This window comes from Pseudomonas sp. D1-1, from assembly GCF_051132225.1.
In the GTDB taxonomy this organism is placed as follows: Bacteria; Pseudomonadota; Gammaproteobacteria; order Pseudomonadales; family Pseudomonadaceae; genus Aquipseudomonas.
The window spans coordinates 4,268,579-4,325,314 of the sequence record NZ_CP071676.1 but is presented as its reverse complement, the minus strand read 5'-3'; the positions used below and the strand labels follow the sequence as shown (position 1 = coordinate 4,325,314).

Genomic DNA, 56,736 nt, shown 5'->3' with positions numbered 1-56,736 from the left:
TTTGGAAGGCCTGAAAAAATTAAATTAAAAAGTGCTTGCCAGCTTAGGAAGTGCTCCGTAGAATGCGCGCCACACCGAAAGCGAAGGGTGATTAGCTCAGCCGGGAGAGCGTCTGCCTTACAAGCAGAATGTCGGCGGTTCGATCCCGTCATCACCCACCATTCGCTTAAAGTGTTATGCGCAGCGGTAGTTCAGTCGGTTAGAATACCGGCCTGTCACGCCGGGGGTCGCGGGTTCGAGTCCCGTCCGCTGCGCCATATTCGGTACCTGGAACACTGAACGCCAGGTCACCACAGAAAGCCCGCTAACGCGGGCTTTTTGCTGTCTGGAGTTTCCGTGGTGCGCGTGAATCACATTTTTTTGCTGGATTTATCAATTAAATCAGCACGTTATAAAAAACTGTGAGAGAATGCGCCCCGCATCGAAAGTGCAGGGTGATTAGCTCAGCCGGGAGAGCGTCTGCCTTACAAGCAGAATGTCGGCGGTTCGATCCCGTCATCACCCACCAAACTTTCAATGTTACGCGCAGCGGTAGTTCAGTCGGTTAGAATACCGGCCTGTCACGCCGGGGGTCGCGGGTTCGAGTCCCGTCCGCTGCGCCATATTTGGTATCTGGAACGCTGAACGCCAGGTACCCGCCAGAAGCGGCGCTTTTCCTTTAAGAGAGGGAAGGCGCCGTTTTTTTTGCTTTCGATATCTGTCTTTCTCAGTGTGGTGTGTATATCCGTTTCTGCGGTAATGGCCGCTGGCGGTTTCGCTTTTACAGCGACTCACTTTTATGAAGCGTAAAAGTAAGCAAAACGCTTTTGCCCCACCACTGTCCACCGCGAGGCGGCCTTAAAGCCGACCTGGCTCTCCCGGTCGTACTCCGATCCAACTGTGGGAGCGAGCCTGCTCGCGAAGAGGCCGGCACATCCAGCGTCTTCATTCGACCATGACACCGCTTTCGCGAGCAGGCTCGCTCCCACAGGATGAACACGGTCAACCAAACCAGGTCGGCTCGAAGGCCGCCTCGCGGTGGACGTTGATCTCGGGCGCCCCGTTAACCACGATGGCCGAACGCAGGCATTGTGCAGTGGGCATCCCGGCATGGATGCCGGGATAGCCGCGCTGGGCCAGGGACGGCCCTTCGCGGCGGGCCCACGGAGCAATGCCGGAGTGCGGGCATGCCGAGCCTTAGCGAGGCACCGAGTGGTGGGGCAAAAGCGCTTTGGTTACTTTCACGCTTTTTGAAAGTGACTCGCCGTAAGGGCGAAACCATAAGCAGCCGTTACCGCAGAAACGGATATACACACCACACCACACCACACCCACCACCACCTACTGCTCAGCATTCCGACTATGCCGATAATCGCTGACCGCCTCATACACCGCTTTACGCAAACGGTTGATACCGCCAATAGGCCGATGTGCCTCGAGCCCAAACCACGGGTTGAACGACAGGTTGTCGCAAGCCAGGTTCAGCTTGGGCGTATCGAAATCCTGGGCCGGCACCTTGATTCGCGCCACCGTCTCGAATGGCGCATCGCTTTCCCGCCACTCGATACTGGTGTCTTCGATCGGCATGTATTTGCCCGGGTCCTGACGCTGGATCTGCAGCACAAAACAGGCTGGCACGCGGTCTGTGGATAACTGTTGAGTCAGTGCGCTGCGCAAGAAATTCGGCAGGTTCTGGTTCTGCTTGGGCAGGGTGTAGGCTGGGCAGTTGTCCGGATCCGGCGCGACGCGAAACTTGGCATTGGCCGCGCCGAACTTGTACGGCGATACCGAGAAATAAGTGGTCTGGGTCGGGCTCGCCGGAGGCGGGGAGAGTGTCGCCAGGGCGATGAACAGATGACGGATCTGCCAGCTGCGTGGGTCCAGGCTCGGAAAGAAAGCCATCGCCTTTTTTCCGTCAGCCTGGGCCGCCACGTTCTGACGGTATTCGGCGACATCGCTGACAAAGAAGTTCGGATGATTGAACATCACGAAGTCCTGCTCGCCCTGCGATTGCCGGTCCGCGAGCAATTGCTTGCCGGGCACATCCAGCAGCTTGATGGCCATCCCTCGTGCATCGCGCAGGCTGTCGAACTGTGGATAAGCGTTGCCGTTGGACAGGCGGATCGTCGCCTGCCAGGTCTTGCCCGGTTCGGCGAATACGCCCTGGCGCAACGGTGCCGGCAGATCGCCGGGCACCTGGACTTCGGCCATCACGCAGCCGTGGGCCTTGGCATGGGCATCGCGCAGGTAGCGCGTGCCTTCGCGGTGCTGGTCGACGATGCGGATGGCGGTCTGGATGATGTCCTGGGTCATGGCGCTTTCACCGGGCGGTATCTGCTCCTTGTCCGCGACCGGCCCACTGTGTTGCCAGGCGAACCAGGCCGTGGCCAGGGCCCAGCCGAGCAGGCCGATGCCCAGCAGCCAGAGGAGCGTCTTGCCCAGAAAGGCGCCGAGGCGCAGCCAGAGCTTTATGAGCATGGTGCAATCCTTTTACCTGAAAGATTGATCATCACAGTTGCGACTCCAGCGGTCCGCCCAGCACCTTCAAGTACTCCAGCAACGCCCAGCGCTCCTGCGGCTGCAGCAAACGGCCAATGACCCCATTGCCCCGTTCGCCGGCGCGGAATTCATGGCCGCTGTTATGGTTGCCAGTGATGCGAGTGTCGAACAGGAAGGCATTGGCAAACGCTTCGGTGCGATAGCCCAGGTGCCGCGGGTCGTATTCGAAGCTGCCCTTATAGAAGGTGGTCGCCCGCTCGGCCTGCGGCGACAGCAACTCATAGATCGTCGGCACCGAGCCGTTGTGCAGGAACGGCGGTGTTGCCCACACGCCGGCCAATGGCCGGGCCTTGTAGGCGCGTAATTCACGGACGCCGATGGGCAGCCCGAAACCGTCCAGCGCCGGACGTTCCACCGGCGTGACGCCGGCATCCCGGTAAGCGCGGTTTTCGACGAATGCGGTGACGTAGGCCAGCCCCTTGGCGACCGAGATCTGGCTGAGGTCCAGCGGCTCTGTCGGGGCAGGGTGCAGTTGCACTTCCAGCTTCGCCAGTTCGGCCGGGTCCCATTGCAGGCTGGTCAGGTTGAAACGGTGATCGGCAATATTGTTCGCGGTGCCCGGGTCCGTGCCGATCACCTTCACTGACAGCATATGCAACTGTTGCACCGGCCGGTCAGGGCCCTGGACGACTTTGGGCACATGGCAGCCGGCGCAGTTTTCTTCGAACAACGCCTTGCCCTTTGCCGCCAGGGGCTTGTCAATCGAACCCAGCAACGCTTCCGGCCATACGGGTGGCTTGAGCAGTTGCAAGGTCTCTTCGATCTTGTTCAGGTCGCGCACCCGCACGCTGGAAGGATAGCGCGCATCGCCTTGCAGCGGCTTGCCCTGGGCATCGAAGAAACTCAACGTGGCGCCAACCCCCAGCGCCTCGCCGACGTTGCGGGCCATCGGCTGCTGCGCCGAACCGTTCCACTGTACCCAGTCGAACGTCCACATTTCCCACAACTGTGGGTAATCCACCGGTGCGTTGGCGACCCGGTAGTTTTCTGCCGAAATGGCATCGCCAAAGCTGGCATTGGCGATACGGCCAAAGGCGTCGGTACGGCCCGGGCCTTCCTCGGTGGGATAGAGACCGCGATGGGTGTCGTTCCAGGCGGTGCGCAGGAACGCATTCAGGGAAACCTTGAAGGCCTTGCGCAACTCTTCATGGCGAGCGTCATAGTCATTGCCCAGCACCTGGCGGGCGAAGCGTTCGAATTTCCATGGGTTGTAGTAAGTCGAGGCGAGACTTGCCACCAGTGCCTGTCCGAAACTGCCGCCGCGCAATGTCGGAACAGTCGATGGCAATACGTGTTGGGCCGAGCCGCCATCGATCCGGATCGCCTGGCCCTTGAAATGCAATTCGCCGGTGTGGCAGGCGGCGCAGGTAATGTCGAGGTATTGCTCGTTACTGCCGGCGTTCTGGTGTCGGGTGAAGCCCACCGGTAAGTTGCCGGGGTTCAGTGGCGTGGCTTTCTGCGCAGGATCGACCAGAAAACCGAAGCGCGCCAGGTATTCCGGCGAAGCGAAGCGCTGTTGCGAGAACGGCAATTCAAGCGCGGTGAACCACTCGTAACGCAGGCCTTTGACCTGAGTGCCCTGAGGCGTGAAATAGTAAGTCTGTCGCTCGGCGGCGCTCCATTGGTCCAGGTAGTGCACCTGTTGGACAGGCGTGTAGGCCGGCAGGCGCGGGTTGGCCACGTAATAAAGCACCACGGCCACGACCACGATGGCCAGCGTGAGGATCAGCAATAAAAGGCGAGAGAGGAGGCGCACGGTTTACGTCCTTGTTTTTTTAATATGCCCTTATGCCTCAGCGCCGCTTGGCCGGCAAGTGGCCATTACCCCGCGCTACGAGTAGCGGCCGATCTGGCCGTGTCTGAAACAGATGACAGATGCTTCATCTGCCGAGGATCAAAAAGCGTTTGCCGACCTGAACTTATCATCGCTTTGTGGCTCACATGCCGGTAGCCATTGGTCGTGGCCGCCTGATAAGCTCGCGGCTTTACTCGATTGCCCTTTAGGCGCATGAACAAGGAAATAGCATGAAACAGCATCGGTTGGCGGCGGCGGTAGCCCTGGTTGGCCTGGTACTCGCGGGTTGTGACTCGCAGACCAGCGTAGAGCTGAAAACCCCGGCGCAGAAAGCTTCCTACGGTATCGGCCTGAACATGGGCAAAAGCCTGGCTCAGGAAGGTATGGATGACCTGGACTCCAAGGCAGTCGCCCAGGGCATCGAAGATGCCGTCGGCAAGAAAGAACAGAAGCTGAAAGACGAAGAACTGGTCGAAGCCTTTGCCGCGCTGCAAAAACGTGCCGAAGAGCGCATGGCCAAGATGAGTGAAGAGTCGGCAGCCGCCGGCAAGAAATTCCTTGAGGAAAACGGCAAGAAGGCCGGCGTTACCACCACCGCTTCCGGCCTGCAGTACGAAGTGGTCAAGAAGGCCAGCGGCGCGCAGCCTAAGCCGACCGACGTGGTGACCGTTCACTACACCGGCAAGCTGACCAACGGCACTGTGTTCGACAGCTCCGTGGAGCGTGGCAGCCCGATTGACCTGCCGGTCAGCGGTGTGATCCCGGGTTGGGTCGAAGGCCTGCAATTGATGCACGTCGGCGAGAAGTACAAGCTGTACATCCCGAGCGACCTGGCCTACGGCGCCCAGAGCCCGAGCCCGGCGATCCCTGCCAACTCGGTCCTGGTATTCGACCTGGAACTGCTGGCAATCAAGGATCCGGCAAAAGAAGGCGCAGCCAAGTAATTGCGCCTGTCTTGATGAAAACGCCTCGCTCATGCGGGGCGTTTTTGTATCTGGCATTCGACGAGGCAAAAAAACCGAACGCGCAGGGCAAGCTACAGTCATAGGCAGTACAGCGCTGTGCTGGATGCGGTCGACCCGTCGGGTAAGTGGTTGCCGTTTATTTATGTGAGTAAAAAACGCCCGATCTAAGCCCGGCCCTTATGAAACGGGGGGCGCAGCGTTGAAATGCAGCTCTGTTCACAAGGTTATCCACAATTTGTGTGGATAACATTTCAGTGGGAGAAAAAATGAAGGCCCCGTGGAATTTCGCGCGATTTCTTCCCCTGGCGGGACGGCTCCTGGCCCGCGGCAGACTGCCCACGCTGCTGTTCGCCGTTGCCAGCAAGGGCGCCCGGGAGGGCGGTCGCCTCGGCAAGCTCAAGGAGGACCTGCGTCTGCTGCAGGCTCTGTGCCTGGCTTACTGGCGGGGCGAATACCGCGCCGTGAGTGCCAAGTCGATGCTCTCGGTGGTGGCGGGCCTCATGTATTTCCTCAGCCCGCTGGATGCGATCCCGGACTTGCTGCCCATGTTAGGCATGTTCGACGACATCGCGGTGCTGGCCTGGATCATGAAAACCCTCGACGACGAGCTGGGTGCCTTCCGTGCCTGGCGCGAACAGCAGTCGCCGGAGAAACTTGCGCGGGTTGAAAGGCTTCCCGACACCCCGGAACAACTCCAGCTGCAAGGGCCGAAAAAAAGCTGATCTGGCCCGTTTCCCTGCGAGATTTCATCGCCCCGCGACCTTGGCCGCTATTAGGATTACACTTCCAAGAAAAAGCTTACTTGCTAAGTGTTGTTGTCCTACGGGGTAATCATGGATATTCAAATAATCACGCGCGACGGAGAGCCCGAGTACGCGGTTTTGCCGTGGGATCAGTACCAGGCGCTGCTGAAGGCAGCCGGCATCAATCAAGCACCGCAAGAAGCCACGGTCCGCCATGCGGCGGCACCCGGCCAGGTTCTCCCTGGCCTGGATCAACTACGCAGTTTGCGCGAAGGGAAGGGCATCGCCATCGAGGCGCTGGCCCGCACGGTAGGCATCAGCCCGTCTTATCTGGCCATGATCGAAAGCGGCGAGCGTCAGCCCGATGCCGCGATCAAGCGCAGTCTGGCCTGGGAACTGACGGTGCCGGGTTGGAGGGATGAATCGTGAGTGTACGCATCAGTCGGCAACATTGGGACGGGTTGTTGGGTGAGTTGGACCAGGCGCGTCGCCAGCGCCATTTATTGACGTACCGCGCCTTGCTGGAGCGCTTGCAGCTGCCCAGCCCGGCCATGCAGACATTGACCGCCGCACTCGAACACCTGGCGGCGCTGGACGCCCGGGCCGAACAGCCATTGCGCAGTTCGTTGGTCATCAGCCAAGGGGCCAGTCGCCTGCCACGCACTGGTTTTTTCGAATGTGTTGAACGCCTCGGGCGCTTTTCCGGCCCCTCCGACGGCGTCGCCGCTGCATCCTGGCATGCGTCGGAAGTGGTCCGGGTGTTCGAATACGAGTACCCCGAATCGGCGGAGGCCTGAGTGCTCTGGCGGATCAAGGCCCGGGCCGGTTATTGGCTGGCGCGCCGATTGTTCCGTTGGTCATGGCTGGTTCGGCAGCCCCGCGGCTGGGCCTGGCTTGAAGGCCAGTTTGCGCGCATGGCGAACCTGGGCGACGTCGGCGCCCAGAGCTTCTACGGGCATATCCTGACGTTTCGCGGCCAAGGGCTCGGCGCACGGGAAGAAGGCATTCGCTTGCTCCGCCTGGCGGCGCTGGCCGGTGACGGCAAGGCCGCCTACCAGGTCGGCGTCATCAGCCTGGCAGGCTCTACCACCAAGGCGCCGGATCCGGACGAAGCGGCGCGTTGGTGGGCCTTGGCCCTGAAGGCCGGGCATCCGCTGGCCGAGATCAAGCTCAAGGCGCTCGAGAGCAAGAAACCCTGAAACCGCTCGTGGCGAGGGAGCTTGCTCCCGCTGAGCGGCGAAGCCGCCCCAAACCAGTCTGCTCGATCAACCAGGCACACCGAGGCGCTGTCCAGAGGGGCTGCTACGCAGCCCAGCGGGAGCAAGCTCCCTCGCCACGGGATGATCACCACTCACAGCGTGATTATCACCCACAGGGTTTTCACCTGAAGCTCACGCTGAGAAACCCAGCTCCGCCACGGGCGCCTGCTCAACCAGCCCGTTAATCAAATACAAACTCCCCCCGACGATCTCCTTGGCATGGTGCTTGGCCTGCGAAGCCATTTCCGCCAACTGGCTGGCATCCAGCTCTGCACAGGCCTCGGCGCGCAGATGCACCACCCCGATCGACAACGACAGCAAGGCGAAGTCCTGTCGTATGCCCTGTCGGTTCAACGCGGTAAAACATCCGGCTTCCAGATGCTCGGGCCGGTAGAAGCGGCGGCAGTGGTTCTGGAAGTCGCTCAGCAGTTGGGTCAGGCGCTTGCGCCAGTCGTCCGGGCCGAGGACCAGCAGGAAGTCGTCGCCGCCGATGTGGCCGACGAAATCGCGGCTGGGGTCAATGCGTTCGTTCAGGCATTGGGCCAGGCACAGCAGGACTTCGTCACCGCGACCGTAGCCGTAGATGTCGTTGAAGGGTTTGAAACTGTCGATGTCGACGTAGCAGATCACCGACTCCTGGCGCTGCTGCAGCAGGCGTGTAAGGCACTGCTGGATGGGCACGTTGCCTGGCAGCAAAGTCAGCGGGTTGGCGTAGCGCGCCTGTTGGATCTTCAGTTCGGTGATGAGCTTGAGCACGTCGATCACCCGGCCCAGGCCCAGGTAGCCGCCGTTGAGGGTGATGATGAAGTCTTCTTCGATGCGCTGGCGGGCGCGGCTGGTGATGAGGCGGCTGACTTGTTGCAGTGACTGGCTCAGTTCAACCGCGAGGAAATCATCGCTCATCAGGCGGCTGATGGGCTTGCGAGCGAACAGGTCGGTGGCGAAAGGCTTGAGCAGGGCATCCGAGAGCGAATGACGATGGACGATCCCGCACGGTTGGTCGCGATCGTCCAGCACCGCCAGGGAATTGAGGTTGGCCTGGCGCCGGAACGCTTCCAGTACCGCTGCCGTCGGTGTGTCGTGGGCGACTGCCGGTTGTTCGTTGAGCAGCGCAGTGAGGTCGTTGACCTCATCGCCCAGCGGCACCACGCCGCTGTCCTGGCGGGGCATCAATGCCTTGGCGTCCTGGGATGGATGCTCCTGGGGCCGGGCGAGCAAGTAGCCCTGGACCAGGTCGACGCCCATTTCGATCAACACGGCGAGCTCTTCCGGCAATTCGATCCCTTCGGCGATCACCTGGGCCCGTGAAGCCTGGGCGATCTTGAGAATGGAACCGACGAATTCACGCTTGAGTGCGTCCTGGTGAATGCCATCGATGAAATGCCGGTCGATCTTCACGTAGTCAGGTCGCAATTCGGACCACAGCCGCAAGCTTGAATACCCGGCACCAAGGTCATCCAGGGCAATGGAAAAACCCATGGCTCGATAGTGATGCAGGGCGGTTTGCAGCAGCTGGAAGTCATCGATAGGCGTTTGTTCGGTCAGTTCGATAACCACCTGGCTGGGCGGAATGCCGAAGTCCTGTAACAGCTGCAGGGTGCGGCCGGTCTGGTGGGCCGATTCGAGCAGCGATTCTGGCGAGACGTTGAGGAACAGTTTTCCCGGCAGCTTCTGTTCATTGAAGCGCTGGCAAGCGCTGCGTCGGCAGGCCAGCTCCAGTTCGCTGAGGCGTCCGGCCTGGCGCGCCACGGACAATAACGCGATGGGGGAGTGCAGCGGGCTGTTCGACGGGCCGCGGGTCAGGGCCTCATAGCCGAGGATGCGTCGTTCGGAAAGACAGATGATCGGCTGGAACAGGCTGTGCAAACCGCTTTGACTCAGGATTGAGCTCAAGGCACTCAGCTGTTCTGTCGTGGTCATGGCGATCTCTGGCGATAAAAAAAGGACTGGGCACAACCCCTGGTGGGGTGCGCCCGGTCCTGTATTTCACGACAGACTGATGTCAGTTTGATGACACTCCGACGAGCACCACCATTAAAAGGCCATCACCTCAATGTTTGGCGACCGCCGTATTGAGCTTGAGGTAATCGAGCAGGATCCGACCGGTTTCGCTCAGATAGGCGTCGTCTTCCGGCTTGGTTTTTTCCGGCTCGGTGATCAGGTCTTCGTCTTCCTTCTTCAGCTCTTTGAGCGGCTCCTCGCCCTTGGCCTTGCGACGCAGGTTTTCCATGGCCAGTTGCTTGGCTTCGATGTCGGCATGCTGCGCGCGGCGCTCGGCTTCGTTGAGGGTGACGGTTTTTTCCATCATCAACTTCTGCGCCAGGGCCAGCTTGTCGCGAATGAACACAAACTCCGCGTCTTGGGCGGTGCGGGCGTCATGCTCGGATTTCAGCTGGGCCAGGTACGGCTTGAACGGGTCCACGGCCGGCTTGATTGCAGGCCGGATGGTGTCCCACGGCATGGCTTCGGGCAGGGCGCTCTCGCCGATTTCCTTGGTGTCGATGATCGACGGGTAATCGATGTCGGGCAGCACGCCCTGATGCTGGGTGCTCTGCCCGGAAACGCGGTAGAACTTCGCCAGGGTCAGTTTCAGTTCGCCGTGGTTCAGTGGCTGGATGGTCTGCACGGTGCCTTTGCCGAACGTCTGGCCGCCGATGATCAGCGCGCGGTGGTAGTCCTGCATGGCGCCGGCGAAAATCTCCGAGGCCGAGGCCGACAGGCGATTGACCAGCAGGGCCATTGGTCCCTTGTAGAACGCGCCGGGGTTTTCGTCCTCGAGCACATCGACCCGACCATCGGCGTTACGCACGAGCACGGTCGGGCCTTTGTCGATGAACAGGCTGGTCAGTTCGGTGGCTTCCTGCAACGAGCCGCCGCCGTTGTTGCGCAAGTCGATGACCACGCCGTCGACCTTTTCCTTCTGCAGTTCGGTGAGCAGTTTCTTGACGTCGCGCGTGGTGCTCTTGTAGTTCGGATCCCCAGCGCGGAAAGCCTTGAAGTCCAGATAGAAAGCCGGGATCTCGATGATGCCGAGCTTGTAGTCCTTGCCGTCCTGCTTGAGCTGGAGGACCGATTTTTTCGCGGCCTGTTCTTCCAGCTTCACTGCTTCACGGGTAATGGATACGACTTTGCTGGTCTGGTCGTTCGGCGCATTGCTGGCCGGGATGACTTCCAGGCGGACCACCGAACCTTTCGGGCCGCGGATCAGCTTGACCACTTCGTCCAGGCGCCAGCCGACCACGTCGACCATTTCCTTGTTGCCCTGGGCCACGCCGATGATCTTGTCCGCCGGGGCGACCTGCTTGGTCTTGTCGGCAGGGCCCGCCGGCACCAGGCGCACGATCTTGACCTGATCGTTATCGCTCTGCAGTACCGCGCCGATGCCTTCCAGGGACAGGCTCATGTTGATGTCGAAGTTTTCCGCGTTATCCGGCGACAGATAATTGGTGTGCGGATCGTAGGACATCGCGAAGGTATTGATATAGGCCTGGAAGACGTCCTCGGCACGGGTCTGGTCCAGGCGCGCGAGTTGATTCTTGTAGCGCTTGGTCAGGGTTTCCTGGATCTGCTTGGGATCCTTGCCGGCGATCTTCATACGCAACACTTCGTCCTTGACGCGTTTGCGCCACAGGTCGTCGAGTTCGGCGGTGCTCTTGAGCCATGCGGCGTCCTTGCGGTCGACCAGCAAGGTTTCCTTGGCATTGAAGTCGATCTTGTCGACGCCCTTGTTCAACTCGGCAAGGGCGTAGTCCAGGCGCGCCTTGACGCGGTCCAGGTAGCGCTTGTAGATAATGAACCCGGCGTTGAGGTCGCCGCTCTTGAGGAAGTCGTCGAACTGGGTCTTCCACTTGTCGAATTCGGCGATGTCGCTGGCCAGGAAATAACTGCGCGACGGATCAAGCAGCTTCAGGTAGCTGTCATAGATGATGACCGAGCGCGCGTCATCGAGTGGCGGCTTGCTGTAGTGATGGCGCTTGAGCAACTCAACCACATTGAGGCTGGCGATCACCTCGTCGCGATCGGGCTGAAGCTTGTCCCAGCTGTTGGCCGCGAACGCAGTGTTCGAGAGCGCTGAAGCGCCAAGGCCAATGAAGAGGGCAAGTGCAGTGCTGGGTAAAAAGTGCTTCATGCTGATTCGACGCAGGGACAATTGATCACGCATATTAGGCCGTCTTTGAAGTCGCCGGTTCCATGTGGCCCGGGCGCATAATGCAAGAAAGCCCGGCGTTGTTACAGCAGCGGGCCCAGTCGAGACTCACTATGGAGGCACCGTGAAAGCATTGCAAGGCGTTGAAGGCCAAGTGGTATGGGCAGATGAGCCAAGTCCGGCGTGTGATGCCGGGCAAGTTCGCATCCGTGTAGCGGCCGCTGGTCTGAATCGGGCCGATTTGTTGCAGAAAGCCGGGCATTATCCACCGCCACCCGGCGCCAGCCAGGTGTTGGGGCTGGAATGTTCCGGGGTGATCAGTGAAGTCGGGCCGGGTTCCTCCTGGCAGGTCGGCGACCGGGTTTGCGCATTGCTGGCAGGCGGCGCAATGGCCGAGGAAGTGGTGGTCGATGGTCGGCATGTGTTGCCTGTGCCGGAAGGCCTGTCACTGGCCGAAGCCGCCGCGCTGCCTGAGGTCTACGCCACCGCGTGGCTGAATCTGTTCCAGCTGGCCGGGCTCAGCCCGGGAGAAAAAGTGCTGCTGCACGCCGGCGCCAGCGGCGTCGGTTCGGCCGCGATCCAGCTGTGCAAGGCGTTCGGCAACCCGTGCTGGGTCAGCGTCGGTTCGGCCGAGCGGCTGGCCTATTGCGAAGCGCTCGGTGCCCAGGGCGGTGTGGTGCGCACCGACGATATCAACAGCCTGAACGACTTCGGGCCGTTCGACGTGATCCTCGATCCGGTCGGCGCGAACTACGCCAGCCTCAACGTGAAACTTTTGTCAGTTGACGGGCGCTGGGTATTGATCGGACTCATGGGCGGGCGCACCACCGAACTCGATCTGGCCCAGGTGTTGGGCAAGCGTATCCAGTTGCTGGGCTCGACTTTGCGCAGTCGCAATGATCAGTCCAAGGCCGACCTGATCGCCGAGTTGGGGCAGCAGGTGTGGCCGTTGTTCGCCGACAAGCGCCTGAGCCCGCAATTGGCCAGGACGTTTGCGATCAGCGATGCCGAGGCGGCGTTTGCCGAGCTGGCGACCAATCAGGTGTCCGGGAAATTGGTGCTGGTGGTCGATGACAGCCTGAGCTGATACAGACCCTGTGGGAGCGAGCCTGCTCGCGAAGGCGGAGGGGCAGTTGGCACAGGTGTTGGCTGTGCCACCGTCTTCGCGAGCAGGCTCGCTCCCACAAGGGGAAACGGGCTATTTCCAGGTATGAATCGGCCAGCCGGCCGATTCGGCGTGGGCCTTTAGCACCGGGTCCGGGTTCACGACGTGCGGGTGATCGACCTTGAGCAGCAACGGCAGGTCATTGCGCGAGTCGGAATAGAAACTCGCGCCTTCCAGGTTTTCTTCCTCGGCGTCCAGCCAATCCAGCAGTCGGGCAATCTTGCCTTCGCGATAGGTCAGGGTGCCCACGGTCTTACCGCTGTACACACCATGGGCGACGTCCAGCTCGATCGCGAGGATCTCATCGATGCCCAGGCGCTCGGCGATCGGCTTGACCAGGTGCGTGCCCGAGGCCGAGATCACCAGGATCCGATCACCGGCCTTGCGGTGCTCGGCGATGGCCTTGGTGGCGTCGCTGAAGATGATCGGTTCGATGAAGTCTTCCACCCACGGTGCCACCAGGTGTTCGATTTCTTCCGGCGTGCGGCCGATCATCGGTTCCAGGCTGAAGTCCATGTACTCTTCCATGCGCAGCTTGCCGTGGCTGTAGGCGTCCATCAGTTCGTTGTTGCGGCGCATGAACGACTCGGGATCGACCCAGCCCAGGCGCCCCATCTGCTCGCTCCAGAGGGTGGCGCAGTCGCCGTGGATCAGGGTTTCGTCCAGATCAAAAATTGCCAGAGCCATCAACGCGCTTCCCTTTTCAAGATATCTTCAGAATCAACCAGACCATCAGGCTACCTCACACAGCGCCGATGGATCGATGGAAAGTGCCAGCCGTGCACCATCGGGATGCAGGTCGGCAGCCGAGCGGTTGAGCACATCCACCACCAGTTCCACGCCGCGGGCCTCGACCCGGTAGCGGATCACGTTACCCAGCAGGCTGTGGCTGCGGATCAGCGCGTCGGGTTCGCCGTTGCGACTCAGCTCGATGGCTTCCGGGCGAATGGCGATGCGACCGTTCACCGGGCGTTGCAGCAGCTTGCTCGCGGCGTCGGCGTCGAGCAGGTTGTAGTTGCCGATGAAGCCGGCGGCAAAGACATCGACGGGGGCAGTGTAAAGGGTCTCGGCATCGCCGCTCTGTACGATCTTTCCCTGATTCATCAGGAAGATCCGGTCAGACATGGTCAGGGCTTCCTCCTGATCGTGTGTGACAAAGATGGTGGTCAGGCCCAGTTCCCGCTGGATCTGACGGATCTGTTCGCGCAAGTGCTTGCGAATCCGCGCGTCCAGCGCCGACAGCGGCTCGTCCAGCAGCAACAGGCGCGGCCGGGTGACCAGGGAGCGGGCCAGGGCCACGCGCTGGCATTGGCCGCCGGACAGTTGGTGCGGGTAGCGGGCGGCAAAGTCATGCAGCTCCACCAGTCGCAGAATCTCCAGCACACGCTGGCGACTGTCCGAAGCGTCGACCTTTTGCATGCGCAGGCCGAAGGCGACGTTCTGCTCGACGGTCATGTTGGGGAACAGCGCATAGCTCTGGAAGACCATGCCGATCCCGCGCTTCTGCGGACTCAGCGGCACGATGTCCTGGCCGTCCAGCAGAATCTGGCCCGCATCCACCGCTGTCAGGCCGGCAATGCAGCGCAGCAGCGTGGACTTGCCGCACCCGGAAGGGCCGAGCAGGGTGACGAATTCGCCCTTGTGGATTTCGCAGTTGATGTCGCTGAACACCGGCGTGCCGGCGTAGCCTTTCTGCAAATGTTGGACGCTAACGTAGCTCATTGGCTTTTGTCCTTGTTCAAGATGTTGGCCGCCCAGGTCAGGACCAGTACGAAGAAGAAGTAGGAAATCACCAGCGCACTGGTGAAATGGCCGCTGCTGTTGCGCATGTTGTTCAGGTACACCTGCAGGGTTTCATAGCGGGTGCCGACGAGGATGTTGGCAAACACGAACTCGCCGAACAGGAACGAGAAGGACAGCAGTAGCGCCACCATCAGGCCCTTGCGCAGGTTCGGCAGCACCACCAGCAACGCGGCCTGGAAAGTGCTGGCGCCGAGCAGTTGGGCGGCGTCCATCAGGTCGCGCAGGTTGATCGCTTGCAGGTTGTTGGTGATCGCCCGGTACATGAACGGCAAGGCGACTGTGAAGTAGCAGCCAATCAGGATCCACGGTGTGCCGACCATCGCCAGCGGCCCGGAGCCATAGAGCTGCAACAACCCCACCGAAGACACCACCGGCGGCACCGCGAAGGGCAGCAGGATGAGGATGTTCATCAGCGCGTCGAGTTTCGGGAAGTGGTAATGCACCACGAACAGCAGCGGCAGGATCAGCACCACCGAGAGCACCAGCGCGCCCACGCAGACAATCAGCGATTGGCCGAAGGCGTGTAGAAAGCGCGGGTCGCTCCACAGCTGCAAGTACCACTTGAAGGTGAAGCCGCTGGGCAGCACTGTGGCCGACCAACTGCTGGCGATGGAGTAGATGAGCGTGCCGGCGAGGGGTAGCAGCAGGATGGCGAACAGCAGGTACACCACCGCTCGATGATAGAACCCAGCCGGGCCCGATTCAGCGCGAGACATGGTAGCTCCTCTTGAGCAGCAACTGATGGATGACGGTCACCAGGGTCATCAACGCCACCAGCACCACGGCCAGGGCGCTGGCCATGTTCGGGTCGAGGGAAATATCGCCGGAAACCATCGCCGCGATGCGAATTGGCAGGACGTTGAAATTACCGGTGGTCAGCGCATAGACCGTGGCATAGGCGCCGAGGGCATTGGCCAGCAGGATCACGAACGTGCCGAGCAGCGCCGGGGTCAGCACCGGCAGGCCGATGTGCCGCCAGAACTGCCAGCCGCTGGCGCCCAACAGGGACGCCGACTCGCGCCAGTCTTCGCGCAGCGCGTCGAAGGCCGGGTAAAGCAGCAGCACGCCCAGGGGAATCTGGAAATAGGTGTAGAGAATGATCAGCCCGGTTTTCGAATACAGGTTGAAATCCTCGATGATCCCCGCCTGCTTGAGCATGATCGTGATGCTGCCGTTGAACCCCAGCAGGATGATGAACGCGAAGGCCAGGGGCACGCCGGCGAAGTTGCTGGTCATGTTGGCGAAGGCGTTGACGAAATTGCGCAGCCGCGAATCGACGCGGCGCAGGGAGTAGCTGCCGAGCACGGCGATGATGATGCCGAACACGCTGGACCAGAAACTGATTTCCAGGCTGTGCTGGATCGCCTGTCGGTAGAATTTCGAGCTGAAGATCTTGCTGAAGTTGGCCAGGCCCCAGCCGAACTCTTCCGATTCCAGGCTGTTGACCAGCACCCAGAGCAGCGGGGCGACCTGGAACACAATGAAAAAAATTGCGAAGGGCACCAGGCACAACACTGCCAGCCATTTGCCGCGCGTCATGGCACTCACTTGAGCAACTCCTGGCAATAAGGTTTGTCGTGGGCAACCCCGAGCAGCTGGCAAATGGTGCCGCACAGTTCGGTTTGCCGAGGGGCCGCGTTGGCGTCAAGGCTGAAGCCATCGCCGAGGACAAACAGCGGCACTTCCCGTTCTTCCGGTAGCAGGCCGTTGTGGGAGCGGTCGTTGTTCATGCCATGGTCGGAAGTCACCAGCACCTGATAACCGGCGTCGAGCCAGGCTTGCAGATAAACCGCCAGGTTGATGTCCGCCGAGCGGGCGCTGTTGCGGTACTGCGGGGTGTCGAGGCCGTGCTTGTGACCGGCATCGTCGATGTTCATCGGGTGCACCAGCAGGAAATTCGGCAGGTAGCGCTGGCGCAGGTGTTCGGCGTCGGCGAACAGATGTGAATCGGGGTAGTGGTCATTCCAGTAGAAATGTCCGTATTGAATCGGCAGGTCGGGGTTTTCGGTATGGCGATCACGACCGGCGACGAAGGGTGACACGTTGTACAGCTCGCTGACCCAGTGATAGGCCGCAGCCGCCGTACTCAGGCCGGCGTCGGTGGCGTAATGGAAAATGCTGCGCTGGTTCGACAGGCGCGAGACATTGTTGTGCACGATCCCGCTGTCGATGGGCACGACGCCGGTGAGGATGCATTCGTAGAGTGGGCGGGACAAGGCGGGTAGTTCACATTCCAGTGTGTAGAGCGCCGCGCGTCCTGCGCCGACATACGCCTGCAAATGTCCCATGGCATGCCGGGCGACTTCGTAGTTGAGGCCGTCGAGCACCACCAGGATGACGTTGTGCTTCATGGGGACCGGGACTCCGGGCAGATACCAGATAACTCGAGTTCTCCGCAGGTCCGATGTGGGAACGGGCCCCTGTGGGAGCGAGCCTGCTCGCGAAGGCGGCGGGTCAATTGGCACAGGTGTTGGCTGTGCCACCGTCTTCGCGAGCAGGCTCGCTCCCACAGGACCTGCCCCCACAATTGGATCTCTGTTGGATCTCCAAGCGGGAGCTAGCGCCTCACTTCATCTCGACGATGACTTCTTCATTCCACTGCTGCGGCAGCGCCTTGGAGGTCTTCTCCCACGCGTCGGCATCCTTGATCGGCGTCACGCCTTTGTACTGCTCGTTCGGCAGCAGCTTGGCCTGGACTTCTTCCGGCAGTTTCAGGTGCTCGGCGCGGATCGGCCGGGCGTTGCCCTTGGCCAGGTTGATCTGGCCGGCGTCGCTGAAGATGTATTCTCGGGTCAGCTTGGCGGCGTTCGGGTGCTTGGCGTATTTGTTGATGATGGTGGTGTAGCCGGAGATCACCGAGCCGTCGGACGGAATCAGCACGACGTAGTCATCCGGGCTGGCCATCTTGGCCTTGTAGCTCAGGCCGTTGAAGTCCCAGACCACGCCGACTTCGACTTCACCTTTTTCCATCGTGGCGATGGTCGGGTTGGCCATGGACAGGCGGCCTTGCTTGGCGATATCGGCGAACAACAACAGGGCCGGTTTAATGTTCTTTTCATCGCCACCGTTGGCCAGGGCCGCAGCCAGCACGCCGTTGGCGGCCTGGGCGGCGGTGCTCACGTCACCGATGGAGACTTTGTACTTGCCGGTCTTCAGGTCGGCCCATTTGGTCGGCACTTCGGAGCCGTGCAGCAGTTTCTTGTTGACGATGAACGCGATGGTGCCGGTGTAGGCCAGGGCCCAGTTGCCGTCCTTGTCCTTGGCCCAGTCCGGGATCTGTTCCCAGGTGCTTGGTTTGTAGGGCTGGACCACGCCTTGCTTGACCGCGATCGGGCCGAAGGCGGCACCGACGTCGCCGATGTCGGCGCTGGCGTTGTCCTTCTCGGCGGCGAACTTGGCGATTTCCTGGGCCGAGCTCATGTCGGTGTCGATGTGTTTCAAGCCATAGAGTCTGGCCAGGTCGTCCCAGGTGCCTTTCCAGTTCGCCCAGTCATCGGGCATGCCGACGCTGTTGACGGCGCCTTCCGCTTTCGCAGCGGCTTCCAATGTTTTCAGATCGGTATCAGCGGCCATGGCGGCGGTGCACATGGCAATGGTCGAGCCTAACAGTGATGCCAGGAAAAGCTGTTTCATCCGAAGCTCCTATGGGCGTTTTCAACGCTGCGATTGCGATGGTGTTGGTCTAGGTCAGCAATACCTGAGCCAATGTAGGCGCGTCCCATGACATTTTGATGTCGATGCAAGGTTCGCCAGCAATCGTCGGGCTCATGAAGCGTCGCTGCGTCATAAGCGTAGACCATGAGTAAGCAGCTGATCTGCAAGGCCTTGGCCGTTAATTTGCAAGCCGATGTGTTGACCGTTCAGCGGTTGTGTCATCTATCAGTCATGCGCAGTGCCTAGGCTTGCAGGCATGAGCCGTGGATTGATGTGTGATCGAATCCTGCCCCGAAACAGTGCTGGTCTAGTCCAGATAGGTAACGTTGATGCGCGTTGAGACAACCAAAGCGGTGACAACCATCGGGCAGGTCCTGCAGGAGCAGCTCGATCACGGCTTGCTGGCGCCTGGTAGCAAGTTGCCGGCCGAGCGCAAGCTCAGCGAGCTGTTCGGCACCACCCGGATTACCGTGCGCGAGGCGCTGTTGCAGCTCGAAGCCCAGGGGCAGATCTACCGGGAAGAGCGCCGGGGTTGGTTCGTGTCGCCACCACGGCTGGCCTACAACCTGATGCAGCGCAGTCATTTCCACGCGATGGTCAGTGCCCAGGGACGAGTGCCGTCGACCCAGGTGATCTCGGCTCGACTGCAACCCGCGTCGGCGGCGGTCTGTGCCTGGCTGCAGTTGCCGGCGCTGTCCAGCGTCATCCAGATCTGCCGCACCCGGCGCATCGACGAACGCCTGGTGCTGTACGTCGAGCACTACCTGAATCCCGCCTACTTCCCGGACATCCTCGAATTTGATCTCAACCAGTCGATGACCGAGCTGTACGCTCGCCATTACGACCTGCGCTACGGCCGGGTGAAATTCGAAATCGTGCCGACATCACTACAGCCGGAAGCCGCGGCGGCGCTGAAAGTGTCGGTCGGCAGCCCCGGCCTGCGGATTGCACGGGTCAACTACGACCAGCATCAGCGGCTGATCGATTGCGACCTGGAGTTCTGGCGCCACGATGCGATCCATGTCGGGGTGGACGTGCCGGAACAGTCGGCCTGAGGCGCGTTCAGGAAACGTCGTTGAGCTTGGCCAGGATCCTGAACAGTACCGTGACGAGAATCAGCAACATGCCGATCCACATGGCAAACACCCCGACGTTCTTGTCGCGGAAATTGAAGCCGATGGCGAGCAGGATCATGCCGGCGATGATGGGCACCAGCATGGCGTTGAACGAGGTCATGGAGATCATGGCGACAGCCTTGTCGGGGGGATAAGGTCAGTCTAGTTGGGGTTTGGCTGGGGTGGGCTGATGTGGGTCACGGCCTCCCCGGAATTTGAGGCGGGCACAGTTGTGGCGAGGGGATTTATCCCCGCTGGGCTGCGAAGCAGCCCCAGAATCCACCAGGCGCCGCGATTATCCGGTAGGACGTAGGGGGTTGCTGCGCAACCCAACGGGGATAAATCCCCTCGCCACAAGGGGCATCATGCCTTCGGGGCGGTTACGGCAATTCGCGAGACGCGTAGAAAGCGCTCAGCACTTTCACCAGGTGCGCCAGGTCGTGGCTGCCGCAGAGCTCGCGGATCGAATGCATGGCGAAGGTTGGCAGGCCGATGTCGACCGTGCGTACGCCCAGCTGGCTGGCGGTGATCGGGCCGATGGTCGAGCCGCAACCCATGTCGCTGCGCACCACGAAGCTCTGCACCGGCACTTCCTCGGCCATGCACAGATGGCGGAAGAACCCGGCGGTTTCGCTGTTGGTGGCGTAGCGCTGGTTGCTGTTGACCTTGATCACCGGGCCGGCGTTGAGCTTGGGGCCGTGGTTGGCGTCGTGCTTGTCGGCATAGTTGGGGTGTACGCCGTGGGCATTGTCCGCTGAAACCAGCAGGGATTTCTGAATCGTGCGTACGAACTCTTCACCTTCAGGCAGCAGGCGGCGCAGGGTCTGTTCGAGCATCGGACCGTCGGCGCCACACGCCGAGGTGGAACCGACTTCTTCGTGGTCGTTGCACACCAGCACGCAGGTTTCTTCGGTGTCGGCGGTCAGCAAGGCTTGCAGGCCGGCGTAACACGACAGCAGGTTGTCCAGGCGCGCGCCGGTGATGAAGTCGCCGTGCAAACCGATGACCGCTGCGCTTTGGGTGTCGTAGAAGCTCAACTCGTAGTCGAGCACCACGTCGGCGTTCAAGCCATGTTCCCGCGCCAGCTGGTCGGTGAGCACGGCACGGAAATCGACGCGTTCGTCACCGGCGAATTGGGCGAGGATCGGCGGCAGTTCGTTCTGCGGGTTGATCGCCCAGCCCTGGTTGGCTTCACGGTTGAGGTGGATAGCCAGGTTCGGGATCGTGGCGATCGGCGCCTTGAAATCGATCAACTGGCTCTCGACCTTGCCGTCGCGGCGGAAGGTCACCCGCCCGGCCAGGGACAGGTCGCGGTCGAACCACGGCGCCAGCAGTGCGCCGCCGTAGACTTCCACGCCCAGTTGCCAGAACCCGTGGCGTTGCAGTTCCGGCTGCGGCTTGACCCGCAGGCAGGGGCTGTCGGTGTGGGCGCCAACCAGGCGGATGCCGTCGTGCAGCGGTGAGTTGCGGCCCAGTTTGAAGGCAATGATCGAGGAATCGTTGCGCGTGACGTAATAACGACCATTGGCCTCGGTAGCCCAGGTTTCGCGCTCATCAAGACGCTGGTAACCCGCCGCTTCCAGGCGCTGGGCAAGGCTGGCGGTGGCATGGAACGGGGTAGGGGAGGCCTTGAGGAAGTCGATCAGGCCCTGGTTCAACTGTGCACGCATAAAGAACTCCAGACAGCAATGGGCGGGAGTTTACCGTATTAGCAGCGTCGGTGAGCACTCCAGGCGGAACTGTGGCGAGGGAGCTTGCTCCCGCTGGACTGCGCAGCAGGCCCAAAAAAGGGGTCGCTTCGCAACCCAGCGGGAGCAAGCTCCCTCGCCACAGTGTCGGAGGTGTTTTTCAGAACGGTGCAGGGCACTCGAAGCGCAGGCGCTCGCCGCTTTGCGGGTGGGTGAAGCTGAGCATGCTCGCGTGCAGGCACAGCCGTGGCCAGGCGGCCAGGGCTTGCGGGTGGGCATAGAGCCCGTCGCCCAGCAGCGGATGGCCGATAGAGAGCATGTGCACGCGCAATTGATGCGAGCGCCCGGTGATCGGCGTCAATTCGACCCGACACCAATCACCGCAACGCTCCAGTACACGCCAGAACGTCAAGGCATGCTTGCCCTGTTCGTGATCGACCACATGGCGGGGCTTGGTCGGCGGGTCGTAGCGCAAGGGCAGGTCGATGCTGCCGCTGTCCAGCTCCGGTTGGCCCCAGCACAATGCCGTGTAGGCTTTTTCGGTTTCTCGATCATGAAATTGCCGGGACAGTTCGCGGTGAGTGTCCGGGTCACGGGCCAGCAGGATAATGCCGGACGTTTCCCAATCCAGCCGGTGCACGATTCGCGCTTCCGGATAACCGTTTTCCTGCAAGCGGGTGATCAGGCAATCTTTGTTGTCGTCCGCCCGGCCAGGCACGGAGAGCAGCAGGGTCGGCTTGTCGACCACCAGCACGGCGGCGTCCTGGTGGATGATGCGGATGTTGGACAGGGGCATTGAACAGTCTCGTAACAAACGCCAACGGCGGCTCGAACCCTTCTCCTTGTCCTGTGAGGGGGGAGAAAGGCCCGAGCCGCCGTGGCACCTGCTGGGTCGATCAGCGATCCGGCAGGGTGATATTGAGTTCCAGGATCGAGCAGCTGCCCTGGCTTTCCAGCGCGACATGCACGTCATCGTTGCCGATATTGACGTACTTGCGGATCACTTCCACCAGTTCCTTCTGCAAGGCAGGCAGGTAGTCCGGGGTACTGCGTTGGCCGCGTTCGTGCGCCACGATGATCTGTAGACGCTCTTTCGCGACCGAGGCGGTACTTGGCTTTTTGTTGGCACGAAAGAAGTCAAAAAGGTTCATTACCTACCTCCAAACAGGCGCTCGAAGAAACCTTTCTTCGTGACGTCGAGGAATCGATGCTCGACGGTTTTGCCCAGCAGACGATCGACCGCATCGCTGTACGCCTGGCCGGCGTCGCTCTGGTCGTCAAGGATCACCGGCACGCCGGAGTTCGAAGCCTTGAGTACCGCCTGGGATTCCGGGATCACGCCCAGCAGGGTCACCGCGAGGATTTCCTTGACGTCTTCGACGCCGAGCATTTCGCCGTCGCTGACGCGTTGCGGGTTGTAGCGGGTCAGCAGCAGGTGCTCCTTGATCGGCTCCTCGCCGTTCTCGGCGCGCCGGGATTTGCTTGCCAGCAGGCCGAGCATGCGATCGGAGTCGCGTACCGACGAGACTTCCGGGTTGGTCACGACGATCGCTTCGTCAGCGAAGTACATGGCCAGGTGGGCACCTTTCTCGATACCGGCCGGGGAGTCGCAGACCACGAATTCGAAGTCTTCCTTGAGTTGCATCAGGACTTTTTCCACGCCTTCCTGGGTCAGCGCGTCTTTGTCGCGGGTCTGGCTGGCGGCCAGTACGTAGAGGTTCTCAAGGCGCTTGTCCTTGATCAGGGCCTGCTGCAGGTTCGCTTCGCCATTGACCACGTTGACGAAGTCATAGACCACGCGACGCTCGCAACCCATGATCAGGTCGAGGTTACGCAGGCCGACGTCGAAGTCGACGATGACTGTTTTATGGCCGCGCAAGGCGAGGCCGGTACCGATAGCGGCGCTGGTGGTGGTCTTACCCACACCACCCTTGCCGGATGTAACCACGAGAATCTTGGCCAAGGTGTTTCACCCCTAAGGAAAAAGGACTTTGTCAGCCCCTGAAAAACATCTCTGGAAAAACTGCTGCAACTGGACAGGCTTGGCTGGAATCGGATGCGGGCGGGGTCTACCTTGGGTAAACACTGCCTGGTCCTTTTTCCTACGTCATTCAAGCCGTTTTCGCTAGGTTTTAGAGATGCTTGGAAAATGCGGCAGTATCCGTTAAAGCCGAATGATGTTCAACACGTCGCCCGACAGGCTGACCTGGACCCCGGCGCCCCATAACGGGTCGCGCCGCAAGTCCTCGGAAACCTTGTATTGCCCGGCGATAGAGAGCAGTTCAGCGCTCAACTGCTGACAGAAGATCCTTGCCTTGGTGTCACCCTTGACACCGGCCAGCGCACGGCCGCGCATCGGGCCGTATACATGGATGTTGCCATCGGCGAGAAGTTCCGCACCCGGGCTGACCGAGGACACCACCACCAGGTCGCCGCCCTGGGCGTAGATCTGCTGCCCGCCGCGCACCGGCGAGGTGATCACACGGGTCGGCTTGATGGTCGGCTCCGGCGGTTTTTCCGGTTTTTTCGGTTCCGCCGGGCTCAGCTCCAGTACACGTTCACGGGCGCCGGAGGGTGGCAGCACCGGAATGTCCACGGCGATGGCGGCGGCGATGTCTTCGATGCGGCTGGCGCGGATCGCCAGGGTGCGTAGCCCATGCTGGCGGCAAACGCGCATCAGCCCCGGCAAGTCGACCGAGCCCTCACCGGCCGGCAGCTTGTCCAGCGCCAGTACCAGCGGGGCATTGCTGAAAAAATTCGGCGCCTGGGCGACTTTCGCCGCGAGTTGCCGGTCAAGGCCTTCCAGGTCGTTACGGGCCAGCTCCAGCACCGTAATGGCGAGCATGCTGCCCTTCAGCTGGAACACGGGATCTTGGTCTAGCGGTTCGGTTTGGCTCATGGTCGGCGTACAACGGCTTGTCACTAAAAGTGCCGAGACTTATAACGAGATCGTCCGCGAGCCGCAAGCCGGGTCGAACGATGTAGAATGCGCGGCCCAGGTATTAATGGAAGCTGTAATGGATCGCCCGCGTTTTCGAGCTGCTTTTTTTCATCCGCGTTTCTGGCTGCTGTGGTGCGGCCTGGGGCTGTTGTGGCTGATCATCCAGTTGCCTTATCCGCTGCTGTTGCGGATCGGCCGCGCCTTGGGAACATTGATGTACCGGGCGGCCGGCGACCGACGGCGCATCGCCAGTCGCAATCTCGAGCTGTGTTTTCCCGAGAAATCCGCCGCTGAGCGCAAGCGTCTGCTCAAGGAAAACTTCGCCTCCACCGGCATCGCCTTCTTCGAAATGGCCATGAGCTGGTGGTGGTCGCGTTCGCGGCTGGCGAAGCTGGCCCATGTCGAAGGCCTGGAGCATCTCAAGCAGGCCCAGCGCGACGGCAAGGGCGTGATCCTGATGGCGCTGCATTTCACCACGCTGGAAATCGGCGCGGCGCTGCTCGGCCAGCAGCACACCATCGACGGCATGTATCGCGAGCACAAGAACCCGTTGTTCGACTATATCCAGCGCCGTGGCCGCGAACGGCATAACCTCGATTCCCTGGCGGTAGAACGTGATGACGTGCGCGGCATGCTCAAGTTGCTGCGCGCCGGCCGGGCAATCTGGTACGCACCGGATCAGGACTACGGCGCCAAGCAAAGCGTGTTCGTGCCGCTGTTCGGCATCCAGGCGGCCACGGTCACCGCGACCAGCAAATTCGCGCGCCTGGGCAAGGCACTGGTCGTGCCGTTCGTTCAGGAGCGCCTGGCCGATGGCAGCGGCTATCGTCTGGTGATCCAGGCGCCGCTGGAGGATTTTCCCGGCGAGACCGAAGAGGCTGATTGCCTGCGCATCAACCAATGGGTCGAGCGCTCGGTAAGCCAGTGTCCCGAGCAATACCTCTGGGCCCACCGGCGCTTCAAGACCCGGCCGCCCGGCGAGCCGAAGCTGTACGATAAACGCGGTTGATCATAGCCCTATGACTGGACACGGAGTATCGCGATGACCCCAGCTGAACCGGTAACAGGTTTGATTCTTTCCGGCGGCGGGGCTCGAGCGGCGTATCAGGTCGGTGTATTGGCAGCGATTGCCGAGTTGCTGCCGGACGGCGGTCGGAACCCGTTTCCGGTGATTGTCGGTACCTCTGCCGGTGCGATCAATGCGGTCAGCCTGGCGAGCGGAGCGATGGACTTCAAGACCGCCATCGAACGCCTGACGGCCTTCTGGCAAACCGTGCGCAGCCACCAGGTGATGCGCAGCGACTGGCGCGGGGTCATGGGCCAGGCGACGCGGTTCATCGGCCATAGCCTGCTTGGCCTGGGAGCCAAGCTGCCGGTGGCGCTGATCGACAGTTCGCCACTGCGCGAACTGCTCCAGGCGCAATTCCATGGCGCGGGTATCGAGCAGGCGATTGCCGAGCACCAATTGCGCGCGGTGGCGGTCACTGCGTTTGGCTACGAATCCGGCCAGGCGGTGACCTTCTATCAGGGCCGCGGCACCATCGACGCCTGGCTGCGTCATCGGCGTATCGGTGTGCCCACGCAGCTGTCGGTGGAACACCTGCTCGCCAGCTCGGCGATCCCTTTGCTGTTCGCGCCGGTGAAGATCGGCCCGCAATATTTCGGCGACGGCGCGGTGCGCCAATCGGCTCCCATCAGCCCGGCCCTGCACCTGGGGGCCAACCGCGTGCTGGTCATCGGCGTCAGCGGCAATCCGCGCGGCGTGTCGGCCCAGGATCCACTGGAACGCAGCTACACCGGCCTGCAGCCGACCCTGGCGCAGATCGGCGGGCACATGCTCAACAGCACGTTCATCGACAGCCTGGAAAGCGACATCGAGCTGCTTGAGCGCCTGAACAGGTTCAGCCACATGCTGCCAGACGATGTGCCGGCCCACGCCCTCGGCGCGGCACCGGTGGAGGTGCTGGTGATTTCCCCAAGCCAGCCGATCGACGAAATTGCCGCGCGCCATCGCCAGGAGCTGCCCCGAGCGTTGCGGGTATTTTTGCGTGGGCCGGGTGCAACCAAGACCAGCGGTGCGAGTGTGTTGAGTTATCTGTTATTCGAGAAAGGTTATTGCAGCGAACTGATCGAGCTGGGACGACAGGATGCCCTGGCGCAACGCGAAGCCTTGATCCGGTTCCTGAGGTTGGCCCAGCCCGGGGTTGCGCTCGGCCTCGCGGCGAATTGACCGGCGACCCCGACCGGCCTGGGCAGTCCTTTCTTATCCGCGCCAAGCCGATTACTCGGCCTTGTTCTGCGCCTCTTCAAGCTCCTTCAGGCGTTTATCGATCAGTTGGCATTTGTCCGGTACGTCCTTGCTGGACGTTTCCAGGTTCATCGCCTGCAATTCTTCATTCATTTCCTTGGCCTTGGCCGGATCCTGTTCGGTGAGCTTGGTCACCTTATCCGCCAGTTGCTCGCGCTTGATGGTCGCTTCCTCGGGCGTGCAAGTGGCCCAGGCGGGCAGGGCGCAGGTGAGGGTGGCGGCGAGGGTGAGTTGGATGAGGTTTTTCATGGCTCGGGCCTCGTATTCCTTTGTTGGGCAGGTAAACGGTTGAGGGCGGGCTGCCAGGGAAAGTTCATTTGGCCGTTTTTCGAGCTTCAAGTAGGGCGTTTCGCCTGGCATCTTTCGGCTTAAAGCAGGCGCCTGCTGCGCAGTCGAGCGGGAGCAAGCTCCCTCGCTACGGGGGCGATGCTCGACTTCGGGTGGTTGGCGCGTCAGCCATGGCAGCAGCTGTGGGGCTTGGCTTCCTGGTATTTATCGTGATGGCGCACCCAGTCCATGATTTCGACTTCGTTGCGGCCCTTTGGCGTGAGGTCGAGGTAGTTGTAGGTGCCGACCAGGATGTCGAGGCCGCGGGCGTAGGTGGAGTAGGTGTGGAAGATGTCGCCGGCTTCGTTGCGATAGAAGACGCTCAGGCCTGGGAGTTCGCTTTCGGCGCTGTCGGTTTTTTCGTAGTTGTAGGTGGCTGTTCCGGCGGCGCTGTCTTGTGCGTTGAAGCTGACGCCGAAATCGTAGTTGAAGTCGCAGCCTGCCGATGAGACCCAGTCGAAGGCCCAGCCCATGCGCCGTTTGAACGGCTGGAATTCGGCGAACGGGGCGTGGGAGATGGCCACGACGGCGACATCGTGGTGGGCCAGGTGTTGGTTGGCGCCGTCGATGTGGTCGGACAGGAACGAGCAGCCTTGGCAGCCCTCGGTCCAGCCGGGGCCGAACATGAAGTGGTAGATGATCAGTTGGCTGCGGCCGCCGAACAGGTCGGCCAGGCTCAGTTCGCCGTGGGGGCCTTGGAAGCGGTAGGGTTTTTCGATTTTTACCCAGGGCAGCGCGCGGCGTTCGGCGCTGAGTTTGTCCCGTTCGCGGGTGAACGCTTTCTCGTGGGCGAGGTGTTCGCGGCGGGCGGCGAGCCAGGCTTCCCGCGAGACGACCTGATGGGACTCGATGTTCATGGGGCTTCTCCTCAGAGACTCATTGATCGGCGATTGCAACGGCTAGTCGTTTGGCGGCCGGCGGATTCGACAAACCGTTGGTCGGCATGGGAAAGACGCCGCCGGTAAACCCGGCTGAACGGCGCCGCACCGCCTCGGTCACAAATTGAGTAGGCATCTCACTCTCTAGAGGATGGACCAGGATGACGACTTATAACTGGGACTTGATCGAACGGTTGCTGCACGAAGTGCAAAATGGCGCCGGCCACAGTTTTACCCCTCGGCCCTATGCGGAGCAGTACGCGGCGGAAAAGGCGGCTCAGGGCGAGGACATCGAGAACCTCGATCATCTGAAAGCGGTTGCCGGAGAGTATGAAAAACTGCTGCTGGAGCGGGGTTACATCGAACCGCGGCCAGAGGAAGAGGGCGGCAATGGCGAGAATTTTGTGCTGACGCCCCGTGGCTCGCGGTTGTTGAGCCTGATCGACAGCAGCATTCCGGGCAATGATCATCCGCGCCAGGTGCTGGATGAGCAGGAAGATGCGCTGGATGAGTTTACTTTTGATGATCTGGCTTCGAAGGCGCAAATTGCCTGATAGATTCACCCATTCTCCTGTGGGAGCGAGCCTGCTCGCGAAAGCCATCTGACAGGCAACTTATGTTTGACCGTCAGGCCGCTTTCGCGAGCAGGCTCGCTCCCACAAGGGGATTTGTGGTGGAAGTTACGGGCGTGCTGCTTTCAGGCACTTCAGATCGCTGAAATCCTTCTTCACCCCGTCAATCTTCTTCAACAGCTGTTCACGCTGCGTCGGGGTGCTCTGCGCCATCAGGTCCACCAACAGGCTGCGGGCCTGGGCTTCGGTTTTGTTGTAGGCCTCGCGGTAGGCGGGCGTCCACAGGCTTTCGCGGTTCACCAGTAATTGCTCGATGCGTTTCGGGAAGTCGGGGCTGTGGCGCTGGGCGACGGCTTCGCTGAACTGGTTCTGCCAGTGGGCGCGGTTAGCGATCCATTGCTGGTTCTGATCGCCAAGCGCGGTGGACCAGGCTTGTACGCGTTGGCGCTGGGCGTCGTTGAGCGGGCCGATCCAGTCGTTCAGGCGTTTTTCCATGCGCTCGGCGCGTTCCTTGATCTGTTGTTGCAAGGTCGGCTTGAGGTAGTCCCGCTGGCGTTTGCGTTGATCCTTGATGAAGGCGGCGTCCATGTCGGCCACCTGGTCATCGCTCAGGCCTTGTAACAGTTCGGTGGCCGATGGGGTGATTTCCCGGGCGGTTTCGGCGATCGCGGCCTTGGCTTCGCGGGTGCGTTGCTGCAGGGATTCGTCGGTTACCTGGTCGTTCTGCACCATGGTTTTGAGGCGATCGAGCCAATCCAGGTAGCCGGGCAATTGCGTAGTGCAATGCCAGCTCAGGTGTTCCTTGAGGCGGTCGTTGAACCAGTCTTTCTGCTCGCCGTTGATCTCCAGGTAATCGTTGAGGGTCCAGGGGATGATCAGGTCGAGGTTGCGGTAGGCCAGGCCGACACGGCTGCAAGCGGTGAGTGTCAGCAGCAGGGCGATGAACATGGCGGTGCGTGTTAACCAGCGCGACATGAGCGAGTCCTTGCGAAGGCGGAGGTGCTTTGTTTGAGCATGGCAGGCGCGCGGCAGTTCAGCCGATTAATAAGTAACGCTTAGTAAAAAGGATGGGCCATCTTGAGGGTCAGCAGGCTGTCGCATTCGCTGTTGTGGCCGGAGTAGGCGGAGCAACTGCTGCCGCTGAGGCTTGAGTCGCTGTAGATCAGGTCCAGGTCGATGCCTTTCCATGGGCGGGAGATTTTCAGTGACCAGTCGCTGAAGCTGCTGACGTAGCCGTTATCCACGGAAACAGGCGAGTTGAGCTGGTGGGTGGTGTATTTGGCGCTGATGCCAATGCCGAACGGCACGTTGCCGCCCAGGTCGGCGAACAGGGTGCTGTTCTGTTTGTCCGGATCGTTGCTCAAGGCGGCGCCGAAGCGGCTGCCGAGCAGGGTCAGGCCGCCGTAGAATTCCTGGCTGTCGAGAGTATCGACGGTAGGGTAGCTGTAGTGGATCAAGCCGACTTCGTAGCCCAGGGTCTGGTCGAAGGGTTGTTTGAAACCCATGTAGGAATCGATCTCAAGGTCGGCGGATACGCCGGCGCTGGGTGACCACTGGCCGACGTACCAACCGCTGTCATGACTCAGGTCCAGGCCACCGTGGAACGAGCCGGTGCTCGACGGCGTGACCAGGCCTTGGGCCATGCTGCGGCTGGGTGTGGTGCCGAGTTTGAGATCGAAGTCGCCGAGCTCGCGCTGGAACACCTGCCCATAAGATGCGGGGCAAGCGAGCAGGCTGAACGTCAGCAAGACAACAGGAATGCGCATGCTTCACTCCATGAATAGCGAGGAGCAGGGAATCGTAACCAAGCTGAAACGCTTGAGCTAGAGAGGTGCAAGCATACCGGCGAATACCCGGCAGCGATGGCCGTTCGTCGATTTATGCGTGAAGGGGATCAAGCGAGGGAGGTTCCAGTCCAAGCGCTTCGAGATTCAAAGCGCTTTGGGACCAGGTGAAACGGGGATTACTTCTTGCCCAGGCTGATCTGCTTGGACGGACCGAAGGTCTGGCCGCTGACACCTTTGGCAATCTGCTGGATTTCACCGCCGGACTTGAGGAACGCAGCGATCTGGTCGTTGATCGACTCGCTGGTTTCAACGGCTGGAGCTGGCTTTGCTTTGCTGTTGGATGCTTTTACGCGCATGACGGCCATTAACCTATGGATAATTAATTGGGCCAGGCATCGTACAGGAAATACTTGACAATTGCTTGGTAAATATCCCTCCGAAATATAGCGCAGCGAGGCCGGAAATATTACCGATTTATGTACGTTTATCGCCCTAAGCCACTGTTTTAAATAACAACCTTTGACGTGGTTCGGGCTCGAAATGGGGCGATTCGCCCTAGCCGCCGTCTGACGAATGGCCGCTCCCTCGCTGAAACCCCAGGAAAATCAATGGCTGCACCGGCGACCACGAATCGCGCGGCAAAACCGGGTAGAATGCCGCCCACGTAATGAGGGTATCTGGAAATGGCTTTAGTCGGGCGCTACAACAGTTTGCAAGTGGTTAAGCACACCAACTTCGGTTTATATCTGGACGGCGGTGCGGACGGCGAAATCCTGCTGCCTAACCGATATATCCCCAAGGATATTCCGAGTGAAGATGAAGACTGGCTCAATGTTTTCATTTATCTCGACAGCGACGACAAACTGATCGCTACCACGGAAAAACCGAAAGTCCAGGTGGGCGAGTTCGCCAGCCTGAAAGTGGTTGAGGTCAACAGCATCGGCGTGTTCCTGGATTGGGGCCTGCCCAAGGATCTGCTGCTGCCGTACTCCGAAGAAAAACGCCAGATGACCGCCGGCGAATACTGCGTGGTACACGTCTACCTCGACAAACACACCCGCCGCATCACCGCAACGGCGCGCCTGGACCGTTATCTGGACAAGACCCCGGCCAACTACACGCCAGGGCAGGAAGTCGATCTGCTGGTTGCCGAAGCCACTGACATGGGTTTCAAGGCAATCATCAACAACAAGCATTGGGGCTTGATCCACAAGAACGAAATCTTCAAGTTCATGCGCGCCGGCATGCAGGAGAAGGGGTTCATCAAGGAAATCCGCCCGGACGGCAAGATCAGCCTGAGCTTGCAGCCAGTCGGCCAGGAAGCGGCGACCAGCCTCAATGCGAAGATCCTCGCCAAGTTGCGCGACAACAACGGCACGCTGCCGGTCAGCGACAAGAGCGACCCGGCGCTGATCAGCAGCCTGTTTGGCGTGAGCAAGGGCAACTTCAAGAAGGCCATTGGCGCGCTGTACAAGAATGGGCAGATTGTCATTCATGCGGATCGTATTGAATTGAGCTGATCGGACTCAAAGCGATGGAACCTTGGCAGGGTATTACCCTGTGGCGAGGGGATTTATCCCCGCTGGGGCACGAAGTGCCCCTAACTCCTCTCACCGTGATCTGCCAGAAAGATTGAGTCGATTGTCTTGGGGTTGCTTCGCAACCCAGCGGGGATAAATCCCCTCACCACAAAAGCAGTGCTTGCCTGCTATCTGTATACAAAAAAATGCACCCTAAGCATGCACCCGCGCCCCGTTCGTGGGCGTATGCCTGTGCTCGCTCGGCCTTCGCCTGCCCTGTAAACCACGGTTTGTCTCGGATCTTGCGCCTGTGGCACGCATTCTGCGTAGCAACTCGTATACAAACCATGCCGGCTCCCGTGCGCAGTGTGGTGGACAATCAATTCGGGGGCACGGCGGTACTCAAAAGGAGCCCCGCAATGTCCGAGCAATTGCCCAACGGCTACAGCCCCCGTCTCTATAACGAAGATCTGGGGCCGCTGCCGCAGAAATGGAATTGGTACAACATCTTCGCGTTCTGGATGAGTGATGTGCACAGCGTCGGCGGCTATGTGTTTGCCGCCAGCTTGTTCGCTCTGGGCCTGGCGAGTTGGCAGGTACTGATCGCGCTGCTCGGCGGGATCTGCATTGTGCAGTTGATCGCCAACCTGGTCGCCAAGCCGAGCCAACAGGCGGCGGTGCCTTATCCGGTGATATGCCGGCTGGCGTTCGGCGTGTTCGGAGCGAATATCCCCGCGGTGATCCGCGGCCTGATCGCCGTGGCCTGGTATGGCATCCAGACGTATCTGGCGTCCAGCGCACTGATCATTGTGGTGCTGCGGTTCTTTCCTTCGATGGAAGCCTACGCAACGCCGCATTTTGCCGGTTTGTCCTACCTGGGCTGGTTCGGTTTCCTCGGGTTGTGGTTTGTCCAGGCGCTGGTGTTCTGGACGGGCATGGAGTCGATCCGGCGTTTTATCGACTGGGCCGGGCCGGTGGTGTATGCGGTGATGTTCCTGTTGGCCGGCTGGATCGTCTGGAAGGCCGGCTGGAGCAACATCAGCTTTACCCTGGCGGAGAAATCCCTGTCTGGCTGGCAGGCGTTCGGCCAAGTGATCGTGGCAACAGCCCTGGTGGTCTCGTATTTTTCCGGCCCGACCCTGAATTTCGGTGATTTCAGCCGGTACTGCCGGAGCATGTCTGACGTGCGTCGGGGCAATTTCTGGGGGCTGCCGGTAAATTTCCTGGCCTTCTCGCTGGTCACCGTGGTGATTGTGTCCGGGACGTTGCCAGTATTCGGCGAAATGCTCCATGACCCGATCGCCACCGTGGCGCGCATCGACAACGACGTAGCGGTGTTGCTGGGGGCTTTTGCCTTCGTGACCGCGACCATCGGCATCAATATTGTCGCCAACTTCGTGTCCCCGGCCTTCGACTTCGCCAACGTGGCACCGAGCAAGATCAGTTGGCGCGCCGGCGGCATGATCGCGGCGGTGGCCTCGATTTTCATCACGCCGTGGAACCTGTTCAACAATCCTGAAGTAATCCACTACACCCTGGACGTCTTGGCGGCGTTTATCGGCCCGTTGTTCGGCATCTTGCTGGTGGATTACTACCTGATCAAAAAGCAGCAGATCGACGTCGACGCGCTGTTCAATGATGGGCCGAGCGGGCGTTATTACTACAGCGGCGGCATCAACTGGACGGCGGTCAAGGCGTTGATTCCGGCGACGCTGATGGGCGTAGCAATCACCTTCACACCGCTGCTGCAATCGATGGCCAACTTTGCCTGGTTCACCGGGTGTTTCCTCGGCGGGGTGCTGTATTTCGCCTTGGCGCGGCGTGAGCCAGCCCTACAACTGAATACCTCGCTCAACCCGGCTGGCCAGGCCTGATCAGCGCAGGGCGGTCTGCGCGCAGGGGCTCGCCGCGCCACGTCTGGCGGGCCGCAGCAACAGTCCGCCGGCCAACAACAGTCCGCTGCCGGCGACAATCAGTGCCGGTTGCAGGCCGCCACTGAAATGGCTGCTCAGCGCCGCCAGCAGGGGGCCGCTGAGCTGGCCGATGGCAAAACACGCGGTCAGCAGGCCGACGTTGCGCTGGGTCGCGTGGGGGGCCAGTTCTCGGGCACGCATCACCATCAGTTGCATGCAGGCGAGAAACGGCGCGCCACAGAGAAACACGCCCAGGGCCAGGCCCGTGCCGCTGCCCAGCAGGCAGGCAAACACGCCAGCGGCTTGCAGCCACAACGTCGCCATCAGCCAGCGACTGGTGGTGTTCGGGTTCGGCCGGCGCAGGCTCACCAGCAGCACACCGGTGGCGGCGGCCAGGCCGAAGCAGGGCCAGAACAGGTCGGCCTGCCATTGCCCGTGAAATTGCGCCGAAGCCATCTGCGACAGAAACGTCGCTGGAATGATGTAGCCCACGCCATACAAGGCGTAGACCACGCAAAGACGGGCGATGCCGCTGCTGCCGGAAGCGACGACTGGCGCTGCGAGGGTGGCCGCCGGCGCGGGTTTCGGCAGGGCCGGCAGGATGACCAGCAGCATCAGCAGCGCCGCGCCAGCGTACACCAGCCACAAGGTGGCGGATGTCTGGCCCAACAGGTTCGAGCCAAGGGCCAGCAAGCCGGTAAGAAAAATCCCCATGCCCGGCCCGGCAAATACCAACGCGCCCAGCCGAGGCCGTCCCGCTGCCGCCGCCAGGGGTTGGCTCAACGCGGTGATCATCACCATCACCCAGGCGCTCGCCACGCCGGTGCCGAAGCGCAGCGCCAGGTGCGGCCAGAAGCCCCAGGCCCAGAACGACGCCAGCGTCAGCAGCACGCATAACCACAGGCCGCCCAACAGCCGTCGCTGCACCTGTTCGGCGCGACGGGCGAACATGGCGTCCAGAGCGCCTAGGAAGTAACCCAGATAGTTGGCGGCGGCAATCAGACCGGCGGCGGTCAAGTCGACCTGACCTTCGCCGATCAAATGAGGTAACTGCGGTGTAAGGGCGAAGCGGCCGATGCCCATGGCCATTATCAAGGCAATGAAGCTGGCGAGCAGGCGAGTCAAGGGCGACATGGTCGATCTCCGGCGTCGAGGTGATTGACCGTCAGGCTAGAACCGATTGACTTTCATTAAAAATGAATAATAGTGAGTAACTTGTTCTTTTTTGGAGAATGTCGTGGAGTTCAGCCAGTTACGGATTTTCCAGGCCGTGGCCGAGGAAGGTTCCATCACCCGGGCGGCCGAGCGCTTGCACCGGGTGCCCTCGAACCTCTCGACCCGGCTCAAGCAGCTCGAAGAGCAGCTGGGCGTGGACCTTTTTCTGCGCGAGCGTCAGCGTTTGCAGTTGTCGCCTGCGGGAAAAGTCCTGTTGGACTACGCGACCAAGCTGTTCGCCCTGCATGACGAAGCCCATGCGGCGGTGCAGGGCGGCCAGCCGGCCGGAGATTTTGTGTTGGGCACGATGTACAGCACAGCGGCGACCCACTTGCCGGACTTGCTGGCGGCTTACCACCGGGCCTACCCGGCGGTGAACCTGCAAGTGCAATCGGGGCCGAGTGGAGAATTGCTTGAAGGCCTGCTCACCAATCGCCTCGATGCGGCGCTGGTAGACGGTCCGCTGGAGTTGGCCGGGCTGGATGGCGTGCCGTTGTGCGACGAGCGGCTGGTGCTCATCACCGAGGCCGCCCATCCACCGGTGCGCAGCGCGCTGGACGTGCAAGGCCGTGCGGTATTCACCTTCCGGCGTGGCTGTTCGTACCGGATGCGCTTGGAAGCCTGGTTTGCCCATGATCATGCGACCATGGGCCGGGCGATGGAGATCGAGTCGTACCAGGGGATGCTGGCCTGTGTGATTGCCGGCTCCGGAGTGGCGCTGATGTCCGAGTCGATGCTCGCCAGCCTGCCGGGGCGGGAACGGGTAAATGTGCATGCGTTGGCCGAGCCGTTTGCCAGCGCGACGACCTGGTTGATGTGGCGCAAAGGCATGGTCGGCGCCAACCTGAACGCCTGGATCGAGTTGCAGCAACAAGCGTGGCCGCGGGCGCCAATGATCACGGCGCAATCGGCTTGAACTCCCGGCGTGGGATTTGGATCAATTCAGTAACAGATCATTGCAATCTGTAACGAGCATTGCGTAGGACTTCGGACTATTATCAGTGCGAAGGGGCCACAGAAATCTGCCGCTCGCACCACCCTGAGGGGGCACCACGATGAAAGAGAAAATCCAGAACTGGCTTCACGACTTGGGTGTCGCGCTCGGCTTGATCGAACCTCCCATGCAGCCGATCCCGATCCGCACCGACGACGAGCAACGCCGCCGCCAGCCGCGCCGCCGGTAAACCCACTTTTTTGGAGAGATCGCAGTCTCAGGCCGTTTCAATTGAAACGGCCTGAGACTGCGATCTTTTTATTTGTGTCATGAGCCCCCTGTGGCAAAAAAAGGGGTATGGCACCGACGCCATACCCCTCGAAGAAAACTCTTCTGGTACCTGATCAAACCGCCTTGGCCACCACCTCCGACCGTGGCGACAGCAGGCTCACCACCACGAAGCTCACCAACGCCACGCTCAGGCTGTAGTAGATCGGCGTGTTCGCATCCAGGCCGTCCTTGAACATGAAGAACAGCGCGGTGACGAAACCCAGCGACATGCTGGTGATCGCGCCGGCGGTGGTTGCGCGTTTCCAGTAGATCGCCCCGATCAGCGGGATCAGCATGCCGCCGACCAGCAGGTTGTAGGCCAATGTCAGGGCGCTGATCACGTCGCTGACGACCAAGGCGATAGCCAATACCACCGCGCCCAGCAGCAGGGTCGCGATACGGTTTTCGTGAACGTCGCCGTCGCCGCTTTCACGGCCCTGGCGCAAGCGGGGCAGCAAGTCCTGGACCACCGTGGTGGATGCCGCAAGCAGGCCTGCTGCGGCGGTGGACATCAATGCCGCCAACGCGGCTGCGATCACCAGGCCACGAATGCCGTTCGGCAGGCTGGTTTGCACCACACTGGCGAAGGCGTTGTTGACGTTTTCCAGGTCCGGCAGCAAGACTTTGGCGGCCATGCCGATCAGCGCACCGGCAAGGCCGTAGAGCACACAATACAGACCTGCCGCGGTGCCGGCGACTTTCGCCACGCCTTCGCTGCGGGCGGTGAACACCCGTTGCCAGATGTCCTGGCCGATGAAGATGCCGAAGAAGTAGATCAGGAAGTAGGTGAGGATAGTGTCCCAGCCGATGGCGGTGAAATCGAAATAACGCGCCGGCAAAGCCGCTACCATCGCGTCCCAGCCACCAGCGTCACTGATGGACATTGGCATCAGCAGAAACACCAGGCCGATGGTCATGATCAGGAACTGGACGATGTCGGTCAGGGTCAGCGACCACATGCCGCCGATTGTGGAATAAAGAACCACCACGCCGCCGCCCACCAGGATCGAAACCCAGAAGGGCAGGCCGAACAGCACCTGCATGACCGTGCCGATGGCGATGGTCGAGGTGGCGCCGATCATCAGCGCATAGACCAGCATGATCACCGCGCTGGCATGGCGCGCGGCCGGGTTGTAGCGGCGCTCCAGCACTTGGGTCACGGTGTAGATCCTCAGCTTGAGCAACGGCTTGGCGAGGAACAGGCTCAGCCCGACGATGCCCAGGCCGATGGCGCCGCACAACCAGAAGCCGGAAATGCCGTGGACATAGCCCAGACGCACAGTGCCGATGGTCGACGCGCCACCCAGCACGGTGGCGGCCATGGTGCCCAGGTAAAAACCCGGACCGAGGTTGCGCCCGGCGACGAGGTAGTCGTCGCGGGTCTTGGCGCGGCGCATGCCGTACCAGCCCAGGGCGATCATGCCGGTGGCGTAGATGAGAACGACGATTAAATCCAAGGCCATGATGGCGTGTCTCCGGTTCTATTTTTATCGGAAGTCGGGTGGGTTGCAGTTTGTGGCGAGGGGATTTATCCCCGCTGGGCTGCGAAGCAGCCCCAACACAGGCAACTCAATCTGTCTGGCACACCGAGATGTCAGGGTTTGGGACCGCTTCGCGCTCCAGCGGGGATGAATCCCCTCGCCATACCTGCGGCCCATACACCGCCGCCGGTTCCGGAAACAGCCCGAGCAACAGCAGGTACACCACCGAGGCCAGCCCCAGGGTCACCGGCAGACTGACGTCGATGCCACCGGCCAGCTCTCCCAACGGCCCGACGAATTGCCCCGGCAGGTTGACGAAGCACAGCCCCACCAGTGCGCTGGGAATCCACGCCCCCAGGCCGCGCCAGTTCCAGCCATGGCTGAACCAGTAGCGCCCGCCGGTTTCGCCACGGGTGAAGACTTGCAGGTCGTCCGGGCAGTAGAAGCCGCGGCGCACCAGCAGGCCGATGATCATGATCACCATCCACGGCGTGGTGCAGGTGATGATCAGCACGGCGAAGGTCGAGACGCTCTGTACCAGGTTCGCGGCGAAGCGCCCGATGAAGATGAACGCAATCGACAGCACGCCGATCAGCAGCGTCGCCTTGACCCGCGACAGCAGCCGTGGGAACACGCTGGACATGTCCAGCCCGGTGCCATACAGCGAGGTGGTGCCGGTGGACATGCCGCCGATCACCGCGATCAGGCACACCGGCAGGAAGAACCAGCCCGGCGAGACCGCCAGCAGGCCGCCCACGTAGTTGCTCGCGGCGATGTAGTCCGGCGCCTTGATCGCGACGATGGTGGCGGTGGCAAGGCCGAACAGAAACGGTATCAGCGTGGCCAACTGAGCGGCGATGACCGCCAGCATGATGCGTGGCTTGGGCGTGTTGCGCGGGATGTAGCGCGACCAGTCGCCGAGGAACGCGCCGAAGGAAATCGGGTTGCTCATGGCCACCAGCGCCGCGCCGATGAAGGCGGCGTAGAAGCCCGGCTGGCCGAGGCTGACCGTGCCGGCGAACTGGCTGTCGAAGCTCGGCGCGAAGGCGAAGATGCCCAGCAGGAACAACAGGCTGGCGGCCCACACGGCGATGCGGTTGACCCACAGCATGAAACGAAAGCCGTAGATGCACACCGTCAATACCAGCAGGGCAAACAGGCCGTAGGCCAGGCCCAGGCTCAGGTCGGTTTCCGGTACGCCGACCAGTCGCTTGGCGCCGCCGATCAGCGCGTCGCCCGAGCTCCACACCGACAGCGAGAAGAACGCGATGGCGGTCAGCAGCGAGAGGAACGAGCCGACGATTCGCCCATGGACGCCAAAATGCGCACCCGAGGACACGGCGTTGTTGGTGCCGTTGAGCGGGCCGAACAGGCCCATCGGCGCGAGGATGATCGAACCGACCAGTACCCCCAGCACGATGGCCCAGACTCCGGCCTGGAATGACAGCCCGAACAGCACCGGAAAGCTGCCGAGCACCGCGGTGGCAAAGGTGTTGGCGCCGCCGAAGATCAGTCGAAACAGATCCCCCGGGCCGGCGGTTCGTTGGTGGTCGGGGATCTGTTCGACCCCATTGGTTTCAATTTGCGTAAGGCTTTTATCGTTATTGTTATTCATGATCTGCTCCGATCATCGAGGCGCGTTCATCGGATGTGAACGTCGCCTGTTTGGCTAAGGGGGTGGCAGCCCTTCCGGCATTGCGGACAAATGTTCATGACAGGCCAGCCATAGGCCTTGTTGTTCTTGGCGAAACACGATGGTTTCGCGCTCCTGGCTAAAGTGCAGCTCCCCTTGCATGCGCAGCTCGGTGGCCACGTCATGGATGAAAATCGCCACGTCCCCTTGCAGGCTGACGAAGGCGTTGTTCGAGGTGCAACGCAGCACCTCGAAGCCATCCTCGGCGCGCCAGCGGTCCCACATGGCCTGGTAGGCCTCGCGTGACAGCAGCGGCTGTTCGAGGGTGTAGAACACGAAGCTCGCATCGGCGCTGAATGCGCCGAAGTAAGCCTCGCGGTCATTGCGGGCGAAGGCCGATACCAGTTCGGCGGCGGCCTTGAGAACCTGATCTCGATGGCTCATGGCGGCGCCTCAGCGATGGACCACGCCGGGCAGTACGCAGAGCATCTCGTACAGCAGGTTGGCGCCCAGCAGCGAGGTGTTGCCGGTGGTGTCGTACGGCGGCGAAACTTCTACCAGATCGCAACCGACCAGGTCGAGGCCCTGGCAGCCACGGACGATCTCGATCGCCTGGATGGTGGTCAGGCCGCCGATTTCCGGGGTGCCGGTGCCTGGCGCCCAGGCCGGATCGATGCCGTCGATGTCGAAGCTCAGGTACACCGGGCCGCCACCGACTTTCTCGCGCACTTCGGCCATCAATGGGGCCAGAGACTTGTGCCAGCATTCTTCGGCCTGGACCACACGGAAGCCCTGGTTACGGCTCCAGTTGAAATCCTCGGCGGTATAACCCTGGGCGCGCAGGCCGATCTGCACCACGCGATCGCAGTCGAGCAGGCCTTCTTCCACGGCGCGGCGGAAAGTGGTGCCGTGGGCGATTTTTTCGCCGAACATGTGATCGTTCACATCGGCGTGGGCGTCGATGTGCACGAGGCCGACCTTGCCATGCTTTTTGTGGATCGCCCGCAGGATCGGCAGGGTGATGGTGTGGTCGCCGCCCAGCGTCAGGGGGATGACGTTGTGTTCGAGGATCTTGTGGTACGACTCTTCGATGATCCGCACCGCGTCCAGCAGGTTGAAGGTATTGATTGCCACGTCGCCAATGTCCGCCACCGACAGCGAGTCGAACGGCGCGGCACCGGTGGCCATGTTGTAGGGACGGATCATCACGGATTCGGCGCGGATCTCGCGGGGCCCGAAGCGGGTACCGGCGCGCAGGGAGGTGCCGATGTCCAGTGGCACGCCGACAAAGGCTGCGTCCAGGCCGGCGGCGGTGGGCAAATGGGGCAGGCGCATCATGGTGGCGATGCCGCCGAAGCGCGGCATTTCGTTGCCGCCCAGTGGTTGGTGAAGAATCTTGTCCACGGGTAGGGCCTCATCGTTTGTTTTATTTATCAGGGGCCGATTCTGCGAAAAGCCTTCGCCGTGAAGAATCGCTGACGGCAAATACTTAGTTCAGATTTTTCTAAACTAATGCGAGACGGGGCGATAGACTCCGCTGCGACGCCTACTCCATCCCGTGGCGAGGGGATTTATCCCCGCTGGGGCGCGAAGCGGCCCTAAACCCAGGCACCTCGGTGTGTCAGGCTGTTTGAGTTGGCTGTCTTGGGACTGCGCAGCCCAGCGGGGCGGTGCGACGTTTCGCTAAATCCCCTCGCCACAGGTTTGCAGTGTCCTGTTTGTATTTGGAGTCCCCATGGCCAACGCTCTACCCGACCTGAAACTGCTGCGCATTTTCGTCAGCGTGGTCCGTCACCAAGGGTTTGCCAATGCCCAGCACGAGCTCAACCTTTCCACGTCGGCGATCAGCACCTATATGAGCCAACTCGAATCGGCCCTGGGCCTGGTGCTCTGTCATCGTGGGCGGGGCGGGTTCAGCCTGACCAGCAAAGGCGAGCTGTTCCATCAGGAGACCCTGCGCCTGTTGGGCGAGCTCGAAGGTTTCGAGCAATACGCCGCGGCGCTCAAGGGTGAGTTGCGCGGTACGCTGAACCTGGGCGTGATCGATTCGACGGTCAGCGACAAGGCGTTGCCGTTCGCCGAAGCCATCGGCGCCTACAGCCAGGAGCACCCGGCGGTGCATTTGCACCTGTCGGTCATGAGCCCCTACGAGTTGCAACTCGGCGTGCAGGACAATCGCCTGGACCTGGCCATCGGCGCGTTTTCCACGCGTATGAGCGGGCTGGTCTATATGCCGCTGTACCGCGAACAGCACTGGTTGTATTGCAGCAACCGGCATCCGTTATTCAACGAACGGCGCATCCCTGAGCAACTCATTACCCAGCAGCGTATGGTCGGGCGCGGTTACTGGAGCCAGGCCGAACTGGCGCGCCACGGCTTCAAGCACAGCGCGGCGACGGTAGAAAGTATGGAAGCGCAACTGATTCTGGTGCTGTCCGGTGCCTACATCGGTTATCTGCCCGAGCACTACGCCCAGGCCTGGGTCGACAAGGGCGATCTGCGCGTGCTGCTGCCGGCAACCTTTGGCTATCAGGCGCCGTTTTCGATGATCGTGCGCCGTGGCCGCAGCCGCGAGCCGCTGATCCAGACCTTCCGTGATCTGCTCAAAGCTCAACTGAACCAGGCCTGACCATGTCCAGAATTCAATGCCCGCGTTGCCACCGTCCGCAAAGCCATTGCCTGTGCCCGTTGATCCCCAGTCTCGACAGCCGCACCCGTGTTCTGCTGTTGCAGCATCCCAGCGAGGTGAACCATGCCTTGAACACGGCGCGGTTGGCGGCATTGGGCCTGAACAACGCCGAATTGATCGTCGGCGAGGTGTTCGACGATTTGCCCAGGTTGCTCGATCAACCGGGTTATCAGGCGCGGTTGTTGTTTCCCGCCGACGATGCGCAGCCGATGCAAGCCTACGGTCCCAGCAATGACCCGTTGTTATTGGTCGTCCCCGACGGCACCTGGCGCAAGGCGCGCAAGCTGCTGCACCTGAACCCGTTGCTGGCGGCGCTGCCGAGGGTCACCCTCGCCAACGGCGGCGTGTCCCGTTACCGCTTGCGCAAGGCGCCCGGGCCGGGCGCGTTGTCGACGGTGGAGGCGATTGTCCAGGCACTGCAAACCCTCGAAGCACCGACAAGTTTCGAGCCGTTGCTGAGGCCGTTCGAGGCGCTGATCGAGGGGCAGATCGCGGCGATGGGGGAGGACACCTTCAGGCGTAATCATTCCGGGAAGTAGGTTGTTGGTGCTGGCCTCTTCGCGAGCAGGCTCGCTCCCACAATGGATCTTCTGTGCTCACAATATTCGGCATCAACCAAGATCCACTGTGGGAGCGAGCCTGCTCGCGAAAGCGGCGGAACAATCGCCACATATCAGCGCTCACGCATCGCCTCGGTCCGCGCCTTCAACACCGGCTTGAGCAGGTAATCCAGTACACTTTTCTCCCCGGTAATGATGTCCACCGTGGCCACCATCCCCGGGATGATCAGCAACGGTTTGGCATCGCCGCCCAAATGGTTTTTATCGGTGCGCACCTGGATCAGGTAGAAGCTGTTGCCCTTGTCATCGGTGATGGTGTCGGCGCCGATCAGTTCGAGCTTGGCGCTCAGGCCGCCATAGATTGTGTAGTCGTAGGCGCTGAACTTGACCATGGCTTTCTGGCCCGGGTGGAGAAAGGCCACGTCTTGCGGACGGACCTTGGCTTCGATCAGCAGGTTGTCCTCCAGTGGCACGATTTCGACCATGTCGCTGCCCGGCTGGACCACACCGCCAATGGTGTTGACCTTGAGCTGCTTGATCACCCCACGCACCGGCGAGACCACGGTGGTGCGGGTCACCCGGTCATCGATGGCGATGCTCGATGCGGTGATTTTCGACAGTTCAGTGCGTTTCTCGTTGAGCTCCTTGGCCGCGTCGGAGCGGAAGGACTGCTCCGATTCGTCGATCTTGCTCTTGATCTCGTTGATCGCCGACTCGGCCCGAGGGATCGCCAGGGTGGTGGCGTTGAGTGAGCCGCGCACCTCCACCGCGCTGCGCTTGAGCCGGAGGATTTCCACCGGTGAAACCGCCCCGGTACGCACCAGCGGCGCCGACATGTTCATTTCTTCCTGCAGCAAGGACAGGGCCGAGCTGAACTGGCCTTGTTTGGAGCGAAACTCGGCGAGTTCCTGGGTTTTCTGCCGCAGCTGTTCGGTGAGGGTGCGTTGCTCGCTGGCCAGGCGCCGCTGGCGTTGTTGATACAACGAACGTTCGTCTTCGGCCACTTGCGGGGCCTTGGCGGTCACCTCTGCCGACAGCGCAAACGGTCGCCCTTCAGCCTCGGCCGACAGGCGTTCGACCTGGGCCGTGAGGGCATAACGATCGGCCTCGCTCTCGCCCTTGTTTGAGAGGAACCGCGTGTCATCCAGGCGCAGCAGGGTCTCGCCCTTGTTCACCATCTGGCCTTCGCGCACGAAAATCTCGGTGACGATGCCGCCTTCCAGGTTCTGGATCACCTGGACCTTGCTCGATGGAATCGCCTTGCCTTCGCCCGTGGTGACTTCCTGCAGCACGGCCAGTTTGGCCCAGACCAAACCGCTGACAATCAGCCCGGCGGCCAGCCACACCGTCACGCGCGAACGCCGGGGCGAGTCCTGCAATGTCGCGCTGGCGGTTTCCGGCATGAACTCGCTTTCGGCGCTTTTGCTGAAACTGCCGAAGTAGCTTCGGGCGGCTGAATCAGGTGTTTGAGCTGGCATGGGGCAGTACCCGTTGGTTAATTAAGATTTACTGAGTGCTGCTTTTGTGGGGAGGAATAGTTGGTAACTTTTATACTGCAGCAGACCCCACCCGCCCTTTGCGCAGCGCATCGATCACCGCGTCCTTCGGTCCGTCCGCCACGATCCGTCCGTTTTCCAGCACCACCAGGCGATCCACCAGGCTCAGCATCGAGGTACGGTGGGTGACCAGCAGCACGGTCTTGCCCTGCACATGGGCGTGAAGTTTTTGCCGCAAGGTATCTTCGCTGCTGTTGTCCATGGCGCTGGTGGGTTCATCGAGCAAGAGGATCGGCGGGTCGAGCAGCAGGGCCCGCGCCAGCAGCACGGCCTGGCGCTGGCCTCCGGACAGCAGCTGGCCGCGCTCGCCGACCGGGCGATCGAAGCCTTGCGGGTGCTGGCGCGCCAGTTCGGTCACGCCGGTGAGTTCCGCCACCTCCAGCATGCGGCCGTCGCTGATGTAGCGGGCGCCAAGGGTGAGGTTGTCGCGCAGGCTGCCGGCCAGCAGAGGCAGGTCGTGGGCGACGTAGCCGATCTGTTGACGCAGGTCGGCGACGTCCAGTTGCCGCAGGTCCAGGCCATCGAGCAGCAACTGACCTTCCTGCGGGGCATAAAAACCCATCACCAGGCGCGCCAGGGTGCTTTTGCCCGAGCCGCTGCGGCCGATGATCCCGACGCGCTCGCCAGGCTTGAGGCTGAAACTGACGTTCGCCAACGCCGGGGTACTCTGGCCGTCGTAGTGGAAGGTCACGCCGCTGACATCCAGGGCGCCCTGCAATTGGGTGCGCTCCAGCGGACGCTGGCTGGCGTCGCGCTCCTGGGGCAGGGCCATCAAGGCATCGGTGCTGCGCATGGTGAGCTGGGCTTGCTGGTAGCGAGTGATCAGCCCGGCGATCTGGCCCAGCGGCGCGAGGACCCGGCTGCCGAGCATGTAGGTCGCCACCAGTGCGCCGACGCTGAGGTTGCCGGCAATGATGCTGTAGACGCCGGCGACGATGGTTGCCATGCCGGCCAGTTGTTGCAGGAACAGCGTGCCATTGGTTGCCAGCGCCGAAAGGTTGCGGGCGTGGCTGTCGAGGCGGGTGAGGGCGCCATGAGTGCTTTCCCACTGATGCTGGCGTTCGCTTTCGGCGCTGCAGGCCTTGAGGGTTTCCAGGCCGCCGAGGGTTTCGATCAGCAAGGCCTGGCGTTGGGCGCCGAGGGCCAGGCTTTTCTGCACGGTGTCGCGCAGGCGCGCCTGGATGATCATGGCGAAAACCACGGTGATCGGGAACGCCACCACGGGTATCACCACCAGCCAGCCGCCAAGCAGGCCGATCACCACCAGCATCAGCACGGCAAAGGGCAAGTCGATCAGGCTGGTCAGGGTCACGGCGGTAAGAAATTCCCGCAGGCCCTGGAAGTCATGGATGCTCTGGGCGAAGCCGCCGATGGTCACCGGCTTGGCTTTCATCGCCATGCCGGTGATGCGTTCGAACAGCGTGGCGGAGAGAATCACGTCGGTCTTTTTGCCGGCGCTGTCCAGCAGATGAGCCCGCACGACCCGCAACACCAGTTCGAAGCCGGTGCCAATCAGCAGCCCGACAGCCAGCACCCACAATGTCGACGTGGCCTGGTTCGGCACCACGCGGTCGTAGGTCTGCATTACGAACAGCGGCACCATCAATCCCAGCAAGTTGATCAGAAAGCTCGCCAGGATCGCGTCGCTGTACAGCCAGCGCGACAGTTTCAAGGTGTCACGAAACCAGGCCTCGACTCGCGGGACCAGCGGCGCGCGCAAATCTTCCAGTTCGTGGCGCGGTCGGGCGAACAAGGCCTGGCCGCTGTAGTCGGCGGCCAGCTCCTGGCGGCTGACCCATTGTTCGCCGCCATCGGCTTCGCTGGGCAGGATCAGCGCCTGGCCGTCGTCACCCCAGCGGCGCAATATCGCGCAGCGACCTCCGGCCAGAATCAGCATCACCGGCAGATTGAGCGCTGAAATGTCCGCCAGGTCGCGACGCAGCAGCCGCGCCTGCAGACTGGCCCGGGCCGCTGCGCGAGGCAGCAGGTCCAGGCTCAGGCGTTGGTGCGCCATTGGCAACCCGGCGCTGAGGCTGGCGCGGCTGACAGTCGCGCCATGGAGTTTGCAGAGGATCAACAAGCCGTCCAGCAACGGGTCATCGAAGTTCAGGCGCGGGTCGGCGCCGGGGATTACCGGTTCCATGCGGGTCATGTCGATCGCTCCCATGGACTACTTCAGTTCCGGCAGCCGTGCCTGGTTCTTGACTTCGGTCTGGGCGACGGCGTCGGCCGGCAGCACGATCCGCTGTTTGCTCAACAACAGGCCCATGTTCGCCAGCACGCGGTACATGGAGTATTCCTCGGTGTAGCGCACCTCGGTGTAGCGACGGTTGGCGTTGTACAGCTCGTTTTCGCTGTCGAGCAAGTCGAGCAGGGTCCGTTGGCCGAGGCCGAACTGGTCTTGATAAGCGGCACGCACGCGGGCGGTGGTGTCGGCGTACTCACGGGCCGTCGGGGTCTGTTTGCGGGCGTTGAGCATCGCGTTCCAGGCCAGGCGCGTGTCTTCGTTGAGTTGGCGCAGGGCGTTGTTGCGGATGTCCATGGCCTGGTTGATCTGGTGGGCGTTGGAGGCCAGCCGGGCCTTGTCGCTACCACCGCGCAACAGGTTGTAGTTCATCACCACGCCCAGCCGCCAGTTGTTGTCGTGGCCTTCTTCGCCGCCGAGGTTGTTGTTGGCGCCCACCGCCGCTTCCGCATCGAAGCGCGGGTAGAACGGCGATTTCGCCACTTCATACTGGCTTTCGGCGGACTGGATGTCGGCCTGGGCCGATTTCAGGTACGGGTTGTTATCCACCATGCTCTGCTGGGCTTCGCGCAGGTCGACCGGGATTTCGCCCTTGGTCGACGGCGGGGCTTCCAGCTCATCGGGCATGCGCCCGACCACGCTGTAGAAGTTCGCCTCGGCATCGGCCAGGTCGACCTGGGCGGTATCGTAGTTGTTTTCCGCCAGGGCCCGACGGGCATTGGACTGGTCGGAGTCGGCCGTGCTGCCCACCCCACGCTCGGTGCGCAGGCCGATCTGGTCGTTGACGCGCAGGTGCGCCTGCAGGTTGTTCTTGGCCAGGGTTACCAGCTCGCGACGCTTGAGCACTTCCAGGTAGACCTCGATGGTCCGCAGGGCCAGGTCCTGCGCGGTGCCCTGGGCGTAATAGGCGCGGGAGTTGACCACACCCTTGGTGCGTTCCACTTCGTTGGCGGTGTTGAACCCGTCAAAGATCATCTGGCGCAGGCGCAGCTCCGACTGGGTGTAGGTGAGGATATTGGTGTGATGGTTGCCCAGCGCCCGGGTGTTGGTGTTGTCGCTGTAGCCCCGACCATAGCCGGCGTTCAAATCCACCGACGGGAAAAAACCGCCCCGGGCGACCTTGACGTCTTCATTGGCCGACAAACGGCTGTCCACCCGCTGTGCGAGTTCCGGGTGGGTCGCGATGGTGCTCTGTATCGCTTCGGTCAAGGACATGGCCTGCGCTTGAGAAGAGCAGGCCATGGCCAGCAAAACCGCGCTGCAGAGAGGGGTAAGAACGCGCATGGGATGCATCTCCTGAGGTCTGTTGTGCTTCGTTGTCGCCAGAATATTGACGTGTAAAAGATCAAAACCGTTTCAACCTTGTAACAACACAGCTAAGAACATTCCAGGAAAAGCCTAAGAAGAATTTCTCATAATGCTTATTCCAAAAAAAACTTATGAGCCAGGAAAAAACCGGCACATTGTTCAACGCGAAAGCCTTTGTATTTAAGGCTCTTGACGGATTACAGACGTCAATAAAAAGTTCCAGATAAATTTCGAAACGATGTGAAGAAGGGCAAAAAGATTTAAAAGTGAGGCGGCATGCGTGACGGTTTTTTGTCGTTGTGGCGAAAATCCGCTACCTTCCGATCTCGCGAAAGCTGGCAGATTTTCCAGATTCTGACGGCCAGCCTGAGTCTCGCTTCTTCACCCAGCACAGGTGCCGACTACGGTTGGCAACGGAGGAAATGCACATGGCAGCGCTCATCGGTACCGTCAGTAAGGTCGTAGGGCAGGTTTTCGCAGAGGCCGCCGGTGGGCTGCGGCGCCCGTTGATCGAAGGTGATCGGTTGTACGCCGGTGAGCACCTGATCACCGGCGCTGAGGGGGCGGTAGCCGTGCATTTGCAGAACGGCCAGGAACTGACCTTGGGCCGCGAAAGTGACCTGACCCTGACCCCGCAGCTGCTCGCCAACCAGGCAGCGCCTGTCGACACGCCCGAAGCGCCAGTGCCAAGTAATGCGCAACTGACCGATGTGCAGCAATTGCAGCAAGCCATCGCCGCCGGCGCCGACCCGACCCAGACGGGCGAGGCCACGGCGGCGGGCGCCGAGGGCGGCAACCCGGGCGGAGTGGGCGGTGGGCACAGCTTTGTGCTGCTGGAGGAGGTAGCCGGGGAGGTTGATCCTCTGATTGGCTTCCCAACCGCCGGGTTCAACGGGATTCCCGAGTTTCCACAACTGGAGCTGGCGGCTGATCCGGACGCCAACGATGGCGATGATGGCGATGGAACCGTGCCGCCGGTCATTCCTGAAACGCCGGACAACCCCGTCACCCTTGATGGCGTGACCGTGGACGGCGGCGAGCTGAGCACCAACGAGGCCAATCTTGCCGACGGTACCGCCAGCAATCCTGGCGCGCTGGTGCAAAGCGGCACCTTCAGCGTTTCCGCTCCCGACGGCTTGAACAGCCTGAGCATCGGCGGTATCAGCGTGATCGCTGGCGGCGTGGCTTCAGGTTTCCCGCAGTCCGTCACCTCGGCGCTGGGCAACACGCTGACCATCACCGGCTATGACCCCGCCACTGGCGTGGTGAGCTACACCTATACCCTGACCGACAACGAAACCCATCCGGCGGGCGGTGGTGCCAATACCATCAGCGAGCAATTCCCGGTCGTGGCCGTCGATAACGACGGCGATACGGCCAACGGAACCCTGGACGTCAACATTACCGACGACGTACCCCAGGCAATCGATGACAGCCACGCCAGCAGCGCATCGGAAACCCTCGTCACCCTCACTGGCAACGTGTTGCCCAACGATGACCAGGGCGCTGATCGCATACCCACCGGCCCCGACAGCGGGCCGATCATCGGCGGCACGTTCACCGGTACCTACGGCACGCTGGTGCTCAACCCCAACGGTACGTACACCTACACCCTGAATACCAGCGACCCGCAATTCGTTGCGTTGCACGGCGGCGGCAACGGCACCGAAACCTTCACCTACACCCTGACCGACGCCGACGGCGACACCAGCACTGCCAACCTGGTGCTGCAAGTGCACAACAACGACGACCCGGTGATCATCAACGGCCTCGACACCGAGGGCGGCGAGCTCACGGTGCAGGAGAAAAACCTCGGCGACGGCAGCAACCCGGACGCCTCGGCGCTGACCCAGAGCGGCACTTTCACCATCACCGCGCTGGACGGCGTGCAGACCCTGAGCGTCGGCGGCATCACTGTGGTCAGCGGTGGCGTCGCCGCCGGTTTCCCGCAATCGATCACCACCGCGTTGGGCAACACCTTGACCGTCACCGGCTTCAACGCCGCCACGGGCGTGGTCAGCTACAGCTACACCTTGCTCGACAACGAAGCGCATCCAAATGCCAACGGCGCGAACAGCCTGGGCGAGCAGTTCAGCGTGGTGGTCACTGATGACAACGGCACCACGGCCACCGGCAACCTGGACGTGAACATCGTCGATGACTTGCCTCAGGCCGTGGACGACAGCAACGCCGGTACTGCCTCGGAAAACAACCTGACCCTGACCGGCAGCGTGCTGCCCAACGACAACCAAGGCGCCGATCAGGTGGCGTCCGGGCCGATTACTCCCGGCACTTTCACCGGCACCTACGGCACGCTGGTGCTCAACGCCGACGGCTCCTACACCTACACGCTTAACCCTGGCGACACCGATTTCAAAGGCCTGCACGGCGGCGGCAACGGCACCGAAACCTTCACCTACACCCTGACCGACGCCGACGGCGACACCAGCACTGCCAACCTGGTGCTGCAAGTGCACAACAACGACGACCCGGTGATCATCAACGGCCTCGACACCGAGGGCGGCGAGCTCACGGTGCAGGAGAAAAACCTCGGCGACGGCAGCAACCCGGACGCCTCGGCGCTGACCCAGAGCGGCACTTTCACCATCACCGCGCTGGACGGCGTGCAAACCCTGAGCGTCGGCGGCATCACTGTGGTCAGCGGTGGCGTCGCCGCCGGTTTCCCGCAATCGATCACCACCGCGTTGGGCAACACCTTGACCGTCACCGGCTTCAACGCCGCCACGGGCGTGGTCAGCTACAGCTACACCTTGCTCGACAACGAAGCGCATCCAAATGCCAACGGCGCGAACAGCCTGGGCGAGCAGTTCAGCGTGGTGGTCACTGATGACAACGGCACCACGGCCACCGGCAACCTGGACGTGAACATCGTCGATGACTTGCCTCAGGCCGTGGACGACAGCAACGCCGGTACTGCCTCGGAAAACAACCTGACCCTGACCGGCAGCGTGCTGCCCAACGACAACCAAGGCGCCGATCAGGTGGCGTCCGGGCCGATTACTCCCGGCACTTTCACCGGCACCTACGGCACGCTGGTGCTCAACGCCGACGGCTCCTACACCTACACGCTTAACCCTGGCGACACCGATTTCAAAGGCCTGCATGGCGGCGGCAACGGCAGCGAAACCTTCACCTACACCCTGACCGACGCCGACGGCGATACCAGCACTGCCAACCTGGTGTTGCAAGTGCACAACAACGACGACCCGGTGATCATCAACGGCCTCGACACCGAGGGCGGCGAGCTCACGGTGCAGGAGAAAAACCTCGGCGACGGCAGCAACCCGGACGCCTCGGCGCTGACCCAGAGCGGCACTTTCACCATCACCGCGCTGGACGGCGTGCAAACCCTGAGCGTCGGCGGCATCACTGTCGTCAGCGGTGGCGTCGCCGCCGGTTTCCCGCAATCGATCACCACCGCGTTGGGCAACACCTTGACCGTCACCGGCTTCAACGCCGCCACGGGCGTGGTCAGCTACAGCTACACCTTGCTCGACAACGAAGCGCATCCAAATGCCAACGGCGCGAACAGCCTGGGCGAGCAGTTCAGCGTGGTGGTCACTGATGACAACGGCACCACGGCCACCGGCAACCTGGACGTGAACATTGTCGATGACTTGCCCAAGGCCCACGCCGACTCCGCCTCGGTGGAAGAGGGCGCGACGGTCAGCGGCAACGTGCTGAACAACGACGAGGGCGGCGCCGACGGGCCTGCCGCCAGCGGCGCAGTGATCGGCGTACGCGCCGGCAGCGATACATCGACCTCCGCCGTAGGCGGCCTCAACAGCCAGATCAATGGCACCTACGGCTACCTTACCCTGGACGCCAACGGCAACGCGGTCTACCACAGCAACCCGAACGCCGTCAGCGCACCGGGCGCCACCGATGTGTTCACCTATACCGTGCGCGACGCCGATGGCGACGAGAGCACCACGACCATCACCATCGACGTTTATAACAGCTGCCTGGCCGCAACCCCTGACCAGGAAATCCGCGTCTATGAAAAAGCCCTGGATCTCAACCAGGATGGCCAGGACCTGGCCCCCGGCACCGTCACCGGCAGTGCGCCGAATGCCAGCAGTGAAACCGCGAGCGGCAGCCTTGTCGGCTCGGTGACCGGTGCCGTCGGCGCCGTCACCTTCGCCCTGATCGGCAATGCCACTGGCGCCCATGGACAACTGTTGCTCAACCCGGACGGTTCGTACACCTACACCCTGACGTCGCCCGCCACGACAACGCCCGCCGCCAATGATGGTCCGAACGTGTTGAGCGAAAGCTTCACGTACCAAGCTACGGACTCACTCGGTAACAGCGTCACCAGCACCATCGTTATCAACATCGTCGACGATGTGCCCAAGGCGCACTGTGATACCGCGGCGGTGGTGGAGGGCGGGACGGTCAGCGGCAACGTGCTGGATAACGACGTGCTCGGCGCCGATGGTGGCGTGGTGATCGGCGTGCGGTCCGGCAACGATACGTCAAGCCCGGCCAGCGGCGTCCTGAACAGCCAGATCAACGGCACCTACGGCTACCTGACCCTGGATGCCAATGGCAACGCGGTCTATCACAGCAATCCGGACTCCGTTGGCGTACCGGGTGCCACCGATGTATTCACCTACACCGTGCGCGATGCCGATGGGGATGAAAGCACCACGACCATCACCATCGACGTGCACAACAGTTGCCTGGTCGCTGAAACCGATCATGACGTCACCGTTTACGAAAAAGCCCTGGACCTGAAACAGGACGGCCAGGACCTGGCACCCGGCAGCGCCACCGGCAGCGAGCCGGGCAGCACCGGCGAAACCGCCACCGGCACCTTGGTCGGTTCGGTCAGCGGTGCAACCGGCGCCGTGACATTTGCCTTGGTGGGAGACGCCAATGGCGCTCACGGCCAGTTGCTGCTCAACGCCGACGGCTCTTACACCTATACGCTGACCTCGCCGGCGAATACCACGCCGCATGCCAACAATGGCCCGAACGTATTGACCGAAAGCTTCACCTATCAGGCCACCGATTCCCTGGGCAACAGCACCACCGGCAACCTGGTGGTGAGCATCGTCGACGATGTGCCCAAGGCTGTCGCGTCCGAGCGTTCGGTCCCGGCGGTGGAGATCGATTCGAACCTGCTGATCGTGCTCGACGTGTCCGGCAGCATGAAAGACGATTCCGGTGTGCCGGGCCTCTCGCGAATGGACCTGGCCAAACAGGCGATCAGCGCCTTGCTCGACAAATACGACGACATGGGCGACGTGAAAGTCCAGCTTGTGACCTTCAGCGGCAGCGCCACCGGCCAGAGTGCCGTGTGGGTGGACGTGGCAACCGCCAAGACACTGATCGCCGCGCTGAAAGCGCACGGTGATACCAATTACGATGCGGCCGTAGAGATGGCCAAGACGGCGTTCGCAACACCGGGGCAACTGACCGGCGCCCAGAACATTGGCTATTTTTTCTCCGACGGCAAGCCGACCAAGGGCGACATCGGCCCGGCGGACGAGGCCGCGTGGAAGGCCTTCCTCGACGCCAACAGCATCAAGAATTACGCCGTCGGCCTGGGCAGCGGCGCCAGAAACGTCAATCTTGACCCGCTGGCCTACGACGGCAGCACCCACACCAACACCAACGCGGTGGTGGTGACTGACTTGAACCAGCTCAATTCGGTGCTTTCCGGCACGGTGCAAGGTGTGCCGGTTACCGGCAGCCTGTTTGGCGAAGGCGGCTCGTTCGGTGCCGACGGCGGGTTTATCAAAAGCCTGGTGGTGGACGGCACGACCTACAGCTACAACCCCGATGCCAACGGTGGCCAGGGGGCGCTGACCGTCAGCGGCGGGGCCAACCACGGCACCTTCAACACCGCGACCAACACCGTCAGCATCGCCACCGGGCATGACGGCATGCTCGTGGTGAATCTTGATACCGGCGCGTTCAGCTACACCTCCCAGACCACCACCAGCACCTTGATCACCGAGAACATCGGCTACACCCTCAGCGATAACGATGGTGACCTGGCGGGCTCCAACCTGGTGATCAAAGTCCAACCCAACAGCGCTCCGGTGGCGGTCGATGACAACGTCATCACCAACGTGCTCTCGGGCAATATCGTGGTTCCGGGTGAACTGCTGCTGGGCAATGACAGCGACGCCAACGGCGACCCGCTCTCCGCATCACCGACCAGTTTTAATACCGGCTGGGTGGCCAGGGGCGCGGATTTCACCGGCAGCGCCGGTACCGCCAGTTTCACTGGCAACAACGCCCAGTCGATCAGCCTCAACCGCAGTGCCTTCGTCGCCAACACCGCGAGCATGACCGCGGTGCTGGTGGTCAGCGGGGCGCTGGGGGCGGTGTCGAACAACAACGCCAACGATGAAGACCGGCTCAACATCAGCCTCAAGCAAGGCGAAACCCTGACCCTGGATCACAATCTCACGGCCGGTCGCATCGCCATGGAATATTCGCTTAACGGCGGCCCCTTCATCGCAATCAACGACGGCGCCTCGTTCACCGCGGCGGCGGATGGCAATTATCAGATCCACGTCACCAACATTCCCAACCCCGGCAATGGCAACGCCAATGCCTCGGAAAATTACCAACTGACCCTGACCGTCAACTACGCCGGTGCCCAGGACACTACTCCCGATTATCACGGCAGCTACACTGCCAGCGACAACCACGGCGGCAGCGATTCCGCCGGGGTGGGCATCAGCTATCAGGCGGGCCACACCCTGACGGGGACCACGGGCAACGATGTACTGCTGGCCGGCAATGGCAACAACGTGCTCAACGCCGGCGACGGCAACGACATCCTCAGCACCGGCGCGGGCAACAACACCTTGCATGGCGGGGCTGGCGATGACTTGCTCTACAGCAGTGCCGGTAACGACCTGCTCGACGGCGGCACTGGCAACGACACCGCCAGTTATGCCCATGCCACCGGCGGCGTCACGGTAAATCTCGGCCTGCTGGCCGGACAGAACACCCTGGGGGCCGGCACCGACACCCTGGCCGGCATCGAGAACCTGGTCGGTTCGAACTTCAACGACCACCTGACCGGCGACAGCCTGAGCAATCGCATCGACGGCGGCCTCGGCCATGACGTGCTCAACGGCGGTAACGGCGATGACCTGCTGATCGGCGGCCTGGGCAACAACACCCTCACCGGTGGCAACGGCGCCGACACGTTCCAATGGCAGGCGGGCAACAGCGGTCACGACGTCATTACGGATTTCACACCGGGCCTCGACAAACTCGACCTGTCGCAACTGCTGCTGGGCGAGAACGGCAGCGCGGCGTCGCTTGATGACTACCTGCACTTCAGCGTGACCGGCAGTGGAGCCTCGTTGATCACCAGCATCGACGTCAGCAGCACCGCCGGCGCCACGCCGAACCAGACCATCGACCTGGCCGGCGTCAACCTCGCCAGTCACTACGGCGTCACGCCGGGCGCAGGCGGAATGATCGGCGGCGCGGATACCGCGACCATCATCAACGGCATGCTGAACGACCATTCGTTGAAGGTCGACACGGTGTGAGATGAGCTGAAACGACAAAACCCGCCATCTCTGCTCTGGAGATGGCGGGTTTTTAATTTTGGCCCGCATAAAATTTTCCCGGACCCAGGCACCGCTGTTCCCGTGGCGAGGGAGCTTGCTCCCGCTCGGCTGCGCAGCAGTCGTAAAATCGGCAGGCGCGGTCTGCCTGGGGAATCGCATCAGCTGATTTCAGGGCGGCTTCGCCTCCCAGCGGGAGCAAGCTCCCTCGCCACAAGGGCATTCAATCAGGTTTGCGCAGCGTCTTCTGCCTGAGGATATACACCGTCACCAGCACCGCGCTGGTCAGCATGAACACCCGCGCCCATGGCAGGGGCACCAGGTAGCACGACAGCAGGATGCTCGCCCACATCAACCCGATAGCGTAGACCTTGCCCTTGAGCGGGATGCCGTTGCCGCTGAGGTAGTCGCCGATCCAGGGGCCGAGGCGCGGATGCTCCACCAGCCAGCGGTAGAAGCGTGGCGAACTGCGGGCGAAGCAGGCCGCGGCCAATAACAGGAAGGGGGTGGTGGGAAGGACGGGAATAAAGATGCCGATGACCCCCAGCACCACGCTCAGCCAGCCGATGGCGAGCAGAGCGTAGCGCAGGATCAGCGGGCGATTGCCGAGGGGCGCAGGCACCCGCTGACTCAGTGGTGGCGCGGCTTGAGGATCGCCGGTTTTTCGTCCGGGGCGTTGCACAGCAGGTACAAGGCGGTCAGCGCTTCGGGGATTTGCACGATCATGTCGTCCATCAGGTTCGCGTCGGCGGCAATGTCGGAAAACTCCGGTTGCTCGTCGAACAGACCGGAACCGACCATGATCGGCAACAGCATTTCGCTGACTTCCTCTTCGGCGGTTTCGAACCAGGCCGCTTCGCGCAGGAACACGCCTTCCATGAAGCCGATGCACCAGCCGCGCAGTTCCGAATCGTCCGGATCGTCGCCCAGGTCCAGCTCGCACGGCAGCTCGAATTCTTCATCGGAAGCCAGTTGGCGGGCGATGTGAGCCTTGAGGCCGACCAGCGTCGCTTCGATTTCGGCGCGTTGGGCTTCGTCGCTGTAGTGCGGTTCTTCGGCGAACAGGGCGTCGATCCATTCACGCTCCGGCACCTGCTCGGAGCAGATCGACAGGGCGGTCAGGTAGCCATGAGCGGCCACGTAATCCAGCGCCTCTTCGTGCAGCTCATCGGCGTCGAGGAACACTTGCAGGCGGGTCAGTTGCTCAGCGAAGGACATTACAGGCTACCTTGGGGAATAAACAATGCGGGAATTCTAGGCTTTCTTGAGCGCTCAGGCCAGCCGCGTGGTGGATTTGCCTTCTTGCCGGGCTGTACTCATACATTGTGGCGAGGGGATTTATCCCCGCTGGGCTGCAACGCAGCCCCAACGCAGCCGACTCATTACTAGGGATTAGCGCGACTCAAGCAACATGAGGGGCTGCTACGCAACCCAGCGGGGATAAATCCCCTCGCCACAACGGCTGCGTCGCATTCATTTGCGCACTCCCTCAAACCTCCCGTCAGCAACCCCCTTCGCAACGAAACCCTCGGGTATACTGCCGCGTTTTGTGATGCCCTGCCGCATCCCGGCGGTTCGAAACGCGCACTTACGATTCGCCGGTGCAGCGTTTGTGTTTCTGGACCAGCCTTGCAGGGATGTTTCGGTGATTTTTGGAGTTTTTATGCTCGAACAGGCTCAACGCGTCCTCAAGGACATCTTCGGCTACGACAGTTTTCGTGGCCGCCAGGGTGCCATCATTGAGCGCGTGGCCAGCGGTGGCGATGCCTTGGTGCTCATGCCTACCGGCGGCGGCAAGTCCTTGTGCTTCCAGGTGCCCGCGCTGCTGCGCAACGGCCTCGCGGTGGTGGTATCGCCGCTGATCGCCTTGATGGACGACCAGGTCGCGACCCTCGAGGAATTGGGCGTTGCCGCCGCCGCGTTGAACTCCACGCTGAGCGCCGAGCAGCAGCGGGACCTGGCGGAACGCATCAAGCGCGGTGAAGTGAAAATGCTTTACCTGGCGCCTGAACGTCTCGTGCAGCCGCGCATGCTGGCTTTTCTCCAGAGCCTGGAAATCGCCCTGTTTGCCATCGACGAAGCCCACTGCGTATCCCAAT

The 56,736-nt window shown here is 61.7% G+C and carries 50 protein-coding genes and 4 tRNA genes (1 of these 54 running past the window's edge); 22 read left to right on the top strand and 32 right to left on the bottom strand.

Translation table 11 applies throughout. The features are described 5' to 3' along the window. The first annotated feature begins 85 nt into the window (after positions 1 to 85). From J3P86_RS19320 to J3P86_RS19305, 4 genes are all read left to right on the top strand, one after another. Positions 86 to 161 (top strand) — tRNA-Val (locus tag J3P86_RS19320). Positions 162 to 180: 19 nt separating this feature from the next. Then, a tRNA-Asp gene (locus J3P86_RS19315) sits at positions 181 to 257 on the top strand. Positions 258 to 432: 175 nt separating this feature from the next. Continuing rightward, positions 433 to 508: transfer RNA gene (locus J3P86_RS19310), tRNA-Val, on the top strand. A 17-nt stretch (positions 509 to 525) separates the two neighbouring features. Further along, positions 526 to 602 (top strand) — tRNA-Asp (locus J3P86_RS19305). Positions 603 to 1,320: 718 nt separating this feature from the next. Here the strand turns inward: J3P86_RS19305 and J3P86_RS19300 are convergent. Further along, a complete protein-coding gene (locus J3P86_RS19300) occupies positions 1,321 to 2,457 on the bottom strand; it encodes a catalase family protein (RefSeq protein WP_434629101.1) in 1,137 nt (378 codons plus the stop codon). A gap of 31 nt (positions 2,458 to 2,488) precedes the next feature. Continuing rightward, positions 2,489 to 4,294: a di-heme-cytochrome C peroxidase gene (locus J3P86_RS19295; RefSeq protein ID WP_434698649.1), complete on the bottom strand. Its 1,806-nt coding sequence runs from the start codon at positions 4,292 to 4,294 to the stop codon at positions 2,489 to 2,491. Between the two features lie 269 nt (positions 4,295 to 4,563). Here J3P86_RS19295 and J3P86_RS19290 point away from each other — a divergent pair, with 269 nt between their 5' ends. From J3P86_RS19290 to J3P86_RS19270, 5 genes are all read left to right on the top strand, one after another. After that, on the top strand, positions 4,564 to 5,277 hold the full coding sequence (locus J3P86_RS19290; protein ID WP_305499483.1) for an FKBP-type peptidyl-prolyl cis-trans isomerase: 714 nt from the start codon (positions 4,564 to 4,566) through the stop codon (positions 5,275 to 5,277). 287 nt (positions 5,278 to 5,564) lie between these two features. Beyond that, positions 5,565 to 6,020: a YkvA family protein gene (locus J3P86_RS19285; protein WP_434572484.1), complete on the top strand. Its 456-nt coding sequence runs from the start codon at positions 5,565 to 5,567 to the stop codon at positions 6,018 to 6,020. 111 nt (positions 6,021 to 6,131) lie between these two features. Next, positions 6,132 to 6,470, top strand: coding sequence for a helix-turn-helix domain-containing protein (locus J3P86_RS19280; protein ID WP_305499486.1), 339 nt, complete (start codon positions 6,132 to 6,134; stop codon positions 6,468 to 6,470). Further along, positions 6,467 to 6,838 carry a hypothetical protein gene (locus tag J3P86_RS19275; protein ID WP_003179080.1) on the top strand — a complete coding sequence of 124 codons (372 nt, stop codon included), beginning with the start codon at positions 6,467 to 6,469 and terminating at the stop codon, positions 6,836 to 6,838. Before J3P86_RS19280 ends, J3P86_RS19275 begins: the two co-directional genes overlap by 4 nt. Next, positions 6,839 to 7,240 (top strand): sel1 repeat family protein, encoded by a 402-nt coding sequence (locus tag J3P86_RS19270; RefSeq protein WP_434698648.1) that lies wholly within the window; start codon positions 6,839 to 6,841, stop codon positions 7,238 to 7,240. 192 nt (positions 7,241 to 7,432) lie between these two features. On the opposite strand, the gene J3P86_RS19265 is transcribed toward J3P86_RS19270, so the two are convergent. Together J3P86_RS19265 and J3P86_RS19260 are read right to left on the bottom strand one after the other, a co-directional pair. Beyond that, positions 7,433 to 9,220, bottom strand: a complete 1,788-nt coding sequence (locus J3P86_RS19265) for a bifunctional diguanylate cyclase/phosphodiesterase (protein WP_434629110.1) — start codon at positions 9,218 to 9,220, stop codon at positions 7,433 to 7,435. A gap of 130 nt (positions 9,221 to 9,350) precedes the next feature. Then, positions 9,351 to 11,429, bottom strand: coding sequence for a carboxy terminal-processing peptidase (locus J3P86_RS19260; protein ID WP_434700661.1), 2,079 nt, complete (start codon positions 11,427 to 11,429; stop codon positions 9,351 to 9,353). Positions 11,430 to 11,571: 142 nt separating this feature from the next. Here J3P86_RS19260 and J3P86_RS19255 point away from each other — a divergent pair, with 142 nt between their 5' ends. Further along, positions 11,572 to 12,534, top strand: a complete 963-nt coding sequence (locus J3P86_RS19255; protein WP_434629112.1) for a zinc-binding dehydrogenase — start codon at positions 11,572 to 11,574, stop codon at positions 12,532 to 12,534. Positions 12,535 to 12,645: 111 nt separating this feature from the next. Here the strand turns inward: J3P86_RS19255 and J3P86_RS19250 are convergent, their stop codons facing one another. The 6 genes from J3P86_RS19250 to J3P86_RS19225 form a co-directional block, all read right to left on the bottom strand. Further along, entirely contained in the window at positions 12,646 to 13,299 is a 654-nt protein-coding gene (locus J3P86_RS19250) for an HAD family hydrolase (protein WP_434572490.1), read from the bottom strand. A 45-nt stretch (positions 13,300 to 13,344) separates the two neighbouring features. After that, positions 13,345 to 14,334 carry an ABC transporter ATP-binding protein gene (locus J3P86_RS19245; protein ID WP_434601528.1) on the bottom strand — a complete coding sequence of 330 codons (990 nt, stop codon included), beginning with the start codon at positions 14,332 to 14,334 and terminating at the stop codon, positions 13,345 to 13,347. After that, positions 14,331 to 15,131, bottom strand: coding sequence for an ABC transporter permease (locus J3P86_RS19240; RefSeq protein ID WP_434572493.1), 801 nt, complete (start codon positions 15,129 to 15,131; stop codon positions 14,331 to 14,333). Before J3P86_RS19240 ends, J3P86_RS19245 begins: the two co-directional genes overlap by 4 nt. Continuing rightward, positions 15,118 to 15,954 (bottom strand): ABC transporter permease, encoded by an 837-nt coding sequence (locus tag J3P86_RS19235; protein WP_434574130.1) that lies wholly within the window; start codon positions 15,952 to 15,954, stop codon positions 15,118 to 15,120. Before J3P86_RS19235 ends, J3P86_RS19240 begins: the two co-directional genes overlap by 14 nt. A gap of 5 nt (positions 15,955 to 15,959) precedes the next feature. After that, a complete protein-coding gene (locus tag J3P86_RS19230; protein ID WP_434572495.1) occupies positions 15,960 to 16,766 on the bottom strand; it encodes an alkaline phosphatase family protein in 807 nt (268 codons plus the stop codon). 214 nt (positions 16,767 to 16,980) lie between these two features. After that, a complete protein-coding gene (locus tag J3P86_RS19225) occupies positions 16,981 to 18,048 on the bottom strand; it encodes an ABC transporter substrate-binding protein (protein WP_434572496.1) in 1,068 nt (355 codons plus the stop codon). A 350-nt stretch (positions 18,049 to 18,398) separates the two neighbouring features. Between J3P86_RS19225 and J3P86_RS19220 the strand changes: the two genes are divergently transcribed. Continuing rightward, the gene (locus J3P86_RS19220; RefSeq protein ID WP_434629121.1) at positions 18,399 to 19,124 is read left to right on the top strand and encodes a UTRA domain-containing protein; all 726 of its coding nucleotides are present in this window, start codon (positions 18,399 to 18,401) and stop codon (positions 19,122 to 19,124) included. A gap of 7 nt (positions 19,125 to 19,131) precedes the next feature. Here J3P86_RS19220 and J3P86_RS19215 read toward each other — a convergent pair whose 3' ends face one another. The 6 genes from J3P86_RS19215 to minC all read right to left on the bottom strand — a co-directional run bounded on the left by J3P86_RS19215 (position 19,132) and on the right by minC (position 23,771). Then, the gene (locus J3P86_RS19215) at positions 19,132 to 19,314 is read right to left on the bottom strand and encodes a hypothetical protein (protein WP_305499501.1); all 183 of its coding nucleotides are present in this window, start codon (positions 19,312 to 19,314) and stop codon (positions 19,132 to 19,134) included. 250 nt (positions 19,315 to 19,564) lie between these two features. Beyond that, complete coding sequence (locus J3P86_RS19210) at positions 19,565 to 20,854, bottom strand: M18 family aminopeptidase (RefSeq protein WP_434572499.1); 1,290 nt, start codon at positions 20,852 to 20,854, stop codon at positions 19,565 to 19,567. 178 nt (positions 20,855 to 21,032) lie between these two features. Beyond that, positions 21,033 to 21,668: an RluA family pseudouridine synthase gene (locus tag J3P86_RS19205; protein ID WP_018612476.1), complete on the bottom strand. Its 636-nt coding sequence runs from the start codon at positions 21,666 to 21,668 to the stop codon at positions 21,033 to 21,035. Between the two features lie 100 nt (positions 21,669 to 21,768). Then, complete coding sequence (minE, locus tag J3P86_RS19200; protein WP_039594520.1) at positions 21,769 to 22,023, bottom strand: cell division topological specificity factor MinE; 255 nt, start codon at positions 22,021 to 22,023, stop codon at positions 21,769 to 21,771. Beyond that, positions 22,023 to 22,835, bottom strand: a complete 813-nt coding sequence (gene minD / locus J3P86_RS19195; RefSeq protein ID WP_042728954.1) for a septum site-determining protein MinD — start codon at positions 22,833 to 22,835, stop codon at positions 22,023 to 22,025. Before minD ends, minE begins: the two co-directional genes overlap by 1 nt. Positions 22,836 to 23,036: 201 nt before the next feature. Further along, a complete protein-coding gene (gene minC, locus J3P86_RS19190) occupies positions 23,037 to 23,771 on the bottom strand; it encodes a septum site-determining protein MinC (RefSeq protein ID WP_434698646.1) in 735 nt (244 codons plus the stop codon). Positions 23,772 to 23,889: 118 nt separating this feature from the next. Between minC and J3P86_RS19185 the strand changes: the two genes are divergently transcribed. After that, the gene (locus J3P86_RS19185; protein WP_434629124.1) at positions 23,890 to 24,822 is read left to right on the top strand and encodes a lipid A biosynthesis lauroyl acyltransferase; all 933 of its coding nucleotides are present in this window, start codon (positions 23,890 to 23,892) and stop codon (positions 24,820 to 24,822) included. A 33-nt stretch (positions 24,823 to 24,855) separates the two neighbouring features. Next, on the top strand, positions 24,856 to 26,043 hold the full coding sequence (locus tag J3P86_RS19180; protein ID WP_434698645.1) for a patatin-like phospholipase family protein: 1,188 nt from the start codon (positions 24,856 to 24,858) through the stop codon (positions 26,041 to 26,043). Between the two features lie 51 nt (positions 26,044 to 26,094). Here J3P86_RS19180 and J3P86_RS19175 read toward each other — a convergent pair whose 3' ends face one another. The 3 genes from J3P86_RS19175 to J3P86_RS19165 all read right to left on the bottom strand — a co-directional run bounded on the left by J3P86_RS19175 (position 26,095) and on the right by J3P86_RS19165 (position 27,462). Further along, positions 26,095 to 26,370 (bottom strand): hypothetical protein, encoded by a 276-nt coding sequence (locus J3P86_RS19175; RefSeq protein WP_305499507.1) that lies wholly within the window; start codon positions 26,368 to 26,370, stop codon positions 26,095 to 26,097. Positions 26,371 to 26,573: 203 nt separating this feature from the next. Continuing rightward, on the bottom strand, positions 26,574 to 27,305 hold the full coding sequence (locus J3P86_RS19170; RefSeq protein ID WP_434698644.1) for a DUF899 domain-containing protein: 732 nt from the start codon (positions 27,303 to 27,305) through the stop codon (positions 26,574 to 26,576). 19 nt (positions 27,306 to 27,324) lie between these two features. After that, the gene (locus J3P86_RS19165; protein ID WP_434629130.1) at positions 27,325 to 27,462 is read right to left on the bottom strand and encodes a hypothetical protein; all 138 of its coding nucleotides are present in this window, start codon (positions 27,460 to 27,462) and stop codon (positions 27,325 to 27,327) included. Positions 27,463 to 27,487: 25 nt separating this feature from the next. Here J3P86_RS19165 and J3P86_RS19160 point away from each other — a divergent pair, with 25 nt between their 5' ends. Next, complete coding sequence (locus tag J3P86_RS19160; protein WP_434698643.1) at positions 27,488 to 27,880, top strand: transcriptional regulator; 393 nt, start codon at positions 27,488 to 27,490, stop codon at positions 27,878 to 27,880. Between the two features lie 126 nt (positions 27,881 to 28,006). Here J3P86_RS19160 and J3P86_RS19155 read toward each other — a convergent pair whose 3' ends face one another. From J3P86_RS19155 to J3P86_RS19145, 3 genes are all read right to left on the bottom strand, one after another. Then, positions 28,007 to 28,873 carry a DUF6279 family lipoprotein gene (locus J3P86_RS19155; RefSeq protein WP_434698641.1) on the bottom strand — a complete coding sequence of 289 codons (867 nt, stop codon included), beginning with the start codon at positions 28,871 to 28,873 and terminating at the stop codon, positions 28,007 to 28,009. Between the two features lie 80 nt (positions 28,874 to 28,953). Then, positions 28,954 to 29,664, bottom strand: a complete 711-nt coding sequence (locus J3P86_RS19150; protein WP_434572544.1) for a TorF family putative porin — start codon at positions 29,662 to 29,664, stop codon at positions 28,954 to 28,956. 197 nt (positions 29,665 to 29,861) lie between these two features. After that, complete coding sequence (locus J3P86_RS19145; protein WP_018607615.1) at positions 29,862 to 30,050, bottom strand: hypothetical protein; 189 nt, start codon at positions 30,048 to 30,050, stop codon at positions 29,862 to 29,864. A gap of 318 nt (positions 30,051 to 30,368) precedes the next feature. Here J3P86_RS19145 and J3P86_RS19140 point away from each other — a divergent pair, with 318 nt between their 5' ends. Further along, positions 30,369 to 31,205, top strand: a complete 837-nt coding sequence (locus tag J3P86_RS19140) for a CvfB family protein (RefSeq protein WP_305499513.1) — start codon at positions 30,369 to 30,371, stop codon at positions 31,203 to 31,205. A gap of 419 nt (positions 31,206 to 31,624) precedes the next feature. After that, positions 31,625 to 33,079, top strand: a complete 1,455-nt coding sequence (locus tag J3P86_RS19135) for an NCS1 family nucleobase:cation symporter-1 (RefSeq protein WP_434629138.1) — start codon at positions 31,625 to 31,627, stop codon at positions 33,077 to 33,079. Here J3P86_RS19135 and J3P86_RS19130 read toward each other — a convergent pair whose 3' ends face one another. Continuing rightward, positions 33,080 to 34,252, bottom strand: coding sequence for a YbfB/YjiJ family MFS transporter (locus J3P86_RS19130; protein ID WP_434698640.1), 1,173 nt, complete (start codon positions 34,250 to 34,252; stop codon positions 33,080 to 33,082). It abuts the gene before it with no gap. Positions 34,253 to 34,355: 103 nt separating this feature from the next. Between J3P86_RS19130 and ptrR the strand changes: the two genes are divergently transcribed. Both ptrR and J3P86_RS19120 read left to right on the top strand, forming a co-directional pair. Beyond that, on the top strand, positions 34,356 to 35,249 hold the full coding sequence (ptrR, locus tag J3P86_RS19125; RefSeq protein ID WP_434698639.1) for a putrescine utilization regulator PtrR: 894 nt from the start codon (positions 34,356 to 34,358) through the stop codon (positions 35,247 to 35,249). Between the two features lie 139 nt (positions 35,250 to 35,388). Then, positions 35,389 to 35,517 carry a PA1414 family protein gene (locus tag J3P86_RS19120; RefSeq protein ID WP_256222727.1) on the top strand — a complete coding sequence of 43 codons (129 nt, stop codon included), beginning with the start codon at positions 35,389 to 35,391 and terminating at the stop codon, positions 35,515 to 35,517. Positions 35,518 to 35,671: 154 nt separating this feature from the next. Here the strand turns inward: J3P86_RS19120 and J3P86_RS19115 are convergent, their stop codons facing one another. The 4 genes from J3P86_RS19115 to speB form a co-directional block, all read right to left on the bottom strand. Continuing rightward, positions 35,672 to 37,060: a sodium:solute symporter gene (locus J3P86_RS19115; protein ID WP_434601499.1), complete on the bottom strand. Its 1,389-nt coding sequence runs from the start codon at positions 37,058 to 37,060 to the stop codon at positions 35,672 to 35,674. 106 nt (positions 37,061 to 37,166) lie between these two features. Continuing rightward, the gene (locus J3P86_RS19110) at positions 37,167 to 38,696 is read right to left on the bottom strand and encodes a purine-cytosine permease family protein (RefSeq protein ID WP_434700660.1); all 1,530 of its coding nucleotides are present in this window, start codon (positions 38,694 to 38,696) and stop codon (positions 37,167 to 37,169) included. Between the two features lie 51 nt (positions 38,697 to 38,747). Then, the gene (locus tag J3P86_RS19105) at positions 38,748 to 39,155 is read right to left on the bottom strand and encodes a YybH family protein (protein WP_434629144.1); all 408 of its coding nucleotides are present in this window, start codon (positions 39,153 to 39,155) and stop codon (positions 38,748 to 38,750) included. A gap of 9 nt (positions 39,156 to 39,164) precedes the next feature. After that, positions 39,165 to 40,115: an agmatinase gene (gene speB, locus J3P86_RS19100; RefSeq protein ID WP_045155351.1), complete on the bottom strand. Its 951-nt coding sequence runs from the start codon at positions 40,113 to 40,115 to the stop codon at positions 39,165 to 39,167. A gap of 331 nt (positions 40,116 to 40,446) precedes the next feature. Here speB and J3P86_RS19095 point away from each other — a divergent pair, with 331 nt between their 5' ends. Both J3P86_RS19095 and J3P86_RS19090 read left to right on the top strand, forming a co-directional pair. Beyond that, positions 40,447 to 41,340: a LysR family transcriptional regulator gene (locus J3P86_RS19095; protein WP_434572557.1), complete on the top strand. Its 894-nt coding sequence runs from the start codon at positions 40,447 to 40,449 to the stop codon at positions 41,338 to 41,340. Between the two features lie 2 nt (positions 41,341 to 41,342). Then, positions 41,343 to 41,939, top strand: a complete 597-nt coding sequence (locus J3P86_RS19090) for a tRNA-uridine aminocarboxypropyltransferase (RefSeq protein ID WP_434698638.1) — start codon at positions 41,343 to 41,345, stop codon at positions 41,937 to 41,939. Positions 41,940 to 42,073: 134 nt separating this feature from the next. Here J3P86_RS19090 and J3P86_RS19085 read toward each other — a convergent pair whose 3' ends face one another. The 3 genes from J3P86_RS19085 to J3P86_RS19075 form a co-directional block, all read right to left on the bottom strand. Next, positions 42,074 to 43,438 carry an HlyD family type I secretion periplasmic adaptor subunit gene (locus J3P86_RS19085; RefSeq protein ID WP_434629148.1) on the bottom strand — a complete coding sequence of 455 codons (1,365 nt, stop codon included), beginning with the start codon at positions 43,436 to 43,438 and terminating at the stop codon, positions 42,074 to 42,076. Positions 43,439 to 43,508: 70 nt separating this feature from the next. Next, positions 43,509 to 45,668, bottom strand: a complete 2,160-nt coding sequence (locus tag J3P86_RS19080; RefSeq protein WP_434601497.1) for a type I secretion system permease/ATPase — start codon at positions 45,666 to 45,668, stop codon at positions 43,509 to 43,511. An 18-nt stretch (positions 45,669 to 45,686) separates the two neighbouring features. Next, a complete protein-coding gene (locus J3P86_RS19075) occupies positions 45,687 to 47,045 on the bottom strand; it encodes a TolC family outer membrane protein (protein ID WP_305499524.1) in 1,359 nt (452 codons plus the stop codon). Positions 47,046 to 47,497: 452 nt separating this feature from the next. Between J3P86_RS19075 and J3P86_RS19070 the strand changes: the two genes are divergently transcribed. Further along, on the top strand, positions 47,498 to 54,619 hold the full coding sequence (locus J3P86_RS19070) for a retention module-containing protein (RefSeq protein ID WP_434698637.1): 7,122 nt from the start codon (positions 47,498 to 47,500) through the stop codon (positions 54,617 to 54,619). Positions 54,620 to 54,860: 241 nt separating this feature from the next. Here the strand turns inward: J3P86_RS19070 and J3P86_RS19065 are convergent, their stop codons facing one another. Next, positions 54,861 to 55,259 (bottom strand): YbaN family protein, encoded by a 399-nt coding sequence (locus tag J3P86_RS19065; RefSeq protein WP_434572566.1) that lies wholly within the window; start codon positions 55,257 to 55,259, stop codon positions 54,861 to 54,863. A gap of 8 nt (positions 55,260 to 55,267) precedes the next feature. Next, on the bottom strand, positions 55,268 to 55,855 hold the full coding sequence (locus J3P86_RS19060) for a UPF0149 family protein (RefSeq protein ID WP_434629155.1): 588 nt from the start codon (positions 55,853 to 55,855) through the stop codon (positions 55,268 to 55,270). A gap of 445 nt (positions 55,856 to 56,300) precedes the next feature. On the opposite strand from J3P86_RS19060, the gene recQ reads away from it, so the two are divergent. Then, positions 56,301 to 56,736 carry the beginning of a DNA helicase RecQ gene (gene recQ / locus J3P86_RS19055; RefSeq protein WP_434629157.1) on the top strand. 1,691 nt of this gene lie beyond the right edge of the window, so 436 of the gene's 2,127 nt are visible here — the first part of the coding sequence; its start codon is at positions 56,301 to 56,303; the stop codon falls past the right edge of the window.

Excerpts from the sequence above, each read along its gene's own strand:
- J3P86_RS19300 (WP_434629101.1), bottom strand. The coding sequence starts at position 2,457 with ATGCTCATAAAGCTCTGGCTGCGCCTCGGCGCCTTTCTGGGCAAGACG.
- J3P86_RS19290 (WP_305499483.1), top strand. The coding sequence starts at position 4,564 with ATGAAACAGCATCGGTTGGCGGCGGCGGTAGCCCTGGTTGGCCTGGTA.
- J3P86_RS19285 (WP_434572484.1), top strand. The coding sequence starts at position 5,565 with ATGAAGGCCCCGTGGAATTTCGCGCGATTTCTTCCCCTGGCGGGACGG.
- J3P86_RS19280 (WP_305499486.1), top strand. The coding sequence starts at position 6,132 with ATGGATATTCAAATAATCACGCGCGACGGAGAGCCCGAGTACGCGGTT.
- J3P86_RS19265 (WP_434629110.1), bottom strand. The coding sequence starts at position 9,220 with ATGACCACGACAGAACAGCTGAGTGCCTTGAGCTCAATCCTGAGTCAA.
- J3P86_RS19260 (WP_434700661.1), bottom strand. The coding sequence starts at position 11,429 with ATGAAGCACTTTTTACCCAGCACTGCACTTGCCCTCTTCATTGGCCTT.
- J3P86_RS19250 (WP_434572490.1), bottom strand. The coding sequence starts at position 13,299 with ATGGCTCTGGCAATTTTTGATCTGGACGAAACCCTGATCCACGGCGAC.
- J3P86_RS19245 (WP_434601528.1), bottom strand. The coding sequence starts at position 14,334 with ATGAGCTACGTTAGCGTCCAACATTTGCAGAAAGGCTACGCCGGCACG.
- J3P86_RS19240 (WP_434572493.1), bottom strand. The coding sequence starts at position 15,131 with ATGTCTCGCGCTGAATCGGGCCCGGCTGGGTTCTATCATCGAGCGGTG.
- J3P86_RS19235 (WP_434574130.1), bottom strand. The coding sequence starts at position 15,954 with ATGACGCGCGGCAAATGGCTGGCAGTGTTGTGCCTGGTGCCCTTCGCA.
- J3P86_RS19230 (WP_434572495.1), bottom strand. The coding sequence starts at position 16,766 with ATGAAGCACAACGTCATCCTGGTGGTGCTCGACGGCCTCAACTACGAA.
- J3P86_RS19225 (WP_434572496.1), bottom strand. The coding sequence starts at position 18,048 with ATGAAACAGCTTTTCCTGGCATCACTGTTAGGCTCGACCATTGCCATG.
- J3P86_RS19220 (WP_434629121.1), top strand. The coding sequence starts at position 18,399 with ATGCGCGTTGAGACAACCAAAGCGGTGACAACCATCGGGCAGGTCCTG.
- J3P86_RS19215 (WP_305499501.1), bottom strand. The coding sequence starts at position 19,314 with ATGATCTCCATGACCTCGTTCAACGCCATGCTGGTGCCCATCATCGCC.
- J3P86_RS19210 (WP_434572499.1), bottom strand. The coding sequence starts at position 20,854 with ATGCGTGCACAGTTGAACCAGGGCCTGATCGACTTCCTCAAGGCCTCC.
- J3P86_RS19205 (WP_018612476.1), bottom strand. The coding sequence starts at position 21,668 with ATGCCCCTGTCCAACATCCGCATCATCCACCAGGACGCCGCCGTGCTG.
- minE (WP_039594520.1), bottom strand. The coding sequence starts at position 22,023 with ATGAACCTTTTTGACTTCTTTCGTGCCAACAAAAAGCCAAGTACCGCC.
- minC (WP_434698646.1), bottom strand. The coding sequence starts at position 23,771 with ATGAGCCAAACCGAACCGCTAGACCAAGATCCCGTGTTCCAGCTGAAG.
- J3P86_RS19185 (WP_434629124.1), top strand. The coding sequence starts at position 23,890 with ATGGATCGCCCGCGTTTTCGAGCTGCTTTTTTTCATCCGCGTTTCTGG.
- J3P86_RS19180 (WP_434698645.1), top strand. The coding sequence starts at position 24,856 with ATGACCCCAGCTGAACCGGTAACAGGTTTGATTCTTTCCGGCGGCGGG.
- J3P86_RS19175 (WP_305499507.1), bottom strand. The coding sequence starts at position 26,370 with ATGAAAAACCTCATCCAACTCACCCTCGCCGCCACCCTCACCTGCGCC.
- J3P86_RS19170 (WP_434698644.1), bottom strand. The coding sequence starts at position 27,305 with ATGAACATCGAGTCCCATCAGGTCGTCTCGCGGGAAGCCTGGCTCGCC.
- J3P86_RS19165 (WP_434629130.1), bottom strand. The coding sequence starts at position 27,462 with ATGCCTACTCAATTTGTGACCGAGGCGGTGCGGCGCCGTTCAGCCGGG.
- J3P86_RS19160 (WP_434698643.1), top strand. The coding sequence starts at position 27,488 with ATGACGACTTATAACTGGGACTTGATCGAACGGTTGCTGCACGAAGTG.
- J3P86_RS19155 (WP_434698641.1), bottom strand. The coding sequence starts at position 28,873 with ATGTCGCGCTGGTTAACACGCACCGCCATGTTCATCGCCCTGCTGCTG.
- J3P86_RS19150 (WP_434572544.1), bottom strand. The coding sequence starts at position 29,664 with ATGCGCATTCCTGTTGTCTTGCTGACGTTCAGCCTGCTCGCTTGCCCC.
- J3P86_RS19145 (WP_018607615.1), bottom strand. The coding sequence starts at position 30,050 with ATGGCCGTCATGCGCGTAAAAGCATCCAACAGCAAAGCAAAGCCAGCT.
- J3P86_RS19140 (WP_305499513.1), top strand. The coding sequence starts at position 30,369 with ATGGCTTTAGTCGGGCGCTACAACAGTTTGCAAGTGGTTAAGCACACC.
- J3P86_RS19135 (WP_434629138.1), top strand. The coding sequence starts at position 31,625 with ATGTCCGAGCAATTGCCCAACGGCTACAGCCCCCGTCTCTATAACGAA.
- J3P86_RS19130 (WP_434698640.1), bottom strand. The coding sequence starts at position 34,252 with ATGTCGCCCTTGACTCGCCTGCTCGCCAGCTTCATTGCCTTGATAATG.
- J3P86_RS19120 (WP_256222727.1), top strand. The coding sequence starts at position 35,389 with ATGAAAGAGAAAATCCAGAACTGGCTTCACGACTTGGGTGTCGCGCTC.
- J3P86_RS19115 (WP_434601499.1), bottom strand. The coding sequence starts at position 37,060 with ATGGCCTTGGATTTAATCGTCGTTCTCATCTACGCCACCGGCATGATC.
- J3P86_RS19105 (WP_434629144.1), bottom strand. The coding sequence starts at position 39,155 with ATGAGCCATCGAGATCAGGTTCTCAAGGCCGCCGCCGAACTGGTATCG.
- J3P86_RS19095 (WP_434572557.1), top strand. The coding sequence starts at position 40,447 with ATGGCCAACGCTCTACCCGACCTGAAACTGCTGCGCATTTTCGTCAGC.
- J3P86_RS19090 (WP_434698638.1), top strand. The coding sequence starts at position 41,343 with ATGTCCAGAATTCAATGCCCGCGTTGCCACCGTCCGCAAAGCCATTGC.
- J3P86_RS19085 (WP_434629148.1), bottom strand. The coding sequence starts at position 43,438 with ATGCCAGCTCAAACACCTGATTCAGCCGCCCGAAGCTACTTCGGCAGT.
- J3P86_RS19080 (WP_434601497.1), bottom strand. The coding sequence starts at position 45,668 with ATGACCCGCATGGAACCGGTAATCCCCGGCGCCGACCCGCGCCTGAAC.
- J3P86_RS19075 (WP_305499524.1), bottom strand. The coding sequence starts at position 47,045 with ATGCGCGTTCTTACCCCTCTCTGCAGCGCGGTTTTGCTGGCCATGGCC.
- J3P86_RS19070 (WP_434698637.1), top strand. The coding sequence starts at position 47,498 with ATGGCAGCGCTCATCGGTACCGTCAGTAAGGTCGTAGGGCAGGTTTTC.
- J3P86_RS19060 (WP_434629155.1), bottom strand. The coding sequence starts at position 55,855 with ATGTCCTTCGCTGAGCAACTGACCCGCCTGCAAGTGTTCCTCGACGCC.